Here is a 53,298-nt window from a genome sequence, read left to right on the forward strand (position 1 = left end):
AACAGGTCGGTATCGCGCATGGATGATGGCTCCGGTCGGTTCGTTCCCAAGCCATGCCAGACAGCGCGTTATGCGCAAACCCCCGTCTGCGCCAGATGCCGTCAAACCAAATTCGGCTTCGTGGCTAGCCAGCGCTTGGCCGACAAGCGCTCCCAGACACTCAACCTCTGCGTGCGGGCCACCCATCCGAAATAGCGAGGAGCCTGGTATTTCTTACCCATGCCAGCATGAGAGAATTTTCTGGCGGGTTGCTCTGGCAGATCAATCCTTACGGTCAGGATGCTGTCACGGTATTCTTTGTTCTTTCAGGCTTTGTAATCGCCTATGTCACCCATCGCCGTGAGACTGACGCGGGCACCTATGCCTTGCACCGCGCGGCCAGGATCTACTCAGTTGCCGTGCCAGCGTTACTTCTGACGTTGATGCTGGATTCCCTCAGTAGCCACTTTGGAAAATCAACATCGATACTCACACATTGGACTGCCGCTCGTGATGCGATCTCCTTCCCCTTGGGCGTGGCGTTTTTGGGTGAGGTTTGGAGTGGTCATCTTTTTCCAGGGACCAACGGGCCTTACTGGTCGCTGGGCTTTGAGGTGCCCTACTACCTGATTTTCGGAATCGTCCACTTTGGGCGGCGCCCCTGGAACTGGATCGGCGCCCTTCTGCTGCTGGCTGTCTTCGGTCCCAAGATAGCCCTTATGTTTGCATCCTGGCTCATTGGGCTTACATGCTATCGGGTGAGCATCCGCGTCCCGTGCAGCTACACGCGCACTGGCTTGGTACTATGGCTGACCTCGACTGTTGCCTTAATTGCCATCGCAGCGTTAGAGACGGTCGGGGTCCCCATTTACCAGCCGCTTGAACTGACCTTAGCGGACATGCACTCATACCTGCATTACCTGCTACTCAGCCTGATGGTCGGCATCAACATCCTTGGCCTGCATCTGGCCAGTGACGCCCTTCTCCCGGTGGCGCGCCGCATTGGCCGTCCGATCGGATGGTTGGCCGGGGCATCATTCTCGCTCTATTTGTTTCATATGCCGTTAATAATCTTTGTTGCTGAGGTCTCGCCTTGGCCGGTTACCGCGTGGCCGACACGCACAATGGTCTTTATCGGAGTGCCGCTGGCCGCCCTGGCGCTCGCGGAGATTACGGAGCGGCGGAAGGACCTATGGCGCGACGGCTTGCTAACGATGGCCAACAGGCTCCGCCTCGTGTCATGGGCCGTGATATTACGTGGCGGCGGACCCTGACGGCAGAGCGGGCTGATTCCGCGCAGCGAACGGCCTGGAAGGCTCGACGATTGAGGCTCGCCAATTCCGGCTCTTCATAGGTCTGATGGTATTGATTCCAATCATCGGGTGAAGATCCTGTGCGATGCGAAGCCCTTTATCTCTTCTGACGGGCCTCCTGTTCACGACACCAAGCCACCGTCGGCCTGATCGGATTACGATGCCTAGCTGATGCCATCGCTCGCGAACTATGAGCTGGAGCGCTCCCGTCCAGGACAGAAGCGTTCCAGCAGGCGGTACCGATTCCGCTTGAGCGTGTCCGGGTGGTCGCGCACGCGCAGGTATTTGAAGATGCCGCAGCGTTTTCGCCGTTGTTGGTGCGTGCGTAACTAACTAGTACCTCTGGACAGTGATCTCGATAGGTTGAGCGTTGGCGGAACGGTTCGGAGATGTCGGGCCGATCCAGCTTGGTCACAACCTCAACATGTAGCGGCGGCAAACCCTCAAAAAGAACCTTCGTTCCCAGATTTAGTCGCCTTTCGGCCGTCGAAACCCCATTGCCTATTCAACGTCATGTGCAACGGGGCGGGCTGGGCAACCGGTCATAACCTCTGTGCAGAGGCACTACCCGGTTCACCCACAGGGATGAACCCGCCGGCACCCGCCGGGACAGGAGGAAACATGACAACAAACACCGCGCCTTTCCGGCCGATGACCGCCGGATCCCAGCCGCCGAACGACACGCCGGAGTATGGCAGCACCCGCCTACGCCATCCGACGCGGCCACTGTTGCGCATCCCGCAGGGCGTGACGGAAACCACCAGCCCAATATTTGCCGAATCACGCTTCCCGCCGATCGCCGATTTGTCCATGGCCACCGGCAAGCCCGCGCTGGGCGAGCGCATCATCGTCCGCGGCCGCGTCATCGACGAGGACGAACGGCCGGTCCCGAACACCATGATCGAGATCTGGCAGGCCAACGCCGCCGGCCGCTACGACCATCCGGGTGACCAGCACGACGCGCCGCTGGACCCGAACTTCCACGGCGAGGGGCGGGTGTTCACCGATACCGACGGCTGGTACCAGTTCGTCAGCGTCAAGCCGGGCTCCTATCCCTGGGGCAACCACTACAACGCCTGGCGCCCGAACCACATCCACTACTCGCTGTTCGGCACCGGCTTCGGGCAGCGGCTGATCACCCAGATGTATTTCCCCGGCGACCCGTTGCTGGCGCTCGACCCGATCTACCTGTCGGTGCCCGACCCCGCGGCGCGGGAGCGGCTGATCGCCAGGTTCGACCTCGACATCACCGCGCCGGCCCGGGCGCTGGGCTACCGGTTCGATTTCGTCTTGCGCGGCCGCAACGCCACGCCAATCGAGCAGGCCTGAGATGGCCGTCGCAACCGCCAACCAGACCATCGGCCCATACTGGCACCTGATCGAGGACGCATCCTGGGCGGACCTGACCCGGTTCGGCGCGGCCGGAGACAGGATCGTGCTGACCGGCACGGTCACCGACGGCGCCGGCGACCGGGTGACCGACGCCGCGATCGAGATCTGGCAGAGCAGCCCGCCGGCCTCGCCCGACTTCCCCGCCTATGGCCGCTGCCGCACCGACGGCACCGGCGCCTTCCGCTTCATCACGCTGAAGCCGGGGCCGGTCGCGGGGGTGGGGAACGCACAGCAGGCGCCGCACATCGCCATTACCATCTTCGCCCGCGGCCTGCTGCAGGCGCTGACGACCCGGCTGTATTTCCAGGATGAGCCTCTGAACGAAACCGACCCGGTGCTGTCGCTGATCGAGGACGCGGCCCGGCGCCGGACGCTGATCGCCCAACCGGTCGCGCCCGGCGCCTGGCACCTCGACATCCGCCTGCAAGGGGACAACGAGACAGTCTTCATGGAGGTCTGATGGCGCCCTTGCCGAAGTCGATCGCGACGGTCTCGATCAGCGGCATGCTTGCGGAAAAGCTGGAGGCGATCGCCGCCATCGGCTTCGACGGGGTGGAGATCTTCGAGAACGACCTGCTGACCTTCGACGGCACGCCCGGGGACGTGCGCTACCTGGCCGAGAGCCTGGGCCTGGCGATCACCTGCTTCCAGCCGTTCCGCGACTTCGAGTCGATGCCGGAGCCGCAGCGCACCCGCAACCTGGACCGGGCGGAGCGCAAGTTCGACGTCATGCAGGAACTCGGCACCGACCTGCTGCTGGTGTGCAGCAACGTCTCGCCGGCGGCCATCGGCGACGACCAGCGGGCCGCGGCGGACCTGGCGGAAATCGCCGAACGCGCGCACCGCCGCGGCCTGCGCGTCGGGTTCGAGGCGCTGGCCTGGGGGCGCCATATCAGCACCTGGCGGCATGCGTGGCAGGTGGTGGCGGTGGCCGGCCACCCGGCGCTCGGCTTGATCCTGGACAGTTTCCACACCCTGGCGCTGGGGGATGACCTGTCGGCGCTGCCGATGGTGCCGGCGGAGAAGATCTTCTTCGCCCAGTTGGCCGACGCGCCGAAGCTGTCGATGGACGTGCTGTCCTGGAGTCGGCATTTCCGCAACTTCCCCGGCCAGGGACAGTTGCCGGTCGCCGCCTTCGTGCGCGACCTTATCGCGGCCGGCTATCGCGGCCCGCTGTCGCTGGAAATCTTCAACGACGAGTTCCGCGCCGCCCCCGCCCGGTTGATGGCGCGCGACGGGCTGCGCTCGCTGCTGCTGGTGGAGGCCGAGGCCGGCGCGACCACGCTGCCCGACGTGCCGCGCTGCGACGGCATCGAGTTCCTGGAATTCGCCGTCGATGACGACAGCGGCCGTCGCCTTGGCGAGGCCCTGCGCTCTCTCGGCTTCCACTATGCCGGCCGGCACCGCTCGAAATCCGTCGATCTGTTCCGCCAGGGGCGGATCAACCTGATCCTGAACAGCGAGCAGGACAGCGCCGCGGCCGAGCATTTCCACTTCCACGGTCCCTCGGTCTGCGCCATGGCGTTCCGGGTGGACGACGCGCAGCGCGCGGTCCGCCGGGCCGAGGCGCTGCTCTGCCCGGAATGGCGCGAGCGCACCGGCCCCGGCGAGCGGCAGATCGCGGCGCTGCGGGCGCCGGACGGCACGCTGCTTTACTTGGTGGAGCCGGCCGCCGACGGGTCCACGATCTATGACGTCGATTTCCAGATGTTCGGGGACGCCGCCCCCGCGCCGCTGCTGGACGCGGTCGATCACGTGGCGCAGGCGCTGCCGGTGGGACGGATGGACAATTTCGTCCTGTTCTACCGCGCGCTGTTCGGCTTCAGGCCGGAGCCGCTGTGGGAAATCCCCGACGCGATGGGGCTGATCCAGAGCCGGACGATGACCAGCGCCGGGCAGACGATCCGGCTGCCGCTGAACGTCTCGGAAAGCCGGGAAACGGCAACGGGCCGGTTCCTGACCACCTTCTCCGGCGCCGGGGTGCAGCACATTGCGATGGCGAGCCCGGATATCCAGCACGCGGTGGTGCAGCTTGAATCGCGCGGCGCGCAGTTTCTGCCGATCCCTGGGAACTACTACGAAGACATCGCGGCTAAATGGGGCCTGGCGGACGCCCACGTGGCCATGTTGCAGGCGCACAACATCCTGTTTGACCGCGACGAGGCAGGCGATTTCCTGCACGCCTACACCCATCCGTTCGATGACCGGTTCTTCTTCGAGATCGTGCAGCGCATCGGCGGCTACCGGCAGTATGGCGCGGCGAATGCCTCGGTCCGCCTGGCGGCGCAGGCGAAACGACGGCCGGGTGCCGGTTTGCGCGCATGAGGCGATGCGGCGTCCGGCCCGGACAGGAATTACAAGAGGAACGGAATGACACAGGATACGTCCGGCTTGCTCGTTCCGCGCCGCAAGGCCCTGCTGGGCGCCGCCGCCCTGGCCGCTGCGCCGCTGGCCGCGCCGCACATTGCGCGCGCGGTGGAGCCGATACGCATCGGCCTGCTGCTGGCCAAGACCGGGCAGATCGCGACGCAGACGGATTATCTCGCCAACGGTACGTTCCTGGCGATGCACGAACGCGGCAACACCATCGCCGGGCGGCCGGCCGAGCTGGTCTGGCTGGATGAGCCAACGCCACAGGCGGCGATGCAGGCCATGCAGGAACTGGTGCAGGAGGACAAGGTCTGCGCTGTGCTGGGCGGATCGCTGTCGTCGAACGCCCTGGCCGAGGAAGCCACCGCGGCGCGGTTGCAGATCCCGTTCGTCTGCAACAATGCCGCGGCGACCGATATCACCGGAAAGAACTGCAACCGCTACACGTTCCGGCTGAACACGCCGGTTGTCGTGCAGCAGCGCATGCTGGCGCCGTATGCGCTGAAAAGCGGCAAGCGCTGGTACCACATCACCGCGTCCTGTGCATTCGGGCAGGACATCCTGCGCACCTCCCGCGCCCTGCTGAAAGCCGCCGGCGGGACCGAGATCGGCGCGGACGAGGTGCCGCAGAACACGGCCGATTTCAGTTCGTTTATCCTGAAGATCCGCGAGGCGCGGCCGGATGTGGTGGTGGGCGGCCTGCCCGCGGAGGACCTGTCCACGTTCCTGAAGCAGTGGAACGCACTTGGCATGAAGGGGCGGATTCCATTCATGGAGATCGCCATCGGCGATACCGACATCTGGGCGATTGGTCCGGAAGCGGCGACCGGAACGTTCACCACGATGTGGTATTACAGGAATCCCGCCAATCCGCCCGAGGAACAGGCATTTGCCGCCGCCTATACAAAGAAATACCGCAAGCCCCCGGCGGACAGTGCGTGGATGGGCTGGATCGCCGCCCGTTCCCTATTCGAATCGATCGACGCGGCGCGTTCGACCGGGCCGATGGCGATCATCGAGGCCTTGGAAGCGTGGAAGGTGCAGGCCGGTCCGTTGACTTACGGCTATCGCCGGTTCGATCACCAGATGCTGGCGCGGAACCTGGCGGTGACGGTAAAGGCGAAGCTCGCCGATCGCTGGGATTATTTCGATGTAGATGCGACGCTGCCGGAGAATATCACCGATTTGAATAAGGTTTTTGGGACGCGGGAGGAGATTGGGTGCGAGTTGGGATAGGGTGGCTGTGCAACCCTGGCCGGACTTGTTCCGTTGCTCGCTCGTCATGGCCGGGCGATCCACCTCCCGCCGGCGACTCGTTGCGGATGGCAGCCCGGGTGGATTTGACGATCGGCTTCGGCTGACCGAACCTGGGGCGGTCCAGGGAACAGGAGCCGCCCCATGTCGCTGCGCGAAGCAGGCGCCATCACCGGCGTTGGTGAAACGAAATATCTGCGCGGAACCGACCGCACGCCGCTGTCGCTGCAGCTGGAAGCCTCGCTGGCCGCGGTTCGCGATGCCGGGCTGAAGCCGTCGGACATCGATGGCCTGATCCCATATGGCCATGGCGCGGTGGCCGAGGATTTCATTACCAACTTCGGCATCAGGGATCTGCGGCTTTCCGCCACCACGCCGATGGGCGGCGCCTCGGCGGTGGCATCGATCCAGTGCGCGCTGGCGGTGATCCAGGCGGGGATCTGCCGGCACGTGCTGCTCTCGCTCGGCCGCACCGGCTATTCCGGCGGCCGTATCGGCACGCGGGTGCAACAGATGCCGCAGTTCCGCGTCATCGGCGAGTTCGAGATGCCGCTCGGCGCCATCGCCCCGGCGCAGCTCTATGCCCCGATGGCGCGGCGGCACATGGAACTGTACGGCACGACGTCGCGCCAGTTCGCCGAGATCGCGGTGACGACGCGGCAACACGCCTCGCTGCAGAGCAACGCTACCATGCGGACGCCGATCACCATCGCGGACCACCAGGCCTCGCGCATGATTTCGGAACCGTTGCGGCTGCTGGATTGCTCATTGGAAAGCGACGGCGGCGCGGCGGTGGTGATCAGCGCGCCGGACCGCGCGCGCGACCTGGCGAAGCGGCCGATTATGGTGATGGGCGTGGCCGAGGGGCATCCGGATTCGCCGTCCGCCATCACGCAGCGTCCGGACCTGACGACGCTGGGTCTCGCCAAGGCGGCGCCGAAAGCCTTCGCCATGGCGGGCGTGACGCACGGCGAGATCGACGTGGCGGAGATCTACGACTGCTTCACCTACATCGTCCTGTGCCAGCTTGAGGATCTTGGCTTCTGCAAGAAGGGCGAGGGCGGCGGGTTCGTCGAGAACGGCGCGCTCGGCCTGAACGGACGGCTGCCGGTGAACACCCATGGCGGCCTGCTGTCTCAGGCGCACATGGCCGGCATGAACCACATCGTCGAACTGGCCCGCCAGTTGCGCGGCGAGGCCGAGGCGCAGGTGCCGGACGCGGAAATCGGCCTTGTCACCGGCTATGGCGACATGGGCGACGGCGCGCTCGCGATCATGCGGAGGGCCTGAGCGATGGACGCCTACGACAAGCTGGTGCCGTCGCCGACGCCCGATACCCAGCCGTACTGGGACGGGCTGAACGAACACAGGCTGCGCCTGCAACGTTGCGCCGATTGCGGCAAGGTGCGGCACTACCCTCGTCCGGTCTGCGACGCCTGCTGGTCGATGAACGCGGACTGGATCGACGCCTCGGGCAAGGGCACGGTGCACAGCTGGACGGTCACGCACTACGCCTTCCATCCTGGCTTCAAGGGCGACCTGCCCTATATTTTGCTGACCGTGGACCTGCCGGAAGGCGTGCGGATGAATGCCCGGGCACGCGGGCTCGCGGCGGCGGACCTGCGGGTGGGAATGCCGGTGCAGGTGGCGTTCGAGGCGGTGAAGGACGGGCTGACGCTGCCGGTGTTCGAGGCGGCCTGATCCGGACGCCGCTCAGGCCGCCTTGCGGCACACCGCTCAGGCCGCCTTGCGGCGGCGCCGGCCCGGCTTGGGGGGCGGCTCGATCGTCTGCTTGTACACATAGATGTCATCGACAAGCTCACCATTGGCGATCTGGTTGGTGAACCGCTCCCCGCCAAGTTCGGGCCCTGTCGTCACCACTTCGGAGACAGTCTGGAAAATCCGGCGGTTCGGCCCGAGGATACCGACATCGTATGTCTTGAAGGCTGGCTCCGGCGCAAACCTGTCCAGGATGACATGGGCTTTCCCATACAATTCCTGCCAGCCGATCCTGCCGATATCCGGCGTTGCGATAAACAGGCGCCACCGGCCGAATTCCGCCTCAAGGTACCAGAAGGCAGCCAGGATCGTCACGTCGTCCTGTTCCAGGGCGCGCACGAATGCCGCGCCCTGCTCGATCATCTTCCGGGTCAGCGGTGCCATCACCACCACTGTTTCAGCCATGGCAAAATGCCTCCACGTTCAGCAACCGCATGCAGAAGCTTCCGACATTCATCCGCATCGGTTCCTGACCCATATCGCACTTCGACGCTCCAGGTGGAAACCACATCCCAGTTTTTCTGGACAGACAGCGGTGCCTGTTCCAGTTCCCGCTTCAGCAATGCCAGTTCCAGCAGCTTCTTCAGATCGTGCGTAAACGCCCTCTCGGCCGTCCGTCGGTCCGGAAACTCATACCGTATCGTCGCCTGCGCAACCCGTGCCTTCAGCGCGCACTCGACCGCCAGCCCCGCCAGGTAATACGCCGCGTCGTATCGTCCCGCGGCGAACAACACCTTTGCGTCCGCCACGCGCGCAAGTGCGAGCCTCTGGAAGTCACGCCGGAGCATCTTGGATCATGCCGCACACCACACACCCCGGCTCCTAAACCCCCTTCCTTAACACCCCCTTAACGCCCCCGACCCGGCATAAACCCTTGCCCCTGCCTCCCTCATCCGCTAAACGCCCCACCGCGCCGGCACCCCTGGAGGCCGGCGTTTGTCATTCAGGAGCATATCATGGCCAACGTTGTGACCATCGAGGCCGAGGTACGCGCGCGAAGCGGTAAGGGGGCGGCGCGCGCGACCCGGCGGGCAGGCAAGGTGCCTGCTGTCATCTATGGCGGTAAGCAGGAACCCAGCCTGATCGCGCTCGACCCCCGCGTCGTGATCCGCGAACTGCACCGGGCCGGCTGGCAGTCCCGCCTGTACGAGATCCAGACCGGTGCCGAACCGATCCGCGCGCTGATCCGCGGCGTGCAGTTCCACCCGGTCTCCGACGCGCCCGAGCACGTCGATTTCCAGCGCCTCGTCGGCGGCCAGCAGATCAAGGTTGCGGTGCCGGTCCACTTCGAGAACGACGGCATCAGCCCCGGCCTGAAGCGCGGCGCCGTGCTGAACGTCGTCCGCCATGCGGTCGAGGTGTACTGCGATTCGGACCATATCCCCGAGCAGTTCACCGCCGACCTCGGCCCGCTGGACTTCAACGACAACGTCCGCTGGCATGACCTGAAGGGCACCGAGAACGTCAAGCCGGTGATCGCCCGCGACTTCGTGGTGGCCACCGTCGTGCCGCCGACGAAGATCGAGGTCGCCGCCACTGACGCCGCCGCTGGCGCGGCTCCCGCCGCCGGTGCCAAGGCGCCCGCGAAGGCCCCCGCCAAGGCGGCGGCCAAGAAGGGCTGATCATCGTGACCCTGCTCTGGATCGGCCTCGGCAATCCGGAGCCCGGGATGGCGGCCAACCGCCACAACATCGGCTTCATGGCCCTCGATGCGATTACCGCCCGCCACGGCTTCTCGCCGTGGCGGCGGCGCTTCAAGGGCGTGACCGCCGAAGGCACCATCGCCGGCCACAGGATCCTGGCGCTGAAGCCGCTGACCTACATGAACGCCTCGGGCGAGTCGGTGCAGGAGGCCGCGGCGTTCTACAAGCTGCCGATCGAGGCGATCACCGCGTTCCATGACGAGCTTGACCTTGCTCCCGGCAAGGTGCGGGTCAAGCAGGGCGGCGGCGCGGCCGGGCACAACGGCCTGCGCAGCATGGACCGGATGCTGGGGACGCAGAACTACTGGCGGGTCCGCCTGGGCATCGGCCATCCCGGCTCGAAAGAGCGGGTGCTCGGCTACGTGCTGGGCGATTTCGCCAAGGCCGACAAGCCGTGGCTGGAGACGCTGCTGGACGCGGTGGCGGATGCCGCGCCGTTCCTGGCGCAGGGCAAGCCGGCGGATTTCATGACCAGAGTCGCATTGCTGACACAGGATAACGGCTGATGGGTTTCAACTGCGGCATTGTCGGGCTGCCGAACGTCGGCAAGTCCACCCTGTTCAACGCCCTGACCGCGACCGCCGCGGCGCAGGCGGCGAACTACCCGTTCTGCACCATCGAGCCGAATGTCGGCCGCGTCGCCGTGCCCGACCCGCGCCTGGAGGTGCTGGGCGAAATCGGCAAGTCGGTGAAGATCGTCCCGACCAGCCTGGAATTCGTCGACATCGCCGGCCTGGTGCGCGGCGCGTCCAAGGGCGAGGGCCTGGGCAACCAGTTCCTGGCCAACATCCGCGAGGTGGACGCCATCATCCACGTGCTGCGCTGCTTCGAGGACAGCGACATCACCCATGTCGAAGGCTCGATCGACCCGCTGCGCGACATCGAGGTGGTGGAAACCGAGTTGATGCTGTCCGACCTGGAAAGCCTGGAACGCCGGCTGACCCAGGCGCAGAAGCGCGCCCGCGGCGGCGACAAGGAGAGCATCGCCGCGATCGCCATCATGGAGCCCCTGGTTGCCGCCCTGCAGGAAGGCAAGCCCGCCCGCACCGCCATCCCGCCGGGCGAGGAGGAAGCCGTCCGCCGCCTGCAGCTGCTGACCTCCAAGCCCGTGCTGTACGTCTGCAACGTCGAGGAAGCCTCGGCCGCCAGCGGCAACGCGTTCTCCGAGCGGGTGCGCACCTGGGCCGCGGAACAGGGCGCCCCGACGATCGTCGTCTCCGCCGCGATCGAGGCCGAGGTGTCGCAGCTGCCGCCGGAGGACCGCCGGGAATTCCTGGACGGCCTGGGCCTGACGCAGAGCGGCCTGGATAAGGTGATCCGCGCCGGCTACGACCTGCTGGAGCTGGTGACCTATTTCACCTGCGGCCCGAAGGAAACCCACGCCTGGACGATCACCAAGGGCACCCGTGCGCCGCAGGCCGCCGCCGTGATCCACAAGGACTTCGAGCGCGGCTTCATCGCCTGCGAAACCATCGCCTATGACGACTACGTCGCCTGCCGCGGCGAGCAGGGCGCCAAGGAAGCCGGCAAGATGCGGGTCGAGGGCAAGGCCTACGTGGTCAAGGACGGCGACGTGCTACTGTTCCGCTTCAACGTGTGACACCGCCTATGGTCGCGGTGCGTGTGCGCGCAACCGGCGAAGTGGATGGTTTCGTGCGGAGACGTTCTCCGGGAGGATGACGGCAGACCGCAGGCCGGTTGGAACGGGACGACGGCGCGTGTTCATCGTCATGGCGGGCGCAGGGCCCATTGGCGTTAGAATAGCGGCGCGGCGGCACGATGCTTGCCATTCCGTCATGGCCCGGCTTGTCCGGGCCACCTGTCGCGGCACAGTGCTGGAATAGGTGGCCCGGACAAGCCGGGCCATGACGATGAAGCAACAGCCAGACCTGATTTAACGCCAATGCTGTCCATCCCTGCGGGGTGGGGCGTCAGCCCCCGGCCCGCACCTGCGGCAGCGCGCTGAACCCCGCTGCCTGCTCGATCGCCGCGGAAACGGCGAACACCGTCTCCTCGTCGAACGGCTTGCCGATGACCTGCAGCCCGAGCGGCAGCCCGTTGGCGTCCAGCCCGGCCGGGATCGAGATCGCCGGCACGCCGGCCAGGTTGGCCGGCACGGTGAACACGTCGTTCAGGTACATCTTGATCGGGTCGTCCATGTTCTCGCCCTGGGCGAAAGCGGCGGACGGCGCCGTCGGGGTCAGCAGCGCGTCCACCCGGGTGAAGGCGTCGGTGAAGTCCTTCAGGATCAGCGCCCGGATCTTCTGCGCACGTAGGTAATACGCGTCGTAGTAGCCCGCCGACAGCACATAGGTGCCGATCAGGATGCGGCGGCGAACCTCGGGGCCGAAGCCCTCGGCGCGTGTGCGTTCATACAGGTCGCGCAGGTCCTTGCCGTCCTGCCGCAGGCCGAAGCGCACGCCGTCGTAGCGGGCGAGGTTGGACGACGCCTCGGCCGGCGCGACGATATAGTAGGTGCCGAGCCCGTATTTCGTGTGCGGCAGCGAGACGTCGACGATCTCGGCCCCCGCGGCGCGCAGCCAGTCCAGGCCCTGCTGCCACAGCGCCTCGATCTCCGACGGCATGCCGTCCGAGCGGTATTCCTTCGGCACGCCGATGCGCAATCCCTTCACGCCGCGGGCGCAGGCAGCCTCGAAATCCGGCACCGGCACCGGGGCCGAGGTGGAATCCTTCGGGTCATGCCCGGCCATCGACCCCAGCAGGATGGCGCCGTCGCGCACCGTGCGGGCGAATGGCCCCGGGTGGTCCAGCGACGAAGCGAACGCCACCACGCCCCAGCGCGAGCAGCGCCCGTATGTCGGCTTGACCCCGACCAGGCCGCAGAACGAGGCCGGCTGGCGGATCGAGCCGCCGGTGTCGGTTCCCGTCGCCCCCATCGCCAGCCGCGCCGCGACCGCCGCCGCGGAGCCGCCGGAGGAGCCGCCCGGCACCAGCACGGCAGCCTGGTCCTGCCTGCGCTTCCACGGGTTCTCCACCGGGCCATAGGCCGAGGTCATGTTCGACGAGCCCATGGCGAACTCGTCCAGGTTCGCCTTGCCCAGGAACACCGCGCCGTCGCGCAGCAGGTTGGCGGTGACGGTGCTTTCGTAGGGCGGCACGAACGGGCCCAGCATCTTGCTGCCTGCGGTGGTGCGCACGCCCTCGGTGCAGAACAGGTCCTTGATCGCCAGCGGGATGCCGGTCAGCGCCCGCCCTTCCCCGGCCGCAAGGGCGGCGTCGGCGGCGCGGGCCTGGTCCAGCGCCCGGGCATGGCTGACGGTGATGTAGGCGTTCAGCCGCGGGTTCAGCGCCTCGATGGCGTGCAGGTGCGCCATCGTCAGCTCCTCGGCGGAGAAGTCCTTCGCCCGCAGCCCGTCGCGGGCCGCGGCGATCGTCAGGTCGGTCAGCATCACTCGACAACCTTTGGCACGGCGTAGAAATTCCCGATCCGTTCGGGGGCGTTGGACAGGATCTTGTCCGGATATCCGCCATCGGTGACGACATCCTCGCGCATCGCCAGCGCCATGGTGGCGGCGCCGGTCAGCGGCGCGATGCCGGTGACGTCGACCTCGTTCAACTGCTCGATCCAGCCGAGAATGCCATTGAGTTCATTGCGCAGGTTCTCGACCTCGTGCTCTTCCACCCGGATGCGGGCGAGCGAGGCGATGCGGCGGACGGTCGCGTGATCGAGCGACATGCGATGGGATTTCCTTGGCTGGACGAGAGGGCGGGACCATAACGACGCGCATGGCGGTATTCAACCTGAGGGAGTTGCTGGCGTCGCTCGGCGGCGACCAGCGCGTGCTGGGCATCGACCCGGGCAGCAAGACCATCGGCCTCGCTTTGTCCGATGTGCGGCGGCGGCTGGCCTCGCCCTATGGCAGCCTGAAGCGGGGCAAGCTGAAGGCGAACGCGGCCGAGATCGCGACGATCGCGTTGCGCGAAGGCGTCTATGGCCTGGTCGTCGGCCTGCCGCTGTCGATGGACGGCACCGCCGGCCCGGCGGCGCAGGCGGCGCGCGACTGGACGCACGCCCTGTCGGACGCCATCGGCCTGCCGGCGGCGCTGTGGGACGAGCGGCTGTCGAGCGCTGCGGTGAACCGGTTTCTCATCCAGGAAGCCGATCTGACGCGGGCGAAGCGGGCCGAGGCGGTGGACCGGGCGGCAGCGGCGTGGATGCTGCAGGCGGCGCTGGACAGTTGCCGGCAGGCGGTGGACGCAGGCGATACCGCCGGGATTGACGACATCGCGCCGTCGTTGCGCGGCAAGTAGCGGCGCGGCTTCCTGCGGCGGCAAGAGATGACAACCCGGTGCTGGATCGGCGGCGGGTTGCCGGTGCCGCCCGTCATCGCTTGCTGGCGGATGCCCCACTCCAGACCGTTGCTCCCTTGATCTGATGCGAGTCCTGCCGCTTGGTGGTGCTGACCCAGACCTCGTCGCGGGGTGGCTTCGCCTCCTGCACCAGGATCTGCATCCGTTCCTGTGCCGACGGCGGCTTGTCCGGCACCGGCTTGCCCAGCGACAGCCCGATCGTCTGCTCCGCCATATCGTTGATCGCCTTCACCGCGACGGCCGATCCGCGAGTCATTTCCAGCGAGATCGCGGTCGCCTCCTCGGCGAAATGGCGCAGGTCGCGTGACAGTGCCACCGCCTCGCGATGCGCGGCGGTACCGCCCGCGGCCAGCCGATCGCTGCGCTCCGCCAGGTCGCCGGCCAGATCGGCGATCCGGTTGACCTCCTTGACGGTGCTGGCATTGGCCTTCATCCGCTCGGGCACGCTCGCCAGCGTCTGCGACAACGGCCGCAGCCGCGCGCGCACGGCGGCCGCATCCGCCAGGGTATCGATGTCCCGCGCCAGCCGGGCGATGTCCTCGGCATGCGCGCCGATGGCCTGGGCGACCTCCCGGCCCAGCAGCGCCTCCTCGCCGGCGCGCTTCGCCGCCGCGGCGACGTCGGCCGCGAAGGCCTTCACGTCGGCGACCACGGCATCGACGTCGCGCCGCGACAGCGGAGCCCGGCCGTCGGTCAGCTGCCAGGACCGCTCAGCGATCCGTTCCGCCCGCACGGCCAGCGTCGTGATTTTCAGCGCGGCGTCCTGCTGCGCCTGCATCCGGGCGGACAGGGCGGTCAGGGCGCGGGACAACCCGGTCAGGATGTCCCGCTTGGCCTCTGTCTCTGGTTTCACGCGGTGGTTCACGACGGACAGGATTCCGGACCTGACGGCCATCGGCGGCCGGCATATCCAGCCTTTATGGACGACGGCGCCTAACAAGCGGTTAACCGGCGCAATAACCGGTTATTTTTCAGCCACCGCCCGATGCCCGGTGCCGTCGTCCTTGGCGCTACAGCAGACCGCAGGCCGGATGAGACCGGGCGACGGCGCGTCCTTATTGTCATGGCCCGGCTCGTCCGCATCGGCGCTGGCTTAGAGAAACAGGGCCCGGTCCGTTGCCCCTCCGTCATGGCCGGGCGCGTCCCGGCCATGACGGAGGGGCAACGGACCGGGCACCAAATCCTTCTCCAACCGTCGCCCTATCCTGATACGCATGGGGACGCGCCCGGCCATGACGATAGGGAGACGACCATGCCCGGTTCCCCCTGAAGTCAGCGCCTATGGGGCCGCGTCACCCCACGCGAAAATTCCCGAACTGCCAGGGGCACGACGCATCGACGGCTTCCGGGAACAGCAGCCCGCGGTCCAGCAGCGGGGTCCAGTCGCTGTAGGCGCCCGCCATGTCGCCCAGATAAGGCTCGGCCACCGCCAGCACCCGCTCATGATCCAGGTGGTCGGCCTCCACGGCGCCGGCGCGCGGGTTCTCGATCGCCCAGACCAGGCCGCCCAGCACCGCCGCCGTCACCTGCAGGCTGGTGGCGTTGTTGTGCGGCGCCAGGGCGCGGGCCTGCTCGATCGACAGCCGCGAGCCGTACCAGTAGGCGCCCTTGGCGTGCCCCATCAGCAGCACGCCCAGCTCGTCGATGCCGGAGACGATCTCGTCCATCATCAGCCGCTGCGTCGGCTGCTGCCGCCAGTTGCATCCGGCCAGTTCATGCACCGACAACACCGCGTCGTCGCAGGGGTGATAGGCGTAGTGTACCGTCGGGCGGTACTGCACCGTGCCAGCCTCGACCACGGAATAGTAGTCGGCGATCGAGATCGACTCGTTGTGGGTGACCAGGAAGCCGTGCAGCGGGCCGGCCAGCGGCGTCCAGGTGCGCACCCGCGTCCCGGCGCCCGGGCGCAGCAGGTAGATCGCCGCGTCGCAGCCGAACTCGTGGCGGCGCGCGTCCGGCGGCATGACCTTCTCGTGCGTGCCCCAGCCCAGTTCGCTCGGCTGGCAGCCCTCGCCGACGAAGCCGTCGATCGACCAGGTGTTGACGAACTCGCCCGGCTGCTTGGGCATCGATGCGAGCTGGGTGTCGCGCTCGGCGATGTGGATCACCTTGACGCCCAGGCCGCGCGACAGCGCCGCCCAGCCCGCCCGTGTCGCCGGGACATCCGTCTCGACACCCGTATCGCGCGCGATGTGCAGCAGCGCCCGCTTGACGAAATGCGACACCAGGCCGGGATTGGCGCCGTGCGTCAGCACCGCCGTCGGGCCGGGCTCGCCGGCCAGGGCCAGCGCGCTCTCGCGCAGCGCGTAGTTGGAGCGCTGCGACGGCGTCAGCGACGGATCGGTGTAGCCGCCGGCCCAGGGCTCGATGCAGGTGTCCAGGTACAGCGCGCCGCGCTCGCGGGCGAAGGCGATCAGCGCGACCGAGGAGACGTCCACGCTCAGATTGAGCAGGAAGTCTCCGGCGCCGAGCAGCGGGGTCAGCACGTCGCGGTAATTGTCGCGCGTCAGGGGCAGCACGGTGAACGGGATGCCGTATTCCGCGGCAATGTCCTGCCCGCGCGGGTCGCCGGACACGATGGTGATGTTCTCCCGCGGCATGTCGATATGGCGGAGGATCAGCGGCATGACTCCCTGGCCAATGCTGCCGAAGCCGAGCATGACGAGGCGGCCGCCGAAAGCGACGTGTTTCATTGATCGAATACCCTTACAAATACGAGCATGCGGCGTTACCGGCTAACCGGTAACGTGCCTACTACGGGGTCATTGGTCCTTACGGGTGTGAATATACCGGGTCAGGCGGCAATGCGCAGCGACTCGGTGCCGCAGGCCGGGCCGTCCAGCATCGGCCGATCGGCCACCTCGACGATGCGCGCGCGGTCGAAGCCGTTGAAGGCGGTGCGCAGGCAGGCGCCATAGGCCCCAAGCTGGCCGATTTCGATCCAGTCGCCCTCCGCGACGTCGGCCGGCAGCACAAACGGCCCGCGCATCACATCCGCACTGTCGCAGGTCGGCCCGTACAGCGAGAACTCTGTCAGCGCGCCGATCGGCTTGGCATCCGGGCGGATCATACGCACCGGATAGCGGAAGCCGAGCGCCCCCGCGTCCGACAGGCTGCCATACACGCCGTCATTGACATACAGCATCGCGCCACGGCGGGCCTGGACCTGCACGACGACCGAGGCGCCGGAGGCCACCAGTACGCGTCCCGGCTCGGCCCACAGCCGCGCCGCGGGCACGCCGAGGCGGTCGAACCCCTCCTCGATCTCGGCGAAGAAGGCCCCCAAAGCCGGCGGCTCCTGGTCAGGGTAGGAAACGGGAAAGCCGCCGCCGACGTCGACGACGTCGATCGCCACGCCGGCGGTGCGGATCACCTGCCCGGCGAGGCCGAGCGCCGCGCGCCAGGCCAGCGGATCGAGGCACTGCGAACCGACATGGAAGCTGACCCCGAGCGTCGCCGCGCAGCCGCGGGCGGCCCGCAGCAGGGCGGCCGCGTCTTCGGGCTCGGCGCCGAACTTGCCGGACAGGTCAAGCCGCGCCCCGCCCTTCGGCAGCGCGATGCGGACGATCAGGCCCAGACGCCCGGGCAGGCCGGTGGCGGCGGCCTCGGCGCGGATCTTCGCCAGTTCCTCGGCGCTGTCGAGCACGAAGTCGCGCACGCCGTGGCGTTCCCAGGCCTCGCGGATGGCGCCGCGGGCCTTGACCGGGTGCATGAAGTGGATCGCCGCGTCCGGGAACATGTCGCGGACGAGGCGAACCTCCTGCAGCGAGGCGCAGTCGAAATGCCGCACGCCGCCCGCATGCAGCGCGCGCAGCACCGCCGGATCGGGGTTGCACTTCACGGCGTACAGCGCGTCGCCGGGGAAAGCCTCGACGAAGGTGCGGGCGTTGGCGGCAATGACGGCCGGGCGCAGGCAGTGCACCGGTTCCTCGGGCCGCTCGGCGGCGATGAACTGGTCCACGGTGGGGCGGCGGACGACCGCGGCCGCGGCCTGGCGGCGAAGCGGCGAGACGGCGGCACGGGGGCGGAACGAAGCGGTACGGGCAACAACAGACATCGCGGGAATCCTCGCGAACATTCGGACGCGCAGTGACGCGGCCGTGACGAAACGACGGGGAAAACCGGAACCGGCGCGCGGCGGCGCTGCGGGTTCGGGTCAGACGATGCTGGTGGTACTTCGCATCGCGCGGGTGCGGACGGACATAGGCGTGTTCCTAAACGACCCCGGCCCACGGTTGGCCGAGTCCATCGAAAAGGACGCGTTTACGTCGTTGCTGTGCTCATCACCGGGATTGTCCGGCCAAGGCTCGCGGCACGTGCGGATGCGTCACCGCCCCCGAAAACGAGGGCGAGGTCCCCATATAGGGGCCAGGGTCCGGCAGATGCTATGCATTTTTGCTGATTGGGCCAGTCGTCTGCCGCATAGGTCAGGCGCCGAGCAGCGCCAGGTATTCCCAGGCCACGGTGGCGGCGGCAAGAGCGGTGATTTCCGCCACGTCGTAGGCCGGCGCGACCTCCACCACGTCCATGCCGGCGAAGCGGACCTGCCGCAGGCGGCGCAGGATCGCCTGCACCTGCCAGGACGCCAGGCCGCCGATTTCCGGCGTGCCGGTGCCCGGCGCGAAGGCCGGATCGAGCGCGTCGACGTCGAAGCTCAGATAGGCCGGGACATCGCCGACGACCTCCTGGATCCGCGCCGCGACGGCGGCCGGGGTGGCAGCGTGGACGTCCTGGGCCGACAGCACCGTCGCCCCGCGCGACAGGGTCCAGTCCATCACCGTCTTCTGCACAGGCGATCGTATGCCGATCTGGATCATGCGACGGGGATCGACCAAGCCCTCGTTCAGGGCGTGGTAGAACGGCGAGCCGTGCGCGTAGGCCTGGCCGAAATTGTCCGGCCAGGTGTCGAGGTGGGCGTCGAAATGCACCAGCGCGACCGGATAGCCGAGGCGCTGCGCCAGGGCGCGCAGCAGCGGCAGGGTAAGGCTGTGCTCGCCGCCCAGGGCGATCAGGTGGCCGATGCGCCCGGCCTGCGACTGGATCGCCGCCAGGCTGGCCGGGATGTCGCCCAGCGCCAGGTCGAAGTCGCCGATGTCGGCGATGGACATGCTTGCCGGCTCGACCCAGTGCTCGGGGTGTTCGCCGTCGGTCAGCATGCGGCTGGCGCGGCGGATCGCGGCGGGACCCTCGCGGGTGCCGGCGCGGTTGGTGGTGCCGATGTCCATCGGGATGCCGGCGACGACGTAGTCCGCATCGGGATCGCGGCGGGTGATGCCGAGGAAGCCCGGCGGAACCGCATACGTTGGCACACCGCCCATGTCCGACTCCGGTTGCAGCGGCCGGGGTTATAGGCGGCGCGCATGCCCTGCGCCAGAACCCGGGATTGCCGGTGGTGATCACCTTCAGCCGGGACAGCAGCGAAATGCTTGACCAGCCCGCCCGCGCCCGTGGATGGTTGCCGCCGGACAACGTCGCCGGCGGAACGGCCGGCAGGCGGTCCGGCCGGGCATGGCCGGCGCCGGCAACGTCGGGGAGGCAAGGCCAGTGAACCAAGGCGCTGATGCCGCCGCGTGGGGCGCGACGGCGCGGACACGGCCGGAGGAGCCAAGAGAGTGATGCTGATCTGCCAGCTGACCGACCTGCACGTTCGTCCGCGGGGGGTCCCCTGCAACCGCGTGTCGGAAACCAAGCGGACACGGCCGGAGGAGCCAAGAGAGTGATGCTGATCTGCCAGCTGACCGACCTGCACGTTCGTCCGCGGGGGGTCCCCTGCAACCGCGTGTCGGAAACCAACATGCTGACCGAGCGCGCCTGCCGTGTCGTCGCGCGCTTCACGCCGCGGCCGGACGTGGTGGTGATCACCGGCGACCTGACGGACTGCGGGCTTCCCGCCGAGTACGAGAACGTGGCGGCGATCCTGCGCCGCACCCTGTCGCTGCCAATCTACGTAATCCCGGGCAACCACGATCGCCGGGAGAACCTGCGGACGGGGCTGGCTCACCTGCCGCATGTCACGGACGATCCGGACTTCGTGCAGTATGTGGTGGACGACTATCCGGTTCGTCTGGTGATGCTGGACACCCTGGTGCCCGGCGCCAACCACGGCGCGCTGTCGGAGGGGCAGCTGGCCTGGCTCGACCAGACGCTGGCGGCCGCGCCGTCGAAGCCGACGCTGGTGGCGATGCACCATCCGCCGTTCATGACCGGGCTTGTCCACCTGGACGACATCGCGCTGCGGCAGGCCGAGCGGTTCCGGGCCGTGATCGCGCGGCACAGGCAGGTGGCGCGGATCATCGCCGGCCACCACCACCGGCCGATCATCGGACAGTGCGCCCATGCGGTCGTATCGATTTCCCCGTCGGTGGCACATCAGGTCGAGCTGTCGTTCGATCCGGCCGCCAGCGGCGCGTTCAACTTCGAGCCACCGGCGTTTCAGTTGCATGCCTGGGACGAGGCCTCCGGCTTCGTTTCTCACACTATCTACACGTCGGCCTATGACGGGCCGTTTCCTTTCCTGAGCGATCCGGATCACCCCGCCACGGACTAATTGCTTTTTAGTACTGACCCGCGATTACACGCGCTGTTGTTTACCGTTTGTTAAGATTTGGCCCGTATAAAACACGACCACTTTCGAGTCATGCACCGTGCAGACGATCTGGATGACCTATCTGGTCGCGGCCAGCGCGGCCTCGATCATCTTTGCCGCCGCCACCTGGCGCGGCCGGCAGCCCGCTTCGGCGCCGTCATCTGCGCCGCGGACGACTTACCCGGTCGCCGGTTCGCGCCATTCCGTAGCCGATCCGGCCGCATCCGCCGCCGCACGTGACGATGTCGCCGGCGCGGTTGCCGTCGCGCTGGCGCGCCTGGCCCCGATCATCACCAGCCAGTTCGTCAAGATCGACGTCGCGGTGCGTCCCGGCCTGCGGACGCAGATGCGCGGCCATGTGCTCGCCGACACGCTGGAGGATCTGTTGGCCGTCGTCCTGCGCGCCGCCCCGGCCAGCCGTCTGCTGGTGACCGCTGTGGCGCAGGGTGATCATATCGACATCGGCGTGACCGACGACATGCCCGCAGCCGATGCGGCACTGCGCCAGGGCCAGGTCAGGACTCTGGCCGAACGGGCGGCAGCCCGCGGCGACGCGCTGATGGTTGACGTGAGTCCGGGGGAGGGCACGACCATGACGCTGCGGCTGGCTGCCGGCGCCGCCAGCGCGTAGCCTGCAGCCGCCGCGGCGTCATGGCGTAATCCGCAGCGCACCGGACGGCACCTGATATCGCGTGCCGGAGATCCGGATTCCACCCGAGCCGGTTCCGGCGGTTATCCGGATCGGCCCGTGGCAATAGACGCGGGACGTCCTTTCCTCGATCCGGGCTATTGCGCGAAATGCGGGCGCTGACTGCACGCGCGGCGAACGTTACCCGGCGTTGCGGATTCGCAGGATACGCACCTCGGCTGCTGCCTCCACGCGATCGTCCAAGTGCCGCTCTGCGGTGACGACGGTCGTGCCCCGCTCCCATCCAAGGGCAAGGCAGGCGCGGTCTCCCAGCGACAGCCCGAAGGCCTTTGTCAGTGGCCGAAGCGCCCCGGCACGGAGCGCGAGCCCCTCTGAATGAGGGACGATTTCCACACCGAGGCATTGGATCGCCTGCATTGCGGCGTCGGGTGGGACGCCTCGCTCGCAGAGCTTCGAGATGACCTCCGTCAGGTTGACCGAGCCGATGAGCGCCGCCGGAAGGACGGCTGAAACCGTCTCGTGGCCGGGTTCGCGGTTCAGCAGTGCGAGAACCGCCGAGGCATCGAGGACCGGCTCATTCACCCTCGGCCTCGCGCTGCCTGTCGTCGGTGAGTTCGTCCACCAGGCTGACGCCCTCCGGCACGTAGCGGCGGACGATGGCCTGCGCGCGGGCAACGGCCGCCTGGATGGGCTCAAGATGGATCTGCCCGTCCTCGACGTGGACGATAAAGTTCCCGCCGTTCTGCATGCCAAGCTCGGACCTGACGGCGGCCGGGATGACGAGCCGGCCGTTGGAGGCCATGACAACATGCTGAGGCATGACATACTCTCTCTAAGTGGCACATGTTTGCATTATGCCACAAACGCCAGGTCGTCAATCATTGCCCCGGGTTTCATAGGGTCATCCGAACAGGCCTGATCAGGGCACCATGGAACGCGGACTGAGGCGTATCGCTGGAGCATGCACTTTTGGCTGACGACACGACAGCGAACCGCAGATTGGTTGGGACGTGATGCGTTGCCCTCTCGTCATGGCGGGCCTGCGCCTACCATGACGGTGTAGACACGACCGTGCCGCCCATCCCGCTATTTCAGCGCCTATGCGGCCTGCGCCGGCCATGACGTGGAGGGCACGCCGTCGGCCCGTCTCAACCTAGCTGCGGTTTGGTGTAGCCGGCGGCGGCGTGGCCGGCCTCCTCCGGCGTCGCCTCCAGGCGGCGGTCGTGGCCGAGCGCCACCAGGATGATGCCGGCCACCAGGGTGCCCATGGCGATCGACAGCAGCCCGATGTTGAAGCTGCCGGTCGCATCCTTGATGGCACCCATCATGTAGGGGCCGAGGAAGCCGCCCAGGTTGCCGACCGCGTTGATCAGCGCGATGCCGCCTGCGGCGGCGGTGCCGGACAGCATGGCCGTCGGCAGCGTCCAGAATGTCGGCGCGATCGCCGCCTGGCCCATCTGCGACAGGATGATGGCGATCATCAGCAGCACCGGGCTGTGCAGAAAGATGCACACTGCCAGGCCGGCGAAGTTCAGGAAGCAGGCGGCGGCGGTATGCAGGCTGCGTTCCCCGGTGCGGTCGGAGTGCAGGCCCCACAGCACCATGGCCACCGCGGCGAAGGCATAGGGCAAGGCGCTGAGCAGGCCGTTCACTCCGACGCCGACACCAAAGCGGTGGACGATCTGCGGCAGGAACAGCACCAGCCCGTAGCCCGCCACGTTCTGGCCGAAATACACCAGCGTCAGCAGCCAGACCCGCGGGTTGCGCATGGTCTCGCCCAGCGAGTAGTCGCGGATGGACTCGCGCTGCGCGCGCTCGGCCGCCAGCCGCTTGATCAGCCAGGTCCGCTGCTCCGGCGCCAGCCACTTCGCCTGTTCCGGCCCGTCGGTCAGGTACACCATCACGACGACGCCCAGGATCGCCGCGGGCACGGCCTCCAGGATGAACAGCCACTGCCAGTCCGCCAGCCCGCCCCACGCGCCGAGCCGCAGGATCTGGCTGGAAACCAGGGAGCCGGTGACGATCGAGATCGGGATCGCGGTCATGAACAGGCCGATGATGCGGGAGCGGTAGTAGGACGGAAACCACCAGGTCAGGTACAGGATGATGCCCGGGTAGAAGCCGGCCTCGGCCAGGCCGAGCAGGAAGCGGATGCCCAGGAACGACCAGGTGCCGCGCACCAGCGCCGTCAGGCCGGAGATCACGCCCCAGGTGATCAGGATGCGGGCGATCCAGCGCCGCGCGCCGACTTTCGACAGGATCAGGTTGGAGGGGATTTCCGCCAGGAAGTAGCCGAAGAAGAAGATGCCGCTGCCGATGCCGTAGATCTCGGCGGAGAAGCCCAGGTCCTTGTTCATGCTCAGCGACGCGAAGCCGACGTTCACCCGGTCGAGATAGGCGACGAAATAACTGACCATCAGCAGCGGGATCAGCCGGCGGGTGACATGCCGAATGGTCTCCCGCTCGATCGGCGCGACGACGGGCGAGCCTGGGGTGGTGGCGACGCTGGATCCCATTTGGACGGTGCTCCCGGGGGCGTTGTTGTCTGTGGGTCGCCGGTTGGCGGGACAACAACGCGGGAGTGGCGAGCCGGTTCGCCCGCAGCCGAGCCGCAACACGGGCCGACGAGTATTGTGTCCGGCATTCTGTCTTTCCCCGCCGAATTGTCCTGCAATCCTTGCCAACCGGAGGCAGGATCGCCACACGCGGGCGATGCGCATTGGCAATGATAGACTCAAGCCGCTACAGAGTTGGAAACGTGCCGCCGCGCTCAGCCGTGCATGGCCCGGCTCGAGTTCATTGCCCAAGACGTTGTTGATCAGATCGACCGGCAGCGGGCCAAGGTCAATGGCGGGATAGAAGTCTGCTGGCGGCACGCATGCTGATCCTTGGTGGGCTACGCGCCAGTTGCCGGCGCTTCCTTAAAATAGCGAAACGTCGCGACGCTGACCAGCCGACGACCGTCAGGTCCAGCAGGATCTCCATCGGATCAAAATCACGGTCGCCCTGCAACAGTCAATGATGTCGTTCAATGCAGAGGATGCCGATGGGCAGATCGGTCGTCCTGCGGACGGTGATGCCGCGCGCTTGCAAATCGCGATGAACGCGCCTTGCCGCGGCAGCGATGTGCCCGCTCATCATGCCTCGGCGGTATGCTGGCGGAGGCTACGCTCAATGCGCTGAGCGTGCACCTCATCCCGCGCGCTTTCAGAACCTCCGTCATGACCAGGCCGCCAGCAATCAGCGGTTTGCAGGCGGACCGTTCGAGCGGTCGTGCCACCGCCGGGGCCGGCGGGCTGCTCAAACGCGGCGATCCAGGCCGAACTGTCCACCACAATCACGAGCGACCTTCCCGGCTGGCTTCCAGGTCGCCGTCCCAGCCCAGGCCGATCATGTCCTCGACCACAGCCTTCCTGGTCGAGGCACCAGTGACGCGAAGGGCCTCGGTCGGCAGGGCATCATCGATATCGATGGTGATGCGCATGGTGGGATTGGTGTGTATCCAGGAAGAAATTCATACACATCAAAACCATTCATTGCGTGTTCCTGTCCCGCGCCCTGCTCTCCCGCGCCATCCGAGCCAGGTCCGCCCGGATTTCCGCCGCGTCCTTCACCGGCGCGGACCACGGGATGCGGATGATCCGTTCCTCCAGGGCAAGGTCGAAGCCGTCCACGTCCACGGCGACCATCTGCCAGTCCCCGGGCGAGCCGGCGATCGCGGCCAGTGCCGGCGCATGGTCGCGGTTGCAGTGTTCCAGCACCTCCCGCTCCGCCGCCAGCACCGCTGCCATGGCTTCGGGATCGGGCGTCACGTCGCTGCCTCTCAGCCGGTAGGCGCGTCCGAACCCGCCGACCAGCCGCACCGCCGCCGGCTTCAGCCGCCAGAAGCTGAAGTCGCCGAAGCCGGCATACAGCGAGGCGTACGGATGAATAGTCAGATACCGCGCCTTCAGTGCCCGGTCGTTCACCGCCTCGGCCACGCCGATCACCGTGGCCCGCGGCGCGGTCTGCGGATTGACCGTCTCCGCCGTCCCGGCGACCAGGATCGAGCAGCGGGCATCGGCCTCCAGATGCCGGGTATGCTCCGACAACCGGGAGATCAGGATCGCCAGCGACCCGTCCGGCATGCAGGCCGGGGTCACCAGGGACGCGAACGGATGCCCCTTGTCGCTTGTCGCCAGGGTCCCGACCCGGGCGGCGCGTAGCAACTGGCGTGCAACCCACGGCGGGTCATAATCGTCATCAGCCATGATTCGTTCACTCCATGTGCGGCAGGCCGCCACAATCATCGGCGATAACAAACCGCCATGCCAGAGCAATATAAGTCCGGCCGGATCGCATCCTGATGCGATCAGGCCAATGAAATTGCTCGCGAAATGTGCGCCGGAGCGTTTCTCTCATAGCGGAAACACTCTAGACTGTTAACGCCGCCTGGGGCATGTCCCCAGGCTACGTCCTGGGAGACGCAAGGAACATACGATGAAGCAGACCATCGCCCTGGTTGACGACGACCGCAACATCCTCACCAGCGTGTCCATGACGCTGGAGCAGGAGGGTTTCACCGTCCGCACCTACACCGATGGCGAAAGCGCGCTCCAGGGCCTGAGTTCCCGGCCGGTGGACCTTGCGGTGCTCGACATCAAAATGCCGCGCATGGACGGGATGGAGCTGCTGCAGCGCCTGCGCCAGCGCAGCAGCATCCCGGTGATCTTCCTCACCTCCAAGGACGAGGAGGTGGATGAACTCATGGGCCTGCGCCTCGGCGCCGACGACTACATCACCAAGCCGTTCAGCCAGCGCCTGCTGCTGGAGCGTATCCGCGCCCTGCTGCGCCGGAACGAGACAAGCAAGGCGGAAGGCTCGGGCGCCACGCCGGGCGGGGTGATGGTGCGCGGCGACCTGGTGCTGGACGAGACCAAGCACCAGTGCACCTGGAAAGGCCACGACATCCAGCTGACCGTCACCGAGTTCCTGCTGGTCAAGGCGCTGGCCGCCCGGCCCGGCATGGTGAAAAGCCGCGACCAGCTGATCGACGCGGCCTATGGCGAGAACATCTACGTGGACGACCGCACCATCGACAGCCACGTCAAGCGCATCCGCAAGAAATTCCGCACCGGCAACGAGGAATTCACCCAGATCGAGACGCTCTACGGCATCGGCTACCGCTACAAGGAGCAGTGAGTGCCCGAAGGCACCATCCTGGCTGCCCAGCCCCGCGCCGCGGTGCCCCGTCCACGCTTCCGCCAGCGCTGGGTGTCGCCCTTGCTGCGCCGCATCCTGCTGGTCAACGCCCTGCCGCTGGCGTTGCTGGTGGTGTCGCTGCTCTACCTCGACCAGTACCAGAACGGCCTGCTGGAAGCGCAGGTCACTGCGCTCCGCGAACAGGCGCGGGTGTTCGCCGGCGCCCTGGGCGAAAGCGCGGTCAACACCAGCGACCCGAAGGATCCCAAGCTGGTCGCAGAAGTCGCCGGCTCGCTGCTCCGCCGCCTGACCGAGCCGACGCCGGACGCGCACGCCAAGCTGTATGCGCCCGACGGCACGGTGCTGGCCGATTCGCGCATGCGCGAGGGGCCCGGGGGGCCGATCACCACGGACATGCTGCCGCCGCCGGTGGACCGCGGGCCGGTGCTGCGGATGATCGGGTCGATCTACGACAAGGTGCTGTCCTGGCTGCCGCACCGCGCGCCATCGACCACCGTTGACCTGACCCCTTCGGCCGGCGGCCCCGACTGGCAGCCGGACGTCAAGGAAGAGCTGCGCCTGAGCAGTTCGGGCAACAGCAACGAGACCGCGCCCTATATCCGCCGCACCCGCGACGACCGCCTGCTGGTCACCGTCGCCGTGCCGGTGGAGCGCGACAAGCACACGGTCGGCATCATCTCCCTGACCCGCGAGGCACGGGAGGTGGACGAAAGCCTGTTCACCGTGCGGATGTCGATCCTGGCGCTGTTCGGCATGGCGCTGGCGCTGACCGTGCTGCTGTCCTGGTACCTGTCGCTGACCATCGCCCGCCCGATCCTGCGGCTTGCCCAGGCCGCGGCCGACATGCGCGAGGGCGGCGGCCGATCCGGCAACTTGGCGCCGGCGCTGCTGAAGCGGCGGGACGAGGTGGGCGCCCTGGCCTCGGCGCTGGCCAACTCCGCCGCCGCACTGTGGGAGCGGATGGACGCCACTGAGCGCTTCGCCGCTGATGTGGCGCACGAACTGAAGAACCCGCTGTCGTCGATCCGCAGCGCTATCGAAACGTTGCGGCGGATCGAGGACATCGACCGGCAGCGCCAGTTGCTGACGATCATCGCCCAGGACGTTACGCGTATGGATCGGCTTATCAGCGACGTCAGCGACGCCTCGCGCCTGGATGCCGAACTGTCGCGGGTGACCATCGAGCCGATCGACGTTGTGGCGATCCTGCGTACCCTGCAGCAACTGGACGAGGCGACGCGCGATGCCGAGCAGGATCCGCGGCTGGAGGTCATTGCCCCGCCCAACGGCCTGTCTGTGTGGGCGGTGGAGGATCGCCTGGTGCAGGTTCTGCGCAACCTGATCGGCAACGCCCAGTCGTTCAGCCCGCCGCGCGGCCGGATCATCGCCCGTGTGCGCGACGCCGGCGGCATGGCGGAATTGTGCATCGAGGACGAAGGTCCCGGCATCCCGGACGCCAACCTGGAGCATATTTTCGATCGGTTCTATTCCGAGCGGCCGACCGGAGAGAAATTCGGCCAGCATTCCGGCCTGGGTCTTTCGATCAGCCGGCAGATCGTCGAAGCGCTGCACGGGCAGATTTCCGCCGAGAACCGCCGCGACGGCGCCGGGCGGGTGGTGGGCGCGCGCTTCATCGTCCGGCTGCCGATGGTCTGAAGCAGACCGCGGACAGGGTGGGACAGGCGGCGTCTCAACCCGGGGCCCGAGCCGAAATAACTGATCCACCGGAGCCGGCGCACCGGCTGCTCCACGTCATGATGAAGGCCCGCCATGACTGTTGAGGCGTCCGTGTGCCGACCGGATCGCGCGGCGAGCCCGGGCCGATGAAATTTCGTATGAAATATCAGTAGGAATGTTTCCCGCAAAATGGAAACACTCTGGCGTCCGGAACCGGAACTCCGCTACTGTCGGGGCATTTCCGGTTCAGGATGCCTGCTCTTTGTTTTCGGCGACCTGCCTGTCCCCTGCATCGGCCGCAGAACGCGGCGAATTAGTCGGGACAGGACATCAGGCCGCCGCGTCGCCTGACGGCGACGGTATGTCGGTTGTTGCGCACGCCGCATTGGCCCATGGCCGGTATGGTGCAGGCAGTTTCCGCCTTGATGGGCATATTCCGAAGCACGATTATCGGTGCCTTGACCACCAAAGTGTGACGCGTTCTCCCGTCTATGGGACTTGCGCCCTGCGGCTAGTTCGGTTCGGGAACGATACATACAAGCGATGGTGAGGGTGATCCAGGCAACTTATCGTGCGCTATGAACAAACGAGGCGAAAACATGGTTAACCTGTCGCCCTGCAACCCTGGGAGGCACCCAATGCCGTTTGATGGAATTGGCTATCTCACCTCACCTGCGAAGCCTTCACTTTGGACGCGTCTATCGAATTTCGTGCTCGGCGCACCGCCGGTGGCGAAGTCGATTCCGCTGCACGCCTTTCAGCCGCTGCCTGCCGGTCAGCCGGATGCAGTGACGCTTCAGGTCCTGACAATCGGCCGCGCGCTGATCGAGGACCGCAAGGACTGGGTGCAGCGTCGTTACGAAACCCGCGATGGCCGGCGTTGCGCTGTCGGCGCCCTGCGGGGGGCAGCTCGCCTGCTGAACCTGCATGGGCCGCAAACCGGCGCCAATACCATTCTGCTCTCGGTGGCCATGAGCCGCGGCTTCAATGACATCGAAAGCATGAACGACAACTCCAGCCATCGGCAGGTTCTTTCTGCCTTTGACGAGGCGATTGCCCGGGCCCGTCAATATTCGGGCTGATAGCGTTGAAGAGAGGCTCAGGGGCCTTCGACTCGATACTCGGCGCATGGCGTGGTCTGGATCTTCCAGACCACGACAACCACGCCCCCAGACGTGGCAATCCGCTATCGCAAGGCTGAGTTTGTATCCGCCACCGGACGCCAGGCACGGCCGCTTCGCTCAAGTAACATATCCGCCTCGGCCGGCCCATCACTGCCGGCGGCATAGCTCGGGAAGTCTTCGGGCTTTCGGGCCTCCCAGTCCTCCAGCACCGCGCTGACGACGCGCCAGGTTTCCTCGACCATGTCGGCGCGGTTGAACAGGGTCTGGTCGCCCATCATGACATCGTAGATCAGCGTCTCGTAGCCGACGTTCGGCTCCTTGGGGAACCAGTCGGCGTACTTGAATGCCATCCGCACCGCGGCGAGGTCCACCACCGGACCGGGACGCTTGACCTCGAACTGCAGGGCGATGCCTTCGTCCGGCTGGATCTGCAGCAACAGCCAGTTGGGCGGCAGGGCGGCGACGTTGGTCGCCTCGAACGGCGCCTGCGGCGCCGGCTTGAAGCGGATGGCGATTTCGGTGACGCGGCGGGACATGCGCTTGCCGGTGCGCAGGTAGAACGGCACGCCTGCCCAGCGCCAGTTGTCGATCGCCACCTGCATGGCGACATAGGTTTCGGTACCTGAATCCGGCGCGACATCCTTTTCCTGGCGATAACCGGGCGCGCCGTTCGGAGCGGGCCCGTATTGGCCGCGCACCGCGCATTCCGGCGCCACGGTCCGCATCGCCGCGAACACGTCGGACTTGCGGCTGCGCACCGCGCGCGCGTTGAAGCCGGCGGGCGGCTCCATCGCCACCATCGCCAGAAGCTGGAACACGTGGTTCGGCACCATGTCGCGCAGCGCGCCGGTCTTTTCGTAGAAGCGGCCGCGGCTTTCCACGCCGACGGTCTCGGCCACGGTGATCTGCACGTGGTCGATGCGGTCGCGGTTCCATATCGGCTCGAACATGCCGTTGGCGAAGCGCAGCGCCATGATGTTCTGCACCGTTTCCTTTCCCAGGAAATGGTCGATGCGGTAAATCTGGTGCTCCTCGGCGTTGCGCAGGATGGTGGCGTTCAGCTCGCGTGCCGAGGCGCGGTCGTGGCCGAACGGCTTCTCGATGACGAGATGGCGCCAACGTTCCGGCTTCGTGCCGTCCGGGTCCCAGTGTTCCTCCAGCAGGCCGGCCTTGCCCAGGTGCGCCGTCACCGGGCCGAAGAAGCGGTCCGCGACGGCGAGGTAGAACAGGCAGTTGCCGCCGGTGGGCGACGGCCGCTCGATGTGCTGGGCCAGTCTTTCATACAGGCCGTCGTCGTTCAGGTCGCCCCGGATGTAGGTGATGGCGCCGGTCAGGTGCTGCCACGTTGCCGCATCGATCTTGTCGATCCGGCTTTCGCTCGCGGCGTTACCGACGAAACTCTCCAGCATGGCGTGCAGGCTGTCGCGCCAGCGATCGGCATCCAGGTCGGCCATGTCGACGCCAATGAGTTCGAAATGCTCGGGCAGCAGGCCGGTGTGGGCCAGATTGTACAGGGCCGGAACGAGCAGCCGTTTCGTCAGGTCGCCGCCGGCGCCGAAAATGACCATGGCGCACGGACCGGGTGGCTTGGCCGCGCGGCGAGGCGGGGCTTGCATAATTTGGCCTGGGGTATGGATCATGTCGGACATGTCGGGACAATGCCGCGCCGCGCGTCAAGTTGGACTCACGTTGCCGCGACCGCGGGAGGTTTGTACCACGCCGGCCGCCGTTTTTCGCGGAAGGCGGCGGTGCCCTCATGCCCGTCCGGCGAGTGGCGCTGCGTCCAGCCCTCGTGCGCCAGCATCGCAACGGCGCGTTCGTCCAGCAGCAGATCGTTGGCGCCGAGGAAACTGCGCTTGGTCGTTTCGATAGCGGTGGGGCTGCCCAGGAAGATCGCATCCAGCACCGCCTGCAGCTTCGCCTCCATCATGTCCGCCGTAACGACTTCGTGGACCAGGCCGATGCGCTCGGCCTCACGCGCATCGAACCGTTCGCCGGTCAGGGCGTAGCGGCGGGTGTGCCGCAGGCCGATGGCGTTGACCATATGGGTGGAGATCGGCGTCGGTGCTACACCGACACGAATTTCCGTAATGCCGAATTGCGAATCCGGCGTGGCGAAGGCGACGTCGACGCAGCAGACGAGGCCGATCCCGCCGCCGAAGCAGGCGCCGTGCACCAGGGCGATGGTCGGCTTCGGGAATTCGTTCAGCAGCTGCATGGCGCGCGTGGTGGCGATCGAGGCGGCGTAGTTCTCGGCGGGCGGATAGCCGGCGACCTCGCCGAGCCAGCGGATGTCGGCGCCCGCCTGGAAATGCTTGCCGGCGCCCCGGATGACCACGCAGCGGACGGCGGGGTCTGCGGCCAGGCGGGTCAGTCCCTGGATCAGGGCGTCGAGCATGGCGGCGTTGTAGGCATTGCCGACCTCCGGGCGGTTGAGGGTCACGGTGGCGACGCCGCGGGGATCGGTGGCGACAAGGACGATGGGTTCGGTCATGACGTTTCCAGATGGCTTGGTGTTCTTCTTCGGATGGCCGCTTCCCGTTTGGCTGTGCTCTCGCCTGCTCCGACCTGGCGCGCAGGAACGACGATGCCGGGCCCGCCGCGCTACTGTGCAGGCTCGATAAAGTTGCCCGCGAGGGAGGGCGGAGATCCATCCGCATGCCAATTGATGATTGCGACCACGGTGCAGCGGCGCCGGACGCGGATGATGTGTGGGCCGCCCGGCGCGGCGACAATGCCCGGGACGGTCATGCGCGCCCTGAGTCACAAACATTGATCATCGGCCATCCGGACATTCCTGTGGCCCCCATCCCTGGTGGAGCAGGTGGTTGTGCGCTTTGCAACCGTAATCCGGTTACGTTATCCTGATGGCGACAGGAGGCGGGCGTGGCGGATCGAACAGCGGCAAAACGGGTCAGGCGATATCGGTCCGGCCACCGCAATCGTGGTGTCGGGCGCGTGGAACTGGTCGCCCCTTTGTGGGCCATCGTTTTCTGCGACGAGACGCTGCCGACTCTGTCCTGAGCTTCCTGCAAAACTGGCAATGCAGGCCACAACGGTAGCCATTCCTGGTTGTCGCCCGCCATCGGCGCGCCGGCCTTACACCTGACGCGGACCGCCCCCGGCGTCCGCTCCGCTGATCGGGAGCGGCGCTGCGGCTACGAGGCGTGAATGCCCGGCCGGACCTATGCCCGGGCCTGTCCCCGGTAGCCGGCATGGCGAAAAGGCAACGGCCGCATCCTGCTCCGGCTGCAGCCGCCAGGCCTAGGCGCGGCCGTAGGTATCCTCCAGCCGGACGATGTCATCCTCGCCCAGATAGGCCCCGGACTGCACCTCGATCAGCGTCAACGGAATCTTGCCTGGGTTCTCCAGCCGGTGGACGCAGCCCAGCGGCAGGTAGACGCTCTCGTTTTCCCGCACGATCAGGGTTTCCGCATCGCGGGTGACCCGGGCGGTGCCGTTCACCACCACCCAGTGCTCGGCACGGTGGAAATGGCTCTGCAGCGACAACTGCCGGCCGGGCGACACGACGATGCGCTTCACCTGGAACCGCTCGCCCTGGATCAGGCATTCGTAGTAGCCCCAGGGCCGATAGCAGCGGTTGTGCGCCACCGCTTCCGTTCGGCGGGCGGCCTTCAGGCGCTCGACGATCTTTTTCACGTCCTGCGCCTGGCCGCGATGCATCGCCAGCACGGCGTCCTCGGTCACCACCACGACCGCATCCCTCAGGCCGACGACCGCGGCCAGCATGCCGTCGCTGCGGACATAGCAGTTCTCGGCGCCTTCCAGCACCACGTCGCCCAGCGCGACGTTGCCGCGGGCGTCCTTCTCGCCCAGTTCCCACAACGCGCCCCAGCTGCCGACATCCGACCAGCCCAGGGCGGCCGGCACCACCGCGGCGCGGCTGGTGCGTTCCGCCACGGCGTAGTCGATGCTGATCGACGGGCAGGCCTTGAACGCCTCGGTCTCCAGCCGGATGAAATCCAGGTCGTCCTGCCGGTTGGCCATGGCCTGGCGGACCCGCGGCAGGACGTCGGGGGCGTGCGTCTCCAGCTCGCGCAGCAGGGTGCGGGCGGTGAAGACGAACATGCCGGAGTTCCACAGATGCCGTCCGCTGGCGACGAAACGCTCGGCCGTGGCGGCGTCCGGCTTCTCCAGGAAGCGGGCGACGCCATAGACGCCATCGGCCGGCAGCGGATCGCCGAGCTCGATATAGCCGTAGCCGGTTTCCGGCGCCGTCGGCTGCATGCCGAAGGTCACCACATAGCCCTCACGCGCCGCCGCCGCCGCCGCGTCCAGGGCGCGCCGCAGCGCCGCAGTATCGGTGATCGACGAATCGGCCGCCATCATCCACAGCACCGCGTCCGGGTCATCCTCCGCCACCAGCAACGCCGCGGCGGTGATCGCCGGCGCGCTGTTGCGGCCAATCGGCTCCAGCAGGATGCGCGGCGTGCGGATGCCGGCGTCGCGCAGCTGCTCGGCGATCAGGAACCGGTGCTCGTTGTTGCAGACCACAATCGGCGGGGCGAAGCCCGGGCCGTCGGCACGCAGGGCGGTTTCCTGCATCAGCGTCCGCTCCGACACCAGCGGCCAGAGCTGCTTGGGAAAGCTTTCCCGCGAGACCGGCCACAGCCGCGTGCCGGAGCCGCCGGACAGGATAACGGGTACGATGCGATGTTCGGTCATGGCTTCATCCAGATGCGCCGCGCCTTTTTGGCCCATCAACCATGCCGTTTCCAGGCGGCGAGCACAATCCAGGGTCGCGACCATCGGTCAAAAGATGCGGAACAATATCGAATTGCCCTGGGCGCTGCAGCCCGGGCAATATCCTGTTTATAAGAATCTTGCGCCGATTGCCGGATCGTCACGCATCTGGCATACGCCCGAGCCGCGGCGCCAGATCGAATGCTACGGGAAATTCGGCGCCGGCGAATAACGTGGAAGGGGAAATCCCGGATGAGTGCGGCGCAATTTCTGATCATAGCCTGCGGCCTCGCGGCCCTGGTCTATGGTCTTATAACCACTCGGCAGGTTCTTGCCGCGGACGCCGGAACGGCGCGCATGCAGGAAATTGCCTCGGCCGTGCAGGAAGGCGCCCGCGCCTACCTGAACCGGCAGTACACGACCATCGGCCTGGTCGGGATCGTCATCCTGATCGTTCTGGGCCTGTTCCTGGGTATCAAGACCGCCATCGGCTTCTTCATCGGCGCGGTGCTGTCGGCCTCGGCCGGCTATATCGGCATGAACGTCTCGGTCCGTGCCAACGTGCGCACCGCGCAGGCGTCGCGCCGCGGCCTGGCCGCCGGGCTCGACATCGCCTTCAAGGCGGGCGCCATCACCGGCCTGTTGGTCGTTGGCCTCGGCCTGATTGGCGTGGCCGGCTACTACTTCATCCTGCGCTCGGGCGTCGGGCCGGACGCCGACGTGCGCCCGGTGCTGGAGGCAATGGTCGCGCTGGGCTTCGGCGGGTCGCTGATCTCGATCTTCGCCCGGCTTGGCGGCGGCATCTTCACCAAGGGCGCCGACGTGGGCGCGGACCTCGTGGGCAAGGTCGAAGCGGGTATTCCCGAGGATGACCCCCGCAACCCCGCCGTGATCGCCGACAACGTGGGCGACAACGTCGGCGACTGCGCCGGCATGGCCGCGGACCTGTTCGAAACCTATGCCGTGACCATCGTCGCCACTATGCTGCTGGCGGCGATCGAGTTCTCCGGCGTGGTGCGCGACAACCTGCTGATGCTGCCGCTGGGCATCTGCGCGGTGTGCATTGTGACCTCCATCGCCGGCACCTACTACGTCAAGCTCGGGCCGGACAACGGCATCATGAAGGCGCTGTACCGCGGCCTGATCGTCACCGGCGGGGCATCGGCCGTGAGCATCCTGGTGGTGACGATCCTGGCGGCCGGCCTGTTCACGCCGCTGAAGATGGCCTCGGGCGGTACGGTCAACGGCTTCGAGCTGTACATCTGCGCCCTGATCGGCCTGATCGTGACCGGGCTGATCGTGGTGATCACCGAGTACTACACCTCCACCGCGTATCGCCCGGTGCGCTCGATCGCGCTGAGCTCCACCACCGGCCACGGCACCAACGTGATCCAGGGCCTGGCGGTGTCGATGGAGGCGACGGCGCTGCCGGTGGTGGTGATCAGCGTCGGCATCATCCTGACCTCGATGATCGCCGGCCTGTACGGCATTGCCGTGGCGGCGACGACGATGCTGTCGCTGGCCGGCATGATCGTCGCGCTGGACGCCTATGGCCCGGTGACCGACAACGCCGGCGGCATCGCCGAGATGGCGGACCTGCCGGCCGAGGTACGGGTGACGACCGACGCGCTGGACGCGGTGGGCAACACCACGAAGGCGGTGACCAAGGGCTATGCCATCGGCTCGGCCGGCCTGGCGTCACTGGTGCTGTTCGCGGCCTATACCCAGGACCTGGCGCACTACTTCCCGGCGCTGAAGGTCAATTTCACGCTGCAGAACCCGTACGTGGTCGTCGGGCTGTTCATCGGCGGCATGATGCCGTACCTGTTCGGCGCGATGGGCATGACCGCGGTGGGCCGGGCGGCCGGCGCCGTGGTGGTGGAAGTCCGCCGCCAGTTCCGCGAGATCAAGGGCATCATGGAAGGCACCGGCAAGCCGGAATACGGCCGCGCCGTGGACCTGCTGACCAAGGCCGCGATCAAGGAGATGATCCTGCCGTCGCTGCTGCCGGTCCTCGCGCCGATTGCGCTGTGGATCATCATCGCGATCATCGCCGGCAAGGCCTCGGCCTTCGCGGCGCTGGGCGCGATGCTGCTGGGCACGATCGTGACCGGCCTGTTCGTCGCCATCTCGATGACATCGGGCGGCGGCGCGTGGGACAACGCGAAGAAGTACATCGAAGAGGGCAACTACGGCGGCAAGGGCTCCGAGGCGCACAAGGCGGCGGTGACCGGTGACACCGTGGGCGACCCGTACAAGGACACCGCCGGCCCGGCGGTGAACCCGATGATCAAGATCACCAACATCGTGGCGCTGCTGCTGCTGGCGATCCTGGCGGGCCTGATCCACTAAGACGGGTCGGGTTGATTAAGGAAGAAGCCCCGGGCGCAGGTCCGGGGCTTTTTTTCTTGGGTTGGGAGGACGGCCGGCCCTCTCCCGGGCATCACGCCAGCTCGGAACCGATCCCCGGTGCAACGGCGGCCTCAGCCAGGCGCTTGTCCAGCGTGCAGATCGTGGCGCCTTGCTCCGCCGCGATTGCGACATGCAACGCATCGCCGGCCCGCAGCCCGAGGGCGTGCTGTTCGGCGAACCGGGCAGCAGCCAGGAAATGTGCCCGGGCCACCGGAACGACGATCAGCGACTCCGCCTTCAGGCGGGTGAACACGCTCATCGCATTGGCACGATCTTCGGTGCGCAACTGGTGCATCCGGATCTTCATCGACAGGGCCGAGGCGAATTCGGTCACGATCCAGTCGCTGATCGGCAACGCTGCCGACGCCTGCTGGTCCAGCCAGACCTGGACCCTGGCGGTTGCCGCTTCCCGGGTCAGGGCGGCGACCAGCAGGGAGGTGTCGAGGTCGTATGTCAGTAGCGTGCCTCGCTCCGCATGGCAGGCACGACACTCTCCGCCGTACACTCTGGCATGGTGTCGGTGACGGCCTTCAGCATGGCCAGCCTTATCGGCTTGCGTGTCCGCGTCAGGCTGCTGAGCTGCGCCACAGCCTTGCCCCGGCGGTTGATCTGTATCGTCTCACCGGCTTCCGCCCGTGCTACCAGCTCACTGAAATGCGCTTTCGCTTCGGCGAGGTTCACCGGCTGCATCGCGCCGTCCTGACCAACATGTTGGTCAGATACAGGCTGTTATGACCACCAGCGACAAGATTCTTCGCGCCAGATTGCCGGCGGGCATCCCGCCATCGTCGCCATGGGTGACCGCCATCAAGCCTGGAGCGGCACCCGCAGATGCACCACCGGCTGCCCGGTTTCCGCGGCAATCATCTCGGCAACCAGCCGGCGGTGACAGGTGGTGGGGTCGTGCTCGAAGCACAGCAGGCAGGCCGCCCGTTCCCGCGCCAGCATCGTCGCCTGCGCCAGTTCCGCCTGCGGCCGATCGGCTTGCATGTGGTCGCGGTAGATGGCCTCCATCCGGTCGGGATGGCCAGAGCGGACGGCGTCGCGGCCCGGCTTCGGCGTGCCGAGCGCCTGCAGGTGCACATAGGCGATCCCGGCCTCGTCCAGCGCCGCGGCAAGCTGGCGCTTGGAGAAACCCGGCTTGCGCGACTGCGGCACGGCACGGACGTCGATCAGCAGCCCGGCGCCGGCCTGCTTCAGGGCTGCAACCACCCTGTCGATGGTGCAGCCTTCATAGCCGATGGTCAGCAGGGCGGGCATCAGGCGACGAGCCAGTCCTCGATCAGCCGCCGCGCGATGCTGTCCACGCGCGGCAGGTCGAAGCCGCGTTCGTGGCGGTTGCGGATGTCGTCGCGGCTGAACCAGCGGGCGTCCTTCAGTTCGTTCGTGTCGATGGTAATCTGTTCGGTCAGCGCCTCGGCGTAGAAGCCGAGCATGATGTTGCCGGGGAACGGCCAGGGCTGGCTGGAGTGGTAGTGCACGGCGCCGACGCTGATGCCGGACTCCTCCTGCACTTCGCGGCGGACGGCTTCTTCCAGCGATTCCCCGGGTTCGACGAAGCCGGCGAGGGTGGAATACATCGTCGCCTTCGGGAAGCGGGCGGAGTGCCCGAGCAGCGCGCGGTCACCGCGATGCACCAGCATGATGACGGCCGGGTCGGTGCGGGGGAAATGCTGGGCGTTGCACACGGTGCATTGCATCACGTGGCCGGCGCTGTGCGATTCGCAGGCGCCGCCGCACACGCCGCAGAACCTGTGCCGCTGCCGCCAGTGCAGCAGCCCGCGGGCATGCGCCAGCACGGACGCCTCGGGCCGCGGCACGCCCCAGCCGACGGAGCGCAGGTCGACGAAGCTGCCGAGCGAGTCCGGCAACAGCGGCACCGGGTCCTCCGCCGCCGAGATGTCGACGGCGAACACCGCGCGATCCTCCAGCGTGCCGAGGAAGGCCCAGGGCCCCTCCTGCATCCGCAACGCGGCGGCCATTTCACCAGAGATATAAACGGCTTCCGGATTGCCGTCGGCGGCGCCGCGCACCAGGCTGCGTGATCGCCAGACCGGAACGAACAGCGAGTCCGGATCGCGCAGGCGATCATTGATCCAGTCCGGGTCCTCGCGCCGGTGGGCGAGTCGGTCGAGCGGGCTGGACGAATAGACGTTCGGGCGGCTGGCGAGGATCAGGGTCACGTTGCGGGTCCGTGGTTGCGGGGCCTGGGACGCCGGAGGGTGCCACGGAGGTGGGAGCGGAGCAATGCGTGAGGGTTGTCGAAAGAACCACAGGAATTCTGGTTCGGCAAGATCACCGGGACTTGCCGGTGATTCCCGTGGACGCGGTCCTGCACCTGCCGCCGGCTGTTGGCACCTTGTGGGCGGTTACCGGTAGCCGGTCATGGAGTGCCTGATCACGCTGAGAGCCGACTTCGTGAAGGTGCACGTGCGGGAGTTTTCGGGCAGAGTTCGCGACGGTGCCGCGATCCAGCTTTGGACCACGATCTGGTCAGGATGAATTTGCAAGTTGCGAACCGTCGTTTCTTGTACCGAAAGCTGATTGCACCAAATCTCCTCACTGACGAGGCCCTCGTTGGGGAGCCCATGGGAGCGCATGTAGGAGTGCAGGAAGGGCCAGCCCGACGCCCAGTAAATGAGGCTGAAGGGCAATCCCTGTTGATGGACAGCGTCGGAGAGCGACTTGATGTCAGCCCAACTGCCGCGATGGAGGCGGATAAGAGCCATGCCGTTGACGTCGGATCTGTAGAAGTCCAGGGGCGCCACCTGTTCAGCGCGCAGGCGATCCTGCAGGCGCCGAATCCAGTTGACCTGATCTGCGACCGACAGCGAAGGATATGGTTCGATATCGCCGATCAGCAGTGCCGGATACTTCTGGCGGACCAGGGCCACGAACCGGGCTGTCTGCTCGACTGCATAGTCATCTGGCCGGTGCAGCTTGTCACGGGTCGCGAAAAGGGGCTCATCCATGACGATGGAATGCAAATCGGCGCCCAGCCTCATGGCTTTATCCCATATGGGTGCCTCCACGCGAAACGTCTGTTCGGCCGTTGGTCCCCACTCCTTGATTGCGCCAACCGCCAGCTCGAGTTGGATGTGCCAGGACCGCATGGTCGCAAACCACTGCCGCCAGTCGGCATCACTGTAACGTTTCAGCAAGTGATCGGCCTGTATGATGGCGCCCGTATGGGCGCGGACTTTGGTCCATTCATCTGGGTGCTGAAACATTTCGCGTATGCCGTCACCAGGCGGGCCCAACACGAGTCGCGGAAGTTCACTTCGCGATTGTTCAGCGGCAAGTGCGGGACACAGTATCAGCCAGGCCATGGCCAATCCGCTGAAGCAGAACCGATGCCAGGAGTTGTGCGCCATGCAGGACTCCATCCGTGGTTACGATCGGGCAGGCCAAATCATAAGGCACGATTAGGAGGAACAGCAACCGAAACCCACCGGCGTTACAGCCGGACGTCCCTTGCATGGGTTGAGTTCGCCTCGGCTCCAGGTCATAATGGCAGGCACGTACCGATGTGCCGAACCGAAGCCCCGCAGTGGCGCGCGGATTTTCGTTCAAGGACATTGGCCTGTCTTGTTGATTGGCCTGCTTTGTGTCCCAGGCCTGTCGCAGGACATGACGCGCTTCAAGAGCGGGGCAACAGCCAAGGATTGCACTCGTGCGGATTGCCTGCCTGGTCCTTGCATATGCCGCGGCTCCTGTCCTGAAGGTGGCAATTCCGCTCATGCGGACAGCCGGGTTTGACGTATTCGTCCATGTCGACGCCAAGCTCAGCCGCTTGGATTATGCAACCGGGCTGGGTGAAAGCGCAGCCCAGTGCCAATTCGTGGAACACCCTGTTCGCGTTTACTGGGGCGGATATTCAATGATCCAGGCCGAGATCGGCCTTATCGAAACCGCCCGCGCCGCCGGGCCTTACGACAAGTATATACTGCTGTCGGACGATTCGCTTCCGGCCGTTCCGCCTCTGGCGTTGCAGGCTCATTTTGCGAACGAGGAGGATCAGGTTGCAATTCATCGGCAGGATCAGGCGTCGCCGTTTCATGCCCGGTACAGAGATTTCTTCTGCTACGACCATGACGCCACGAGCATTCGCGGCCGATCAGGCGATCGAAATTCGGGTCTGCGGCTAATCGACGAGGATCTTGAACACAAGATTGCCGAGATCGCGGTACTGAGAAGAATCGGCAAGAAAGAGATTCCGGTGTATTATGGCTCGCAATTCTGGGGGCTGACGTCGCGGAGCGTCGACGTCCTGCTGGATACGTTATCGAGCGACCTTCATCTCAGGAAATCCTTCGAGTACTCCGCCTTGCCGGACGAGACGATGTTCCAATCGATCCTGGGCAATTATTTGTATAACAGGAGACTGGATAGCGGGCCGGTCTATGTGGACTTTTCCGGTGGCGGCCCCCGGGTGATCAGCCGCATCGGGGATCTTCCTCGGGATCTTCAGAAATCACATGCTTTCATCAGGAAGTTTTCATCCCGGGACCCCACGTTCCTGCAAGCTGTGGCATTCCGGCTGAGCTCGGGACTGACAATTCTCGGAGGGCCGGTAGGTTCGCCGCCGCCACTGCAGCAGACAATCGACGATCTCGGACGGCATCACGTCGTCATCCGCCTGTGCGCGCCTGAAAGAGACCCCGGGCCGGCATGGCACGGGATCGAGTCCTTCTGGGGGCGTCGCTTTCGCTGGACGGCAAGCGAGCGTGTAACCTGGGAAGTCAACGCCAGCCTGCCTCCTGGCGTGCTCAGGTTTGTTATCGTTACGGTTATATCCTGCCGAAGCGAATGGCAGTGCGAGTGCAGGCTGCGCTGCAACGACATCTCGATGCCGCTGCAGGCGGCGGGCGGAGAATTCTTTGCCGAAATCGAGCATGACGGCCTTCAGGTTGACGAAGTCGAATTGATAACGCCCGCCTTGATATCGCCAAGCGAAACAAGCGGGTCAAGCGACAGGCGCAAGCTGGGTTTGTCCATTGCCTTATGAAACTTATGCAATGCCGCCGCCCGATGTCGTGACGATCACAACTGGAAGAGCCGTGGCCCGATGAACCGAATCAGGTCCGCCCGAAGCTCTTTCCTGCCGTTTCGTTAGCGGTCCAGAGCTTCCTCGTCGCACATGACGGCGATGGCTTCGCCGATGGCAATCTCTTGTTCGGACGACATGGCCTGGGAATCCTTCCGGACAGGAGGTGCCTCCGGCACGGCCTGCGCATAATGTTGCATGAACAGTTCCATGACCCGGCTGACGCCTTCCTCGGTCACCGACCGAAGATCAGCCGCGAAGTATTTGCCACGGGCATGCTGGCCCGTGATGATTTCATAGGACGGAAAATAGGCGATATTCTCATCCTTGTCCGCAATCTCCTGCGCGGCGACGCGCAGGACGGACTTCGAGTAGGTTGTCGAGACGATCACGCTTCTGTCCGCGGCCGTGGCAACCAGAGGAACAGGTGAGACGGTCAGGATAAAGCGGCTTGCCGGATTACGGACCCGGATGAATTCGATTGCTTCGCGCAGATCCGCACAGACCTCGGCCACGGTCAGGTTCACAAACCGGTGGCGTCGCTCATCGAAGGTCCCGCCCGCTACGCCCGGACAGACGGGATATACGGAACCGTCCTCCTCCGAGGCCCAGGTTTCCGTCAGCCCGAGCGTGAAGACAAAAACATCCAGTTCCTCGATAGCCCGCCGAACCGCCGCAAAATGCTGCTGTCGATCAGCAAGGTATTCGGCGAGAGATGCAAAGCCGTCGGGCTGTATCTGAGGGCGATATGGATCGACGAGAGAGCCGTTCTTTTTGTGCCAGACATCTTCCACCGGCTGAAACAGGCCATAGGCCCGCTTCAGAAGCTGAAGAAGCTGGCGCGACGTATAGATGTTGCCATATCTCGCCGTGAACAGACCGTATCCGTATTCGGCAGCCAGATTTCCGGGAATAACCGGATTTTCTCTTTCAGAGACGAAATAGTTGAAGCCTGACATGGCCAGGTGTCTTGCGATATGCTGCGCAAAGCAGCTTCCGGCGGTCGCCACGCGATCCATCTGGTTGATGTGGAACTTGCCCCGTACAACCGGATCGACCTTGTCGGCGGGGACTTCAGCGACCGAGCGCTTCCAGAAACTCGCTGCGGGAAGGTTCCGATAGGGATGATCGCTCACGACGAGGCTCCTTCAACCAAACCTTCACAGAGGACGCCGCTGATCTGCTGCAGCAGCGCCTTGCCGTAGTTTATGTTGCCGTGAAACAAATCGCTTCGGAATTCCGGCCGCAGAAACCCGCCTGGATCGAAAGACGCATATGGTGGCTCAAGAAACCGAATGCGGTTGCTTTGATAGAGCGTCCGAAGCGCCAGCGTGTGCAGCTTCCATATCCGTTGACGCCAAGGGGCAGGTGGCAGACCAAATCTTTCGATAGTCTCCGCGATCTCTGCATGCTTGGTGTCTGTTTGCAGGATCTGCCGCACGTCTTCCGCCGGCGGTGGCGGACAGCACGCAAGCGACGCGTCCGGCAGGCAGTGCCTTATCCTGGGGATAAAATTCCCGATAAGCTCGTACCGTAGCAGGGTTGCCTTGAGCATCAGGTCAAACGGGATGATCTCATAGGCGTGGTTCGCGGCCGTGTCTTGGTCGCCAGGGAAGAAGCAGTCGTAGTATTTCTCCGGTACGGTAAGCCCTGTGAGTATGATCTGCTCTCCTTGCAGCATCATGACAACCAGGTCGGGCCTGAGCTCGACAATAATGTCGGTCAGTTCGCGCTCGATCTCAGGGTTATACTGCCAGGTCTTGTCAATCTTCACGATGTGTGGACGATCGTTCCGTAGGAACTGATATGTGGTCAGTTCATAGGACAGATCCGAGGTGCGTTTCTGCTGCTCGTATGCCGCAATGAGCGGACCCAGGTGACTATGACCAAACGCGAAGACTCTTCGAGCAGTCATGGCGATTCATGCCTTTCTGAATTGGAGCGGTCGCCACCTCTGCCAGCATCAATGAAATAATGCCCGAGTATACCTTGCGACGCGGCCGCGAGCAAGGCTCAGGCTCGGCATTGGCCATGCAACTGTGCCAGTAATCGCGTGGACTCTGAAGTTCGTCCCAGCGCCGCCAGCGCCGCCGCCCCAAGCTCATAGCCCTCGCGACACGCCGGAAAACAGGCTCGTAGCGTGGACCAGCGTTGGTCGGCCAACGCGAAGTCGCCCGCACGATGCGCCAGCAATGCGTACTCCTTGAGGCAGACAGGATCGTCCGGGATTCTATCTATGCCTTCAAGCAGGACAGCCTCGATTTGTTCGCGATCTGCAACTCTTGCCAGAACCGGAAGGCTGGAAACATAGCCAACCGCCCGCTGCGGAAATCGTTTGCGAACCACCGCCCATCGAGAGGCTGCCTCTTCCCAGTCGCCTTTGCCTTCCGATATACGAGCAAACTGCAACCAGATCAGCATTTCAGCGCTGAACTTGTGCAATCTGCTTGAAAGCAGGCTTTCGGCCTCTTCGTATCGACCAAGCATTGTCAGTGCGCTGGCCGCACCCGCGGCTCCGGCTACGTGGCCATGAACCTCGTCCACATAGGTCCACCGCTCCAACGCCGCGAGCCAATCCTTTCTCCTCTCGGCAAGCTTCGCGTACTCAATCCTCATGCCAACGTCGTGTGGCAGCGCATTGAGCCCCTTTGCGATGACCGTCTCGGCTTCCGTGAAGCGATTCATCAAGCTTAGGCTTGCGGCGGCTGTCCGGTAACCGACAGTACTTCGTGGATATTTTCTGTATAATACTGTCGCGCGCTGAAATGCTTCGTCCAGGTTGCCGCGTTCGTACGCGACCTGTGCCGCCCCTTCCGCGAAGCGGGCATCGTTGGGATACCGGTCATGACCCGCCTTCATCAGCGCTTCAATATCGTCGTAGCGTTGCAGGCGGAACAGGAGCTTCAGCGCCAGATCGGATTTCACGGCTTCATCCGGAAACACCGCACGGGCATGGTCCCATATCTCTGCGGCCCGCTTCGGCTGATCCCGGTCCAGCACTTCCAGTGCTTCAATCATGCGGTTCCTGAACGCCCAGTGACCTTCGACGCGCTCGGACCTTTCCATCGAACGTAGCTCGCGCATCGTCCGGTATCGCTGGAGGATCTCGGTGACAGAGCTTGGCCAGTTCATTCCCGCCTCTGTTCGATGGCTTGCTCAGCATTCCAGCACATGTCCAGGCGGAGGGAAAAGTTCCGAAGCCTGCCCTGACGGGGAACGTTCTTTGGAATTCTCGAGCCAACCTAGGAGAAAGGCAGGGATTTCCTTGTAAGGCAACCAACTCGATCCGGTTGATCGAATGTTCCGCAGAACCATCCCCTTGTTCAGGACCCGTCAGGCCCGGTTCACGACATTTCCGAAACGACACCCATTGGCAAAAATCATGCCCGTTTTGGCCAGATATATCGCGCCCTCACGCTGGGCCAGGGCACGGATGCGTCGGGTATCCTCAGACATAAGACGACACCCGCGCTGCGTCAGATGGTCGATCCAGTACTCCGATGGCTGCAGGTTGACGTGGTGATGTCCGTCCTGACCAGGAACAGCATGCGTCATAAGAATGAACTTGCCGGTCATCAGGGTGCCCAGCAGGTTTTCGAGGTACTCTTCTTCGATATGCTCGACAACTTCCTGGCAGTGAACAAGATCAACGCTGGTCAAGATGGGACCCTTGGTCAGGTCATGTTGAATGGCAGGATACAGCGACGATGTTACGCTATCTTTCAGCCCTTCGACCGCCAGGACCCGGACGCCCTTCTTGAACATGTAATCACTCGCATTGCCACAACCGCTGCCAATATCAAGTGCCGAGCCGATGCAGAAGCGGCTGAGGACATAGTCCCATACCAGAGGCGCATACGTGAACGGATCCCCCGCCGTAATGCTGCCGCCCAGATGCGGGGCTGAGGCAGACTTAGCGAATTCGAGGCCAACGTAGCTCATGCATCGTCCCTCATGTTGGTGACGGAATTACGCCAAAGTATGGTCTTAAATGCGACGCATAGTTCGATGTCAACACGAAAGCCATCGCTCTTGCGGAAATTCGTTTGTCGCACGCCAACTCTGCCGCGCCTACCCTGGATCGATGGCGGAGAATTCAGCGAATGCGGCATTGCTCACAGATCAGCCGGCGATCTCGATCGATCCCCTGTAGACGCGCCGCGCATTCTCCATGAACACCCCCCGCCGCTGCGCTTCCGTCATCCTGAACGGCAGCGCATGCGCGGGATCATCGAAATCCCAGTGCGGATAATCCGTCGCGAACAGCACGCGGTCCCAGCCGATCCAATCGATCGCCTCGGCCAGATGCATCCGCGGCTCCGGCTCCTCGATCGGCTGCGTGGTGAACCACACGTTCGTGCGGATATACTCCGACGGCGCCCGCTTCAGCCCCGGCACCTCCTGCTTCAGCTTCCGCCACTGTCGATCCAGCCGCCAGCCCAGCGCCGCGGCCCAGGCCAGGCCGCCTTCGACCAGCACCACCCGCAGCTTCGGGATCGCCTCGAACACGCCTTCCAGGATCATGCTGGTCAGCAGCGCCTGTTGCGAGGCCGAGTGGCCGACCATCTCCTCAATGTAGTAGCTGCCCCAGCCGCCGGCGGTGTTCGGCCAGCCGCCGTTGCCGAACGCATGTATCCCCACCGCCAGATCGGCCGCAGCCGCCGCCTCATAGATCGGCCAGTAGCGCCGCTGGCCCAAAGGCTCCGCCGTGCGGCTCAGCAGCAGAACCTGCGAGAATTCCCGGTCGTCCGCCCGGGCCTCGATCTCCTTCACAGATGCTGCGGCGTCCTCGTACGGGATCACCACTGACCCGCGCAGCCGCGGCTCCTGCGACGTCCACTCCGCCTTCTGCCATTCATTCGTTGCATGCGCAATTGCCGCGGACAGCCCCGGATTCGTCGCCCCCTGGCCGCTGGTCAGCGGATTCAGGATGCCCAGCGCCACATTGTTCGGGTCGAGGTGCTGCTGCGCCATGAAGCGCAAATCGCTGCCGGGCGAGCCGCCGTCGGGCAGGAACGCGTCCCGCCGGCACGCCTGCGGCTGGTTCTTCGGATAGGCAGCGCCTTTTTCCCACGGCTGGCGGTAGGTGATGCCGAATGCCTCGACATGCTCAATCCAGCGCTGCGACAAATATGGATACAGCGACTTGCTGACCCCGCCGATGCCCACGCCGGCCGGGCGCGGATGGATGTCGCAATCGGCGATCGCCATTTTGGTTGACGACACGATCGGGGCGGCCGAGCGGTTCAGGACGTCCACATTCATGGCGTTGTCTCCCTGTCGTTGAGTCGAACATAGGTCCGCAGCGGGTTCTCCGCCATTATTTTTCGCGCAATGCTTGCATCCAGCCCCGCGGGCAGCGCATCCGTGCCATCGAACTGCCAGTGCGGATAATCCGTCGAGAACAGCAGCATCTCGTCCGAGCCGACATGCTCCATCAGCCGCATCACCGACGCTGCATCCGGTGGCGCATCAAATGGTTGCAACGTCAACCGCACCCGTTCCCGCACGATGGAACTGGGCGGATCCGCCACCCATGGGATCTCGCTGCGCAGTCCCTTCCAGAATTTCGTCAGCCGCCACATCCAGGCCGGCAGCCAGGACACGCCTGATTCCATCAGCACAACGGTCAGCGACGGAAACTTGGCGAACACGCCTTCGGCGATCAGGCTGGTCAGTTGCGATTGAAACGCCGTTGCCTGGTTGACGTATTCCTCGGTGAACGTCGTCGGCCAGCCCACCGGCGTCATCGGATGGCGGTACATCGAGCCCGCATGAATCCCCACCGGCAGCCCATGCCGTTCCGCCGCCGCATAGATCGGCCAGTTCTGCCGCCTCCCCAGCGTCACCTCCGAGCCCACCAGCAGCAGCACCTGAACGAACCGCTTATCGGCTGCACAACGATTGATTTCGTCAACCGCCAGCTCGGCATTCTGCATCGGCACGACGATCGAAGCGCGCAGCCGGGGATCGCGGTCCAGCCACTCCCGCGCGATCCAGTCGTTCAGCGCCCGGCTCATCGCCACGCCCAGGTCCTCGCTGTACTGCGCCTGCACGCCGTACAGGCAGTTGCAGATCGCCAGCCGCGTGCCGAACGGGTCCAGCGCCTGCCGCCCCAGCGTTGCCGCATCCATCGCGGTGCGGCCGGACTCGTCGCGCCAGTCCTGTCGGAAGCTCAACGGATTGCGCGTCGGGTAGCTGATCGTCGTCAGGCCCTCGATGCCGCGCCGGACCACCGCTTCCTGCCAGTGATCGTCCAGGTACGGCAGCAACGCCTTGATGTCCGGGACGACCGGATGGACGTCGCAATCGATCGGGGCTGGGCGGTCGCTCATCCCGGCAACTGCACCAGCACGTCGTCGCCCTCGACCTTCACCGGATAGACGGGGATGTCCTCGTCTGCCGGCGCGCTCAGCGCCTTGCCGGTGCGCACGTCGAACTGCGCGGCGTGCAGCGGGCACTCGATGCAGCCGTTCTCCAGCCAGCCGTCCGACAGCAGGGCGTATTCGTGCGAGCAGACGTTGGAGGTGGCATGAAACTCGCCGCCGGGCAGGTGATACAGCGCCACGTCCTTGTCGCCGACGCGCACGCCCAGGACGGCATTTTCGGCGATGTCGCTTTTCGCGGCAACGCGTACCCAATCACCCATCATCCTCTCCTTGCGGTTGTTGCCACCAGCATGCCAGCGGATTTCGTTCAGGCCAAATCCGGCCCTTCGTCCATCAGAACACTGCTCCCCGGTTGGCCGCGCCGCCGTCGATGGTGATGATCGTTCCGGTTGTGTAGGCCGAAACGTCCGAGGCCAGGAACGCGACCATCGCGCCGATTTCCTCCGGCTTTCCCGCACGGCCCATCGGCAATGGTTTCATCAGCTCTTCCCAGCGGTTTTCGTCGCCAAGCCGCGCCTGCGCCCACGTTCTCATCAGCCCGAGCAGCCGGTCGGTGGCGATCGCGCCGGGGTTGATGCCGACGACGCGCAGCCCGTCGTCGCCGGCGGACCCGCCCAGCGCCCGGGTGAACGCCATCAGCCCGGCATTGCCGGTGGAGCCGGCGATGTAGCCGGGGTCCATCTTCTCCCCGGCCATACCCAGGATGTTGATGATCACCCCGCGGCCGCGCGCTTTCATTGCGGTATAGAAACCGCGGCACATGTTGATGTAGCCGAACACCTTCAGGTCCCAGGCGGTGCGCCAGCGCGCCTCGTCAATCGCCCACAGGTCGCCGCCGGGGATCGCGCCGGCGTTGTTCACCAGGATGTCGATGTCCGGATGTTCCGCCACCAGCCGATGGACGTTCCGGCTGTCGGACAGGTCATAGGCATGAATCCGCACCCCGACGTTGTGCCGCCCGGCGATCCGTTGCCGCGCCGCCTCCAGATCGGCCTCGGTGCGGGAGACCAGGATGACATTGACGCCCTCAGCCGCCAGGCATTCCGCGCTGGCAAAGCCGATGCCCTTGGAGGCGCCGGTGATCAGCGCCGTCCGGCCGCGAAGCTGCAGATCCATTGCCGTTTCCTCGCCGTTATCCGCCAAGGGATAAAGCGCCCGGCCGGTTGCGGCAAATCAGGGCTCGGAAACGGCTATCCCCGCTGTGGTGGCGCCCTTGATCAGCCCGAGGTCGAACGTCACGAACCGTTCTGCTGTCCGCCCGGACGCAAGGTGCAGCGCGTCGGCGAAATCCAGGTTCGCGCGGTTCCATTCCAGCGCCTGCCGCACCGCCGGTTCATCCTCGCACCGCACATTGGGCAGCGACAGCAACGACTCGAAGGCGCGGATGATCGGCAGGCGCTCCAGCCGGTACAGCCGCCGCAGCACCCATTCGGCTTCCAGCAGCACCGTTTTCGGCAGGAAGACCGTCTCGGTTTCAAACAGCCGGCGGGCCTGTTCCGTCTGCCGCGGCTCGTCCGCCGTCAGCAGGCGGACGATGATGTTAGTATCGGCCGCGATCACGGCGGTCGCGCAACTCAGCGGCGATGGCGTCATCCATCTCTGCGATGCTGCGCGCCGAACCTTTCACCGGCAGGCAGCCGACCACATCCTCCAGCCGGCTGGGCTGGCCTTTCCGGATCGGCCGCAGCAGTACGCCGTCGCCGGTATTCTCGACCGAAAAATCGGTGCCGGGCCCCCAGCGATGCGTATCCCGCACCGCCTTGGGCAGGATGATCTGGCCTTTCGAGGAGAGCCGGGTGGTTTCCATGCTCATCGAGGTAAGGCGTGGTAAGATGTATGTCAAGCCTTCGGCGGCAATGTGATCCGGTAGAATGCCAAGGCATTGTCGGCAAACAGCTTGCACTGATCCTCCGGCGGCAGGCCGGCGGTGACGTCCTTGAACTGCGTGTAGATCCAGTTCCAACTCGCCTTGACCCCGTCCACCGGATAGTTCGAGGCGAACATGCACCGATCCACGCCGAACATGCCGATGGTCTCACGGATCACCGCGCCGTTGACTTGCAACGTCCAGGGCTGTCCCTTAACCGTCAGGCCGGAGATCTTGCACCAGACATGCGGGCAGGACGCCAGCGCCTCCATTCCCCGCCGCCACACCGCAAGCTGCTCCTTCGAGCGGTCCAGCGGATAGCCGGTGTGGTTCAGCACGATACGCAGCCCGGGATGCTCGCGGCAGACTTCGGCGGCTTCCTCCAGATGGTACCACGGCACGCGCAGGTCCCAGGACAGGCCGTATTTCGCCAGCAGGCCCAGGCCCTTGCGCCAGGCCGGGTCTTGCAGGCTGCGCTTTTCGCCGCGCACGGACTCCCCGGGTCCTGACGCGATCACCGGCTTGGTGCGGATGCCGCGGACCAGCGGATTGGCCGCCTGTGCCGCGATGATCTCCTCGGCGTCCGGCGTATCGACCCAGGCGTGGGCGACGATGGCGTTCGGCATCCCGGTCTCCGCCGCGATGCGGGTCAGCCATTCGGTTTCCGCGAGTTGCTGGCTGCGGTCGGCCTCGGCCTCGATGTGGACGGTAGCGATGACGGTGTGCAGGGCCGTGTCGCGGCGGTACTCGGCTGGCAGGTAGCTGCGCCGCAGGCGGGAATAGTCGCCCAGCCAGAGGTGCTCGCCACTCGCCAGCCAGGGGTAGCGTAACGCGCCCTCCAGGTTCCACAGGTGGTGGTGGGCATCGACAATCGGCAGGTCCTTGTCCGTCTCGACCGGCAAAGCGGGGTCCTCCCAAAGCCGCGCGGTTACAGCGGAATCGCGACCAGCGTATCGAAATGCGAGGAATCGCAGATGACGATCCGTTTGGCGAAGCGCAGCAGACCGTTCTCGTCATGCAGCCGATCGCGGTAGCGGCCGGCGGCGAACAGGTCCATCCGTCCGTCGCGCATCGTCCGCACCACGAGGAACGGCGTCTCGGCGGAGGCGGAGCCGGTCAGCCGCGGCGTGCCGACGATGTGGCGGTAGGTCTGCCGCTCATAGACATTCGCCCGCCGCAAGGCCACCACCCGATCGGCCAGCATCGCCCGGCTGTCGGCATAGACAATGCCGGCTTCGTTGCCGTCCCGCAGATTGTCGGCCGAGGTGATCTTGTAGAGGCACGCCTCGCGGAAGAAGCCCGGCCATTCCTCCAGGCGATCGTCGTCGATGGCGGCGGCGTATTCGGCGTTCAGGGCGGCGATACGGGACAGCATGCCATTACATCCCCATCATCGATCGCCACAGCTTCCAGAAGCCGCGGATGGCGGTCTCGGTCGCCCGCGTGTCCTGGCTTTCCGTCCCGGCGCCGCCCATTTCCATCAGGGATGACGCATTCGCCGCCACCGCGGCGCCGCGCTCGACGAAGTTGCCGATACAACCATCCTCCATGGAAACGAACCCGGCCGGCCCGGCGAGGTTCAACTGCTTCAACCGGCGCCGCCGCAGGTCCGGCGGATCGTCGGCATAGCCCAGGTAGATCCAGTTCAGGTCGGTGCGGTCCACGCCGCGCGGCACGAACTGGCGGATCGCCAGGACATTATAGGTGCGCTGCATGGCGAAACTCGGGAACACCGACACGATCTGCTGCCGCACCCGGTCGCCGTGCTCGTCCACCGCGTCCAGCAGGCTGGGATCGGCCAGGCGCAGCCCGTCATCCACCGAGCGCATCCCGTCATAGGCGGTGTCGGTCTCTTGTTCCGGCGCCAGCGTGGTGGAGACGTGGCAGCCGCCGTTTGCACTGACGCTGACGCCGCCGCCCTGGCTGAGGCGGTTGATGCGGAAGGTGGCGAAGAACACGTGCAGCAGGCTGGCGTGGTAGGTATCGCGCACGTTCTCGGCGTACAGCTTCCAGTTGTTCGGCAGGACTTCGGTGAACCGGCCAATGACGGTCAGGGGTCGCGAAGCGTTGATCCGCAGCGCTGCCAGGACCTCCGGCCCCAGATAGGTTTCGATGTCCGGTGTGCGATCACAGGCCGTGCCGAACACCAGGCCACTGACGGTGGCGATGCGCAGCTTGCGGGTGACGTGTTCCTCTGGCCGGAAGCTGTCCGGCATGCCGCCCTTGCCGTTGACGCCCTTGCGGAAGGCGACGGATTTCAGCGTGCCGTCCAGGCCGTAGCGCCAGGCGTGATAGACGCAGGTGAAATCGCGTGCGTGGCCGGCATTGTCGAAGCAGATCAGCGAACCGCGGTGCAGGCAGCGGTTCTCGAACGCCGCGATCGTTCCGCTTTCCGTTCGAGCCACCACCACCGGCATGCGGCCAACGAAGGTGGTGCGCCAGTCGCCGGGGTTCGGGATGTCGGCCTCGAGGCACAGGTAGTTCCAGACGGGACCCTCGAAGACGTCCCGCTGTTCATGGTCCAGAAGCGCCGGGTCCTGATACACATGGAAGGGCACCCGGGTCAGGCCGTTCCGCGTGGTGCTGGACGGATGCAGGCTTGTCTGGTCCAAGCGATCCTCCCGTGGTTTTGCGGGAGAGGCTAGACCCCGGGACGGATGCTGACAAACCCGGCGTCGTTTCAGCGTGCCGGACCGTAAAGCTGCCCGGCCCGCGTCTCGAAGCCCTTCACCGTCGTCGCCAGCATCTCCGGCAGGGCCGCGCCCAATCCCAGGCGCAGCAGGCCTGAACGGACCTCATAGGTGGCATGGCACCCGAGGCGCGTGCCGCCGGATGCGATGGGCGTGAAATGCCACGCCTGGTCGAACATGCCGAACAGCGAGTCGTGGCAGACGACGCGCAGGCGCGTTGGCGGCTCCAGCAGCGCGCGGGTGCTGAATTTCAGCCGCAGAAATCCGAGGCGGACGACCTGCTCAACCCACAGTGTGTTGTCCTTCCGCCGCCGGATGCGGGCGGAGGCGAGATGATGCAGGAATTGCGGATAGCTTTCGATGTCGGCGACGAGGGCGAAGATCTGCTGCGGAGGATAGGGCAGATCGACCTGTGCGTGGTAGGTCGCCATGTCATCGCGGCCTGTAAACGATTCGGCGCTCTGGGCCATGCGCACTGACGGCCTTATATTGCCTTATCGTTATGACTTGTGACGAATTTCCCAGGTAAAGGCTGGGGAAGCCGCTCCCCACGCTTTTGACTGGAATGACACGTATTAAATTGGGGGCAGCGCCGTCACGTTTGCCGGACGTCGCATCAATTTCTACGTTGCAACATAACCAATTCTCTGCCGCTTTGGCCGTACCGAGTAAATATCCCCCGGCAGAGCCGGGGGCTTTATAGTGTTGGCCGCTCAAAGCGGCCGGGCGGGTCGCTGACGCGGCCCGTTGAGTGTGAGCCGCTCAAAGCGGCAAGCGGGACCGCTAACGCGGTCCCGGGTTCAGTTGGCCACTAAAGTGGCCGGTTCAG

Annotated in this window: 53 protein-coding genes; 18 read left to right on the top strand and 35 right to left on the bottom strand. The window is 65.8% G+C overall.

From position 1 onward, the window contains the following. The first annotated feature begins 203 nt into the window (after positions 1-203). From CCS01_RS24465 to CCS01_RS24495, 7 genes are all read left to right on the top strand, one after another. Positions 204-1,253: an acyltransferase family protein gene (locus CCS01_RS24465; RefSeq protein WP_275112955.1), complete on the top strand. Its 1,050-nt coding sequence runs from the start codon at positions 204-206 to the stop codon at positions 1,251-1,253. Positions 1,254-1,913: 660 nt separating this feature from the next. Then, a complete protein-coding gene (gene pcaH, locus CCS01_RS24470) occupies positions 1,914-2,621 on the top strand; it encodes a protocatechuate 3,4-dioxygenase subunit beta (RefSeq protein WP_239992380.1) in 708 nt (235 codons plus the stop codon). Between the two features lies 1 nt (position 2,622). Next, the gene (gene pcaG / locus CCS01_RS24475; protein ID WP_104521384.1) at positions 2,623-3,144 is read left to right on the top strand and encodes a protocatechuate 3,4-dioxygenase subunit alpha; all 522 of its coding nucleotides are present in this window, start codon (positions 2,623-2,625) and stop codon (positions 3,142-3,144) included. Further along, positions 3,144-5,009, top strand: a complete 1,866-nt coding sequence (locus CCS01_RS24480) for a bifunctional sugar phosphate isomerase/epimerase/4-hydroxyphenylpyruvate dioxygenase family protein (RefSeq protein WP_104521385.1) — start codon at positions 3,144-3,146, stop codon at positions 5,007-5,009. The genes pcaG and CCS01_RS24480 overlap by 1 nt, the downstream gene beginning before the upstream one ends. A 45-nt stretch (positions 5,010-5,054) precedes the next feature. Further along, positions 5,055-6,290, top strand: coding sequence for an ABC transporter substrate-binding protein (locus tag CCS01_RS24485; protein WP_104521386.1), 1,236 nt, complete (start codon positions 5,055-5,057; stop codon positions 6,288-6,290). 162 nt (positions 6,291-6,452) lie between these two features. Further along, a complete protein-coding gene (locus tag CCS01_RS24490) occupies positions 6,453-7,598 on the top strand; it encodes a thiolase C-terminal domain-containing protein (RefSeq protein ID WP_104521387.1) in 1,146 nt (381 codons plus the stop codon). A gap of 3 nt (positions 7,599-7,601) precedes the next feature. Then, entirely contained in the window at positions 7,602-8,009 is a 408-nt protein-coding gene (locus tag CCS01_RS24495; protein WP_104521388.1) for a Zn-ribbon domain-containing OB-fold protein, read from the top strand. A gap of 36 nt (positions 8,010-8,045) precedes the next feature. On the opposite strand, the gene CCS01_RS24500 is transcribed toward CCS01_RS24495, so the two are convergent. Together CCS01_RS24500 and CCS01_RS24505 are read right to left on the bottom strand one after the other, a co-directional pair. Then, positions 8,046-8,492, bottom strand: a complete 447-nt coding sequence (locus CCS01_RS24500; RefSeq protein WP_146101945.1) for a hypothetical protein — start codon at positions 8,490-8,492, stop codon at positions 8,046-8,048. After that, positions 8,471-8,875 carry a HEPN domain-containing protein gene (locus tag CCS01_RS24505; protein ID WP_104521390.1) on the bottom strand — a complete coding sequence of 135 codons (405 nt, stop codon included), beginning with the start codon at positions 8,873-8,875 and terminating at the stop codon, positions 8,471-8,473. Before CCS01_RS24505 ends, CCS01_RS24500 begins: the two co-directional genes overlap by 22 nt. A gap of 168 nt (positions 8,876-9,043) precedes the next feature. Between CCS01_RS24505 and CCS01_RS24510 the strand changes: the two genes are divergently transcribed. From CCS01_RS24510 to ychF, 3 genes are read left to right on the top strand one after another with little or no spacing between them, the layout of a single operon-like run. After that, positions 9,044-9,709: a 50S ribosomal protein L25/general stress protein Ctc gene (locus CCS01_RS24510; RefSeq protein WP_104521391.1), complete on the top strand. Its 666-nt coding sequence runs from the start codon at positions 9,044-9,046 to the stop codon at positions 9,707-9,709. Between the two features lie 11 nt (positions 9,710-9,720). Then, positions 9,721-10,296, top strand: coding sequence for an aminoacyl-tRNA hydrolase (gene pth / locus CCS01_RS24515; RefSeq protein ID WP_408887508.1), 576 nt, complete (start codon positions 9,721-9,723; stop codon positions 10,294-10,296). After that, positions 10,296-11,390 (top strand): redox-regulated ATPase YchF, encoded by a 1,095-nt coding sequence (gene ychF / locus CCS01_RS24520; protein WP_104521393.1) that lies wholly within the window; start codon positions 10,296-10,298, stop codon positions 11,388-11,390. Before pth ends, ychF begins: the two co-directional genes overlap by 1 nt. A 331-nt stretch (positions 11,391-11,721) precedes the next feature. On the opposite strand, the gene gatA is transcribed toward ychF, so the two are convergent. Both gatA and gatC read right to left on the bottom strand, forming a co-directional pair. Then, positions 11,722-13,200 carry an Asp-tRNA(Asn)/Glu-tRNA(Gln) amidotransferase subunit GatA gene (gatA, locus tag CCS01_RS24525; protein WP_104521394.1) on the bottom strand — a complete coding sequence of 493 codons (1,479 nt, stop codon included), beginning with the start codon at positions 13,198-13,200 and terminating at the stop codon, positions 11,722-11,724. Then, complete coding sequence (gene gatC / locus CCS01_RS24530) at positions 13,200-13,487, bottom strand: Asp-tRNA(Asn)/Glu-tRNA(Gln) amidotransferase subunit GatC (RefSeq protein WP_104521395.1); 288 nt, start codon at positions 13,485-13,487, stop codon at positions 13,200-13,202. The genes gatA and gatC overlap by 1 nt, the downstream gene beginning before the upstream one ends. 50 nt (positions 13,488-13,537) lie before the next feature. On the opposite strand from gatC, the gene ruvX reads away from it, so the two are divergent. Beyond that, complete coding sequence (gene ruvX / locus CCS01_RS24535; RefSeq protein ID WP_104521396.1) at positions 13,538-14,062, top strand: Holliday junction resolvase RuvX; 525 nt, start codon at positions 13,538-13,540, stop codon at positions 14,060-14,062. 73 nt (positions 14,063-14,135) lie between these two features. Here ruvX and CCS01_RS24540 read toward each other — a convergent pair whose 3' ends face one another. The 4 genes from CCS01_RS24540 to speB form a co-directional block, all read right to left on the bottom strand. After that, positions 14,136-14,975, bottom strand: coding sequence for a Rossmann-fold NAD(P)-binding domain-containing protein (locus CCS01_RS24540; protein WP_146101946.1), 840 nt, complete (start codon positions 14,973-14,975; stop codon positions 14,136-14,138). 439 nt (positions 14,976-15,414) lie between these two features. Further along, entirely contained in the window at positions 15,415-16,815 is a 1,401-nt protein-coding gene (locus tag CCS01_RS24550) for a homospermidine synthase (protein WP_104521399.1), read from the bottom strand. A 101-nt stretch (positions 16,816-16,916) separates the two neighbouring features. After that, positions 16,917-18,179 carry a type III PLP-dependent enzyme gene (locus CCS01_RS24555; protein WP_104521400.1) on the bottom strand — a complete coding sequence of 421 codons (1,263 nt, stop codon included), beginning with the start codon at positions 18,177-18,179 and terminating at the stop codon, positions 16,917-16,919. Between the two features lie 370 nt (positions 18,180-18,549). Continuing rightward, the gene (gene speB / locus CCS01_RS24560; RefSeq protein WP_104521401.1) at positions 18,550-19,440 is read right to left on the bottom strand and encodes an agmatinase; all 891 of its coding nucleotides are present in this window, start codon (positions 19,438-19,440) and stop codon (positions 18,550-18,552) included. Between the two features lie 401 nt (positions 19,441-19,841). Here speB and CCS01_RS24565 point away from each other — a divergent pair, with 401 nt between their 5' ends. After that, the gene (locus tag CCS01_RS24565) at positions 19,842-20,669 is read left to right on the top strand and encodes a phosphodiesterase (protein ID WP_104521402.1); all 828 of its coding nucleotides are present in this window, start codon (positions 19,842-19,844) and stop codon (positions 20,667-20,669) included. 97 nt (positions 20,670-20,766) lie between these two features. Next, a complete protein-coding gene (locus CCS01_RS24570) occupies positions 20,767-21,339 on the top strand; it encodes an ATP-binding protein (protein WP_104521403.1) in 573 nt (190 codons plus the stop codon). A gap of 198 nt (positions 21,340-21,537) precedes the next feature. Here the strand turns inward: CCS01_RS24570 and CCS01_RS24575 are convergent, their stop codons facing one another. From CCS01_RS24575 to CCS01_RS24595, 5 genes are all read right to left on the bottom strand, one after another. Beyond that, entirely contained in the window at positions 21,538-21,939 is a 402-nt protein-coding gene (locus CCS01_RS24575; RefSeq protein ID WP_104521404.1) for a type II toxin-antitoxin system VapC family toxin, read from the bottom strand. Further along, positions 21,932-22,177 (bottom strand): AbrB/MazE/SpoVT family DNA-binding domain-containing protein, encoded by a 246-nt coding sequence (locus tag CCS01_RS24580; RefSeq protein ID WP_104521405.1) that lies wholly within the window; start codon positions 22,175-22,177, stop codon positions 21,932-21,934. The genes CCS01_RS24575 and CCS01_RS24580 overlap by 8 nt, the downstream gene beginning before the upstream one ends. 328 nt (positions 22,178-22,505) lie before the next feature. Beyond that, entirely contained in the window at positions 22,506-23,873 is a 1,368-nt protein-coding gene (locus CCS01_RS24585; protein WP_104521406.1) for an MFS transporter, read from the bottom strand. Positions 23,874-24,694: 821 nt separating this feature from the next. Further along, on the bottom strand, positions 24,695-24,841 hold the full coding sequence (locus CCS01_RS24590; RefSeq protein WP_104521407.1) for a type II toxin-antitoxin system VapB family antitoxin: 147 nt from the start codon (positions 24,839-24,841) through the stop codon (positions 24,695-24,697). A 49-nt stretch (positions 24,842-24,890) separates the two neighbouring features. Continuing rightward, entirely contained in the window at positions 24,891-25,607 is a 717-nt protein-coding gene (locus CCS01_RS24595; RefSeq protein ID WP_104521408.1) for a HugZ family pyridoxamine 5'-phosphate oxidase, read from the bottom strand. A 229-nt stretch (positions 25,608-25,836) separates the two neighbouring features. Between CCS01_RS24595 and CCS01_RS24600 the strand changes: the two genes are divergently transcribed. The 3 genes from CCS01_RS24600 (at position 25,837) to CCS01_RS24610 (ending at position 29,318) form a co-directional block, all read left to right on the top strand. Further along, positions 25,837-26,538, top strand: a complete 702-nt coding sequence (locus CCS01_RS24600) for a response regulator transcription factor (RefSeq protein ID WP_104521409.1) — start codon at positions 25,837-25,839, stop codon at positions 26,536-26,538. Then, complete coding sequence (locus tag CCS01_RS24605; protein WP_239992381.1) at positions 26,539-28,215, top strand: stimulus-sensing domain-containing protein; 1,677 nt, start codon at positions 26,539-26,541, stop codon at positions 28,213-28,215. It begins immediately after the preceding gene. Between the two features lie 659 nt (positions 28,216-28,874). Further along, positions 28,875-29,318 (top strand): DUF6197 family protein, encoded by a 444-nt coding sequence (locus tag CCS01_RS24610; protein WP_146101947.1) that lies wholly within the window; start codon positions 28,875-28,877, stop codon positions 29,316-29,318. A gap of 104 nt (positions 29,319-29,422) precedes the next feature. On the opposite strand, the gene zwf is transcribed toward CCS01_RS24610, so the two are convergent. The 3 genes from zwf to CCS01_RS24625 all read right to left on the bottom strand — a co-directional run bounded on the left by zwf (position 29,423) and on the right by CCS01_RS24625 (position 34,046). After that, positions 29,423-30,928: a glucose-6-phosphate dehydrogenase gene (gene zwf / locus CCS01_RS24615; RefSeq protein WP_239992382.1), complete on the bottom strand. Its 1,506-nt coding sequence runs from the start codon at positions 30,926-30,928 to the stop codon at positions 29,423-29,425. A gap of 116 nt (positions 30,929-31,044) precedes the next feature. Next, entirely contained in the window at positions 31,045-31,854 is an 810-nt protein-coding gene (locus CCS01_RS24620; RefSeq protein WP_158258582.1) for an enoyl-CoA hydratase-related protein, read from the bottom strand. Positions 31,855-32,624: 770 nt separating this feature from the next. After that, entirely contained in the window at positions 32,625-34,046 is a 1,422-nt protein-coding gene (locus CCS01_RS24625) for a mannose-1-phosphate guanylyltransferase/mannose-6-phosphate isomerase (protein WP_104521433.1), read from the bottom strand. Positions 34,047-34,316: 270 nt separating this feature from the next. Here CCS01_RS24625 and CCS01_RS24630 point away from each other — a divergent pair, with 270 nt between their 5' ends. Continuing rightward, the gene (locus CCS01_RS24630; RefSeq protein ID WP_104521413.1) at positions 34,317-36,416 is read left to right on the top strand and encodes a sodium-translocating pyrophosphatase; all 2,100 of its coding nucleotides are present in this window, start codon (positions 34,317-34,319) and stop codon (positions 36,414-36,416) included. A 91-nt stretch (positions 36,417-36,507) separates the two neighbouring features. On the opposite strand, the gene CCS01_RS24635 is transcribed toward CCS01_RS24630, so the two are convergent. From CCS01_RS24635 to CCS01_RS24655, 5 genes are all read right to left on the bottom strand, one after another. Beyond that, positions 36,508-36,981 (bottom strand): type II toxin-antitoxin system VapC family toxin, encoded by a 474-nt coding sequence (locus CCS01_RS24635; protein ID WP_408887507.1) that lies wholly within the window; start codon positions 36,979-36,981, stop codon positions 36,508-36,510. After that, positions 36,930-37,166 carry a type II toxin-antitoxin system Phd/YefM family antitoxin gene (locus CCS01_RS24640; RefSeq protein ID WP_104521414.1) on the bottom strand — a complete coding sequence of 79 codons (237 nt, stop codon included), beginning with the start codon at positions 37,164-37,166 and terminating at the stop codon, positions 36,930-36,932. The genes CCS01_RS24635 and CCS01_RS24640 overlap by 52 nt, the downstream gene beginning before the upstream one ends. 117 nt (positions 37,167-37,283) lie before the next feature. Further along, the gene (locus CCS01_RS24645) at positions 37,284-37,736 is read right to left on the bottom strand and encodes a DUF488 domain-containing protein (RefSeq protein ID WP_104521415.1); all 453 of its coding nucleotides are present in this window, start codon (positions 37,734-37,736) and stop codon (positions 37,284-37,286) included. Further along, positions 37,736-38,659: an NAD(+) diphosphatase gene (nudC, locus tag CCS01_RS24650; RefSeq protein ID WP_104521416.1), complete on the bottom strand. Its 924-nt coding sequence runs from the start codon at positions 38,657-38,659 to the stop codon at positions 37,736-37,738. Before nudC ends, CCS01_RS24645 begins: the two co-directional genes overlap by 1 nt. Positions 38,660-38,845: 186 nt before the next feature. Then, a complete protein-coding gene (locus CCS01_RS24655) occupies positions 38,846-39,850 on the bottom strand; it encodes a hypothetical protein (RefSeq protein WP_146101948.1) in 1,005 nt (334 codons plus the stop codon). A 299-nt stretch (positions 39,851-40,149) separates the two neighbouring features. On the opposite strand from CCS01_RS24655, the gene CCS01_RS24660 reads away from it, so the two are divergent. Further along, the gene (locus tag CCS01_RS24660; RefSeq protein ID WP_104521418.1) at positions 40,150-41,484 is read left to right on the top strand and encodes a beta-1,6-N-acetylglucosaminyltransferase; all 1,335 of its coding nucleotides are present in this window, start codon (positions 40,150-40,152) and stop codon (positions 41,482-41,484) included. A 104-nt stretch (positions 41,485-41,588) separates the two neighbouring features. On the opposite strand, the gene CCS01_RS24665 is transcribed toward CCS01_RS24660, so the two are convergent. The 14 genes from CCS01_RS24665 to CCS01_RS24730 all read right to left on the bottom strand — a co-directional run bounded on the left by CCS01_RS24665 (position 41,589) and on the right by CCS01_RS24730 (position 52,900). Beyond that, positions 41,589-42,659, bottom strand: a complete 1,071-nt coding sequence (locus CCS01_RS24665; protein ID WP_104521419.1) for a GSCFA domain-containing protein — start codon at positions 42,657-42,659, stop codon at positions 41,589-41,591. After that, complete coding sequence (locus CCS01_RS24670) at positions 42,656-43,438, bottom strand: hypothetical protein (RefSeq protein WP_104521420.1); 783 nt, start codon at positions 43,436-43,438, stop codon at positions 42,656-42,658. Before CCS01_RS24670 ends, CCS01_RS24665 begins: the two co-directional genes overlap by 4 nt. A gap of 98 nt (positions 43,439-43,536) precedes the next feature. After that, positions 43,537-44,541: a tetratricopeptide repeat protein gene (locus CCS01_RS24675; protein ID WP_146101949.1), complete on the bottom strand. Its 1,005-nt coding sequence runs from the start codon at positions 44,539-44,541 to the stop codon at positions 43,537-43,539. Between the two features lie 315 nt (positions 44,542-44,856). Continuing rightward, the gene (locus CCS01_RS24680; RefSeq protein ID WP_104521422.1) at positions 44,857-45,465 is read right to left on the bottom strand and encodes a class I SAM-dependent methyltransferase; all 609 of its coding nucleotides are present in this window, start codon (positions 45,463-45,465) and stop codon (positions 44,857-44,859) included. Between the two features lie 180 nt (positions 45,466-45,645). Beyond that, positions 45,646-46,788 carry an amidohydrolase family protein gene (locus CCS01_RS24685; RefSeq protein WP_104521423.1) on the bottom strand — a complete coding sequence of 381 codons (1,143 nt, stop codon included), beginning with the start codon at positions 46,786-46,788 and terminating at the stop codon, positions 45,646-45,648. Further along, positions 46,785-47,858: an amidohydrolase family protein gene (locus CCS01_RS24690; protein WP_104521424.1), complete on the bottom strand. Its 1,074-nt coding sequence runs from the start codon at positions 47,856-47,858 to the stop codon at positions 46,785-46,787. Before CCS01_RS24690 ends, CCS01_RS24685 begins: the two co-directional genes overlap by 4 nt. Beyond that, the gene (locus tag CCS01_RS24695; protein WP_104521425.1) at positions 47,855-48,172 is read right to left on the bottom strand and encodes a non-heme iron oxygenase ferredoxin subunit; all 318 of its coding nucleotides are present in this window, start codon (positions 48,170-48,172) and stop codon (positions 47,855-47,857) included. Before CCS01_RS24695 ends, CCS01_RS24690 begins: the two co-directional genes overlap by 4 nt. Positions 48,173-48,245: 73 nt before the next feature. Continuing rightward, positions 48,246-49,028 (bottom strand): SDR family oxidoreductase, encoded by a 783-nt coding sequence (locus CCS01_RS24700; RefSeq protein ID WP_104521426.1) that lies wholly within the window; start codon positions 49,026-49,028, stop codon positions 48,246-48,248. A gap of 57 nt (positions 49,029-49,085) precedes the next feature. Next, on the bottom strand, positions 49,086-49,472 hold the full coding sequence (locus tag CCS01_RS24705; RefSeq protein ID WP_204848424.1) for a type II toxin-antitoxin system VapC family toxin: 387 nt from the start codon (positions 49,470-49,472) through the stop codon (positions 49,086-49,088). After that, a complete protein-coding gene (locus CCS01_RS24710) occupies positions 49,453-49,815 on the bottom strand; it encodes an AbrB/MazE/SpoVT family DNA-binding domain-containing protein (RefSeq protein ID WP_239992383.1) in 363 nt (120 codons plus the stop codon). The genes CCS01_RS24705 and CCS01_RS24710 overlap by 20 nt, the downstream gene beginning before the upstream one ends. Next, positions 49,752-50,681 (bottom strand): amidohydrolase family protein, encoded by a 930-nt coding sequence (locus CCS01_RS24715; RefSeq protein WP_104521429.1) that lies wholly within the window; start codon positions 50,679-50,681, stop codon positions 49,752-49,754. Before CCS01_RS24715 ends, CCS01_RS24710 begins: the two co-directional genes overlap by 64 nt. A 26-nt stretch (positions 50,682-50,707) precedes the next feature. After that, positions 50,708-51,154: an aromatic-ring-hydroxylating dioxygenase subunit beta gene (locus CCS01_RS24720; protein ID WP_104521430.1), complete on the bottom strand. Its 447-nt coding sequence runs from the start codon at positions 51,152-51,154 to the stop codon at positions 50,708-50,710. Between the two features lie 4 nt (positions 51,155-51,158). Next, a complete protein-coding gene (locus CCS01_RS24725) occupies positions 51,159-52,391 on the bottom strand; it encodes an aromatic ring-hydroxylating oxygenase subunit alpha (protein ID WP_204848425.1) in 1,233 nt (410 codons plus the stop codon). Between the two features lie 68 nt (positions 52,392-52,459). After that, positions 52,460-52,900 (bottom strand): type II toxin-antitoxin system RatA family toxin, encoded by a 441-nt coding sequence (locus CCS01_RS24730; protein ID WP_158258583.1) that lies wholly within the window; start codon positions 52,898-52,900, stop codon positions 52,460-52,462. Between the last annotated feature and the right edge of the window lie 398 nt (positions 52,901-53,298).

The sequence above is a fragment of the Rhodopila globiformis genome (genome assembly GCF_002937115.1).
Taxonomy (GTDB): domain Bacteria; phylum Pseudomonadota; class Alphaproteobacteria; order Acetobacterales; family Acetobacteraceae; genus Rhodopila; species Rhodopila globiformis.

Coding starts and splice junctions, on each gene's coding strand:
- pcaH (WP_239992380.1), top strand. CDS start 1,914: ATGACAACAAACACCGCGCCTTTCCGGCCGATGACCGCCGGATCCCAG.
- pcaG (WP_104521384.1), top strand. CDS start 2,623: ATGGCCGTCGCAACCGCCAACCAGACCATCGGCCCATACTGGCACCTG.
- CCS01_RS24480 (WP_104521385.1), top strand. CDS start 3,144: ATGGCGCCCTTGCCGAAGTCGATCGCGACGGTCTCGATCAGCGGCATG.
- CCS01_RS24485 (WP_104521386.1), top strand. CDS start 5,055: ATGACACAGGATACGTCCGGCTTGCTCGTTCCGCGCCGCAAGGCCCTG.
- CCS01_RS24490 (WP_104521387.1), top strand. CDS start 6,453: ATGTCGCTGCGCGAAGCAGGCGCCATCACCGGCGTTGGTGAAACGAAA.
- CCS01_RS24495 (WP_104521388.1), top strand. CDS start 7,602: ATGGACGCCTACGACAAGCTGGTGCCGTCGCCGACGCCCGATACCCAG.
- CCS01_RS24500 (WP_146101945.1), bottom strand. CDS start 8,492: ATGGCTGAAACAGTGGTGGTGATGGCACCGCTGACCCGGAAGATGATC.
- CCS01_RS24505 (WP_104521390.1), bottom strand. CDS start 8,875: ATGCTCCGGCGTGACTTCCAGAGGCTCGCACTTGCGCGCGTGGCGGAC.
- CCS01_RS24510 (WP_104521391.1), top strand. CDS start 9,044: ATGGCCAACGTTGTGACCATCGAGGCCGAGGTACGCGCGCGAAGCGGT.
- ychF (WP_104521393.1), top strand. CDS start 10,296: ATGGGTTTCAACTGCGGCATTGTCGGGCTGCCGAACGTCGGCAAGTCC.
- gatA (WP_104521394.1), bottom strand. CDS start 13,200: ATGCTGACCGACCTGACGATCGCCGCGGCCCGCGACGGGCTGCGGGCG.
- gatC (WP_104521395.1), bottom strand. CDS start 13,487: ATGTCGCTCGATCACGCGACCGTCCGCCGCATCGCCTCGCTCGCCCGC.
- ruvX (WP_104521396.1), top strand. CDS start 13,538: ATGGCGGTATTCAACCTGAGGGAGTTGCTGGCGTCGCTCGGCGGCGAC.
- CCS01_RS24550 (WP_104521399.1), bottom strand. CDS start 16,815: ATGAAACACGTCGCTTTCGGCGGCCGCCTCGTCATGCTCGGCTTCGGC.
- CCS01_RS24555 (WP_104521400.1), bottom strand. CDS start 18,179: ATGTCTGTTGTTGCCCGTACCGCTTCGTTCCGCCCCCGTGCCGCCGTC.
- speB (WP_104521401.1), bottom strand. CDS start 19,440: ATGGGCGGTGTGCCAACGTATGCGGTTCCGCCGGGCTTCCTCGGCATC.
- CCS01_RS24565 (WP_104521402.1), top strand. CDS start 19,842: ATGCTGATCTGCCAGCTGACCGACCTGCACGTTCGTCCGCGGGGGGTC.
- CCS01_RS24580 (WP_104521405.1), bottom strand. CDS start 22,177: ATGCCTCAGCATGTTGTCATGGCCTCCAACGGCCGGCTCGTCATCCCG.
- CCS01_RS24585 (WP_104521406.1), bottom strand. CDS start 23,873: ATGGGATCCAGCGTCGCCACCACCCCAGGCTCGCCCGTCGTCGCGCCG.
- CCS01_RS24590 (WP_104521407.1), bottom strand. CDS start 24,841: ATGCGCATCACCATCGATATCGATGATGCCCTGCCGACCGAGGCCCTT.
- CCS01_RS24595 (WP_104521408.1), bottom strand. CDS start 25,607: ATGGCTGATGACGATTATGACCCGCCGTGGGTTGCACGCCAGTTGCTA.
- CCS01_RS24600 (WP_104521409.1), top strand. CDS start 25,837: ATGAAGCAGACCATCGCCCTGGTTGACGACGACCGCAACATCCTCACC.
- CCS01_RS24610 (WP_146101947.1), top strand. CDS start 28,875: ATGCCGTTTGATGGAATTGGCTATCTCACCTCACCTGCGAAGCCTTCA.
- zwf (WP_239992382.1), bottom strand. CDS start 30,928: ATGGTCATTTTCGGCGCCGGCGGCGACCTGACGAAACGGCTGCTCGTT.
- CCS01_RS24620 (WP_158258582.1), bottom strand. CDS start 31,854: ATGACCGAACCCATCGTCCTTGTCGCCACCGATCCCCGCGGCGTCGCC.
- CCS01_RS24625 (WP_104521433.1), bottom strand. CDS start 34,046: ATGACCGAACATCGCATCGTACCCGTTATCCTGTCCGGCGGCTCCGGC.
- CCS01_RS24630 (WP_104521413.1), top strand. CDS start 34,317: ATGAGTGCGGCGCAATTTCTGATCATAGCCTGCGGCCTCGCGGCCCTG.
- CCS01_RS24640 (WP_104521414.1), bottom strand. CDS start 37,166: ATGCAGCCGGTGAACCTCGCCGAAGCGAAAGCGCATTTCAGTGAGCTG.
- CCS01_RS24645 (WP_104521415.1), bottom strand. CDS start 37,736: ATGCCCGCCCTGCTGACCATCGGCTATGAAGGCTGCACCATCGACAGG.
- CCS01_RS24655 (WP_146101948.1), bottom strand. CDS start 39,850: ATGGCGCACAACTCCTGGCATCGGTTCTGCTTCAGCGGATTGGCCATG.
- CCS01_RS24670 (WP_104521420.1), bottom strand. CDS start 43,438: ATGACTGCTCGAAGAGTCTTCGCGTTTGGTCATAGTCACCTGGGTCCG.
- CCS01_RS24675 (WP_146101949.1), bottom strand. CDS start 44,541: ATGATTGAAGCACTGGAAGTGCTGGACCGGGATCAGCCGAAGCGGGCC.
- CCS01_RS24680 (WP_104521422.1), bottom strand. CDS start 45,465: ATGAGCTACGTTGGCCTCGAATTCGCTAAGTCTGCCTCAGCCCCGCAT.
- CCS01_RS24685 (WP_104521423.1), bottom strand. CDS start 46,788: ATGAATGTGGACGTCCTGAACCGCTCGGCCGCCCCGATCGTGTCGTCA.
- CCS01_RS24690 (WP_104521424.1), bottom strand. CDS start 47,858: ATGAGCGACCGCCCAGCCCCGATCGATTGCGACGTCCATCCGGTCGTC.
- CCS01_RS24695 (WP_104521425.1), bottom strand. CDS start 48,172: ATGGGTGATTGGGTACGCGTTGCCGCGAAAAGCGACATCGCCGAAAAT.
- CCS01_RS24700 (WP_104521426.1), bottom strand. CDS start 49,028: ATGGATCTGCAGCTTCGCGGCCGGACGGCGCTGATCACCGGCGCCTCC.
- CCS01_RS24720 (WP_104521430.1), bottom strand. CDS start 51,154: ATGCTGTCCCGTATCGCCGCCCTGAACGCCGAATACGCCGCCGCCATC.
- CCS01_RS24730 (WP_158258583.1), bottom strand. CDS start 52,900: ATGGCGACCTACCACGCACAGGTCGATCTGCCCTATCCTCCGCAGCAG.